This window comes from Burkholderia sp. B10, from assembly GCF_004368385.1.
GTDB classification, from domain to species: Bacteria; Pseudomonadota; Gammaproteobacteria; order Burkholderiales; family Burkholderiaceae; genus Burkholderia; species Burkholderia vietnamiensis.
In genome coordinates, this window is record NZ_PQMX01000024.1 from 1 (window position 1) to 57,432 (window position 57,432).

Consider the following 57,432-nt stretch of genomic DNA (forward strand, 5'->3'; position numbering starts at 1 on the left):
GTTCGGAGTGGGTATGTCGTGGTACGCGGCGCCCGGCACGAAAAAAAGCCCGGCAGGCTTCCCTGCCGGGCGCTCGCATCCTCCGATGCCGCGATCCGCTACCGGGGCGCACCCCGGCGCCGCATCACTCCCACTCAATCGTCGCCGGCGGCTTCCCCGAGATGTCGTACACCACCCGGTTGATCCCGCGCACCTCGTTGATGATCCGGTTCGACGCACGGCCGAGCAGCGCGTACGGCAGATGCGCCCAGTGTGCGGTCATGAAGTCGGTCGTCTGCACCGCGCGCAACGACGTCACGTAGTCGTACGTGCGGCCGTCGCCCATCACGCCGACCGACTTCACCGGCAGGAACACCGCGAACGCCTGGCTCGTCAGGTCGTACCAGCTCTTGCCGACGTCGGCTTCGCCGCACAGACCGGCTGCCGCGTCCTGCGCGGTGGCCGTCGTGCCGCGCAACTCCTCGATGAAGATCGCATCCGCGCGACGCAGCAGCTCCGCATATTCGCGCTTCACTTCGCCGAGAATCCGCACGCCGAGGCCCGGGCCCGGGAACGGATGGCGGTACACCATCTCCGGCGGCAGGCCGAGCGCGACGCCCAGCTCGCGCACTTCGTCCTTGAACAGGTCGCGCAGCGGCTCGAGCAGCTTCAGGCCGAGCGTTTCCGGCAGCCCGCCGACGTTGTGGTGGCTCTTGATCGTCGTCGCCTTCTTCGTCTTCGTGCCGCCCGATTCGACCACGTCCGGATAGATCGTGCCCTGCGCAAGCCACTTCGCCTTCGACAGCTTCTGCGCCTCAGCCTGGAACACCTCGACGAACTCGCGACCGATGATCTTGCGCTTCTGCTCCGGATCGGTCACACCGGCCAGATGGCCGAGGAACTGCTCCGATGCGTCGACGTGCACGACCTTCGCGTGCAGGCGGCCCTCGAACATGTCGAGCACCATCTTGCCTTCGTTCAGGCGCAGCAAGCCGTGATCGACGAACACGCAGGTCAGCTGGTCGCCGATCGCGCGATGGATCAGCGCCGCCGCGACGCTCGAATCGACGCCGCCCGACAGGCCGAGAATCACTTCCTCGTCACCGACCTGCTCGCGGATCTTCGCGACCGCTTCCTCGATGTGGTTCTTCATGATCCAGTCGGGCTTCGCGCCGGCGATCTGCAGCACGAAGCGCTCGATGATCTGGCGGCCCTTCACCGTGTGCGTGACTTCCGGATGGAACTGCACCGCGTAGTAGCCGCGCGCCTCGTCGGCCATGCCGGCGATCGGGCAGCTCGGCGTCGACGCCATCAGCGTGAAGCCCGGCGGCAGCTCGGCCACCTTGTCGCCGTGGCTCATCCAGACCTTCAGCATCCCGTGGCCTTCGGCCGTCTTGAAATCGTCGATGCCGTCGAGCAGGCGCGTATGACCATGCGCGCGCATTTCCGCATAGCCGAATTCGCGATGGTCGCTCCACTCGACCTTGCCGCCGAGCTGCACGGCCATCGTCTGCATGCCGTAGCAGATGCCGAGCACCGGCACGCCGAGGTCCCACACGGCCTGCGGCGCGCGCAGCTGGTGGTCTTCGTAGGTGCTGGCGTGGCTGCCCGACAGGATCACCGCCTTCGGCGCGAACTCGCGAACGAACGCGTCGGACACGTCGTTCGGATGGATCTCGCAGTAGACGTGCGCTTCGCGCACGCGGCGCGCGATCAGTTGGGTGACTTGCGAACCGAAGTCGAGAATCAGGATTTTGTCGTGCATGGCTGCGGACGGGATGAAGATGATAAGAAAAGCAGCGCACGAAGCGCTGCGTCAATAGCATGGACGGAGGCGTCGGGCGGGCGGCGGCTCGCGCGACGCATCGCCGGTCAATCCTCGGCCGGCGGGCGGGCGTCGAACGCGACGCTGCCGGACGAACGGGCCGCTGCCGCGGCATCGGCTGCTGCCGCCGGTGCGACAGGCGCTGCCGGTGCTGCCGGACTCGCGACGCTCGGCTCGACCCGCGGCTGCGGCACGACGACCGGTGCCGGCTCGGCCGGACGCTGCGCGCCGCGGGCCTCGAGCGCCAGCGCCTTGTCGCGCCGCCGCACGGCCGCGGCGAGCCGCACGCCGCCGAGGCCGAGCACGATCAGCGCGACCCCGGCCGCGACCGACAGCACGCGGCCGGCCGCCGCGATCGCCGGGCCGTTGCCGGTGCCGAGCGACCACACGACCGCAAGCACGCCGATCAGCCAGTTCACATGGCCGACCGCCCGCGCGACGGGCGCCGTGAGTTCACCGTTGACCGCCGCATGAAACGCGAGCCACGCGAGCCCGAGCAGCGCGATGCCGAACGCCTGGCCGAGCATCGCCGGCTGGACGTTCGCGAGCTGCAGCGCATTGAACAGCGCCTGCCACGGCGTCAGCACGAACAACGTGCCGAACGCGAGCAGCAGCACGGCGTCGACGATCAGCACGGCTCGCAGCAGCGGTTTCATCGGCGCTCAATCCACGTGATAGTTCGGCGCTTCCTTCGTGATCTGCACGTCGTGCACGTGCGACTCGCGCATGCCCGCCGCGGTGATCTGGACGAATTCCGCCTTCTCGTGCAGCTCGTCGATCGTGCGGCAGCCGCAGTAGCCCATGCTCGCGCGCACGCCGCCGACCAGCTGGAACAGGATCGCGTTGACCGAGCCCTTGTACGCGACGCGGCCTTCGATGCCTTCCGGCACGAGCTTGTCGATGTTCGCCGAGTTGTCCTGGAAGTAGCGGTCCGCCGCGCCGTCCTTCATCGCGCCGACCGAACCCATGCCGCGGTACGACTTGTACTGGCGGCCCTGGTACAGGAACACGTCGCCCGGCGACTCTTCGGTGCCGGCGAACATGCTGCCCATCATCACCGCATTCGCGCCGGCCGCGAGGGCCTTCGACACGTCGCCCGAGAACCGCACGCCGCCGTCGGCGATGCACGGCACGCCGGTGCCCTTCAGCGCTTCGGCGACGTTCGCGATCGCGCTGATCTGCGGCACGCCGACACCCGCGACGATCCGCGTCGTGCAGATCGAGCCCGGGCCGATACCGACCTTGACGGCATCCGCACCGTATTCGACGAGTGCCTTCGCGGCAGCCGCGGTCGCGATGTTGCCGCCGATCACCTCGACGTGCGGGAAATTCTGCTTGACCCAGCGCACGCGCTCGAGCACGCCCTTGCTGTGACCGTGCGCGGTATCGACGACGATCACGTCGACGCCCGCCTGCACCAGCAGCTCGACGCGCTCTTCGTTGTCGGGGCCGACGCCGACCGCCGCGCCTGCGCGCAGCTTGCCGTGCTCGTCCTTGCACGCGTCCGGATGCTCGGTCTGCTTCGTGATGTCCTTGACGGTCATCAGGCCGCGCAGTTCGAACGCGTCGTTGACGACCAGCACGCGCTCGAGGCGGTGGCTGTGCATCAGCGCCTTCGCTTCGGCGAGCGGCGTGCCTTCCTTGACCGTGACGAGACGCTCGCGCGGCGTCATGATCGACTTGACCGGCTCGTCCAGGCGCGATTCGAAACGCAGGTCACGGTTCGTGACGATGCCCACGAGCTGCGGGCCTTCGACGACCGGGAAACCCGAGATGCCATGCTGGCGCGACAACGCGATCACGTCGCGCACCTTCATCTGCGGCGGAACGGTGATCGGGTCGCGGACGACACCCGATTCGAAACGCTTGACCTTCGCGACCTCGCGGGCCTGCTCGGCCGGCGTCAGGTTCTTGTGGACGATCCCCACGCCACCCTGCTGCGCCATCGCGATCGCGAGGCGACCTTCGGTGACCGTGTCCATCGCGGCGGACACGAGCGGCATGTTCAGGGAGATGTTGCGGGTCAGCTTGGTTTTCAGGCTGGTGTCGCGCGGGAGAACGTCGGAGAAGGCGGGAACGAGGAGCACGTCATCGAAAGTGAGTGCTTTTTGGATCAGACGCATGGCAAATCCTATGGGCGCAAAAGCGAATTATACGCGAAGCGCCGCGGATTTTCACAACACGAACAACGGGTTAGCCGTTCGGGAGCGTTCGGGGGCCGAATCGTTCGGATCGCCGTTCGGTTCGTTTTCGATCGCCTTTCGTTTCACCCGGCGCTCGCAGCATTCGCGCAGGCAGGGCGAAGCGGCCGGAATCGGCCCGCGCGCGACGAAGTGGCGCGGCGGCGCCGCACTGCTTGCAGCGAGCCGCCAGTCGGCTTCGATATGCAGCGGCGGCACCCAGCGCCCGACGCGCGGCTACGCCAGCGCAGCCACCGCACGCACGACCATCACCGCACCCGCGCCGAGCGCCACGCCGCCGACGACGCGCGCCACGCACGCGCCGCCAGGCGCGAGCCGTTCGGCGGCGATCGCGGCCGTCACGATCGTCATCACGCGCAGATCCATCATGCCGGCTGCGACGGCCGCGCCCATCAGATTGCCGCAGCACGCGGCACAGCGCACGCCGGCCCGCAGGCCGTACAGCCATGCAGCGCCCACGCCGGCTCGCGGGCCGTCGTCGTCCGCCGCGGCCATGTGCCGGCAGCAGGCAAGCCGGCGCCGCTTCCAGCCGGAAAACTGCAGCACGCCGGCAGCGAACACGACCGCACCGGCCGCCACCGGCATCGCGGCGGCGAGCGCGGGCGGCCGCGCGGCCGCGGCCGCCAGCCCGGCACCCACGGGAAACACCATCGCGCCAAGCACGAGCCATACGCCGAGATACCCGGCACCCGCCACCACGACGCGCCATCCCGCGCGCGCATCGCCCGACGCGCCCATCCGGCGGCGATACCGCCACAGCTCGGGCGCCAGCACCGGCAGCATCATCGTCGCCGTCATCGCCGCCCACATGCCGACGAACTCGCCGAACGCCCTGCCCGGCCGCCATCCGCACGATCCGCCCCACGCGGCCGACAGCGTCCAGCCGCCGGCCATCGGCGTGCCGCCCATCGCGTCCATCGACGCATGCAGCGCCAGCGTCGCCCACAGCGCCGCGGCGAATGCGGCCGCGAGCGCCGCGCAGAACGCGCGGTCCGCGCTGCGCGGGGCAACGGAGTGCCGACCCGATCGAGTCGCGCGACGCATCGCCCGCCTCCGCGCTCAATCGCGCGCGTATTCGTCGTGACGGCGCCACCACACGCCCGTCTCGTTGCGGCCGAGCGGCGCGCGGTCGAGCCACGCGTACATGCCCCACAGCGCATCGAGCCCGCGCGCATAGGTCGAATACGTGTGATAGACGACGCCGTCCTCGCGCACGAACGCGCTCATCCCCGGGCGGTCGCGCGCATACGTCGCGGCATCGGTGCCGCAGGTCGCGGCGAACTGCGCGACCGCGGCCGGCGGCGGATCCACGTCCATCGCGTGAGCGGCGCGCGCATAGTTGTATTCGACGTCGCCGGTGCGCTGCTGCGCTTCGGTGAACGACACGTTGAAGTCGAAATTGAACGCGCCGCCTTCCGACGACGCCCACGGAAACCGCCAGCCCATGCGCTGCCGGTACGCCAGCAGCTTCGCGAGCGGCGCGCGCGACACCGCCGCGAGCGTCACGTCGTGGTTCGCGAGATGGACGGCGAAACCGTCGAAGCCGTCGGCGAGCGCCGAGCACGACGGGCAGCCGGCCTTGTAGTCGGGGCCGAACATGAAGTGATAGACGAGCAGCTGCGAACGGCCGTCGAACAGATCGTCGAGCGTCGCCGCGCCGTGCTCGGTGTCGAACCGGTAGGTCTGGTCCACGCGCACCCACGGCAGCGCCTCGCGACGCCGTGCGAGCGCGTCGCTGTGGCGCGTGAGCGTCTTTTCCGCGTCGAGCAGCGCGCGTCGCGCCGTCAACCATTCGTCGCGCGTTCCGGTGAGATGGGTCGTCATTGCGGGTTTCTCCTTTCGTCGGGATTCGGACACGGCGGCTTCGCCGTGTGCGTGGTGCTAGATTAGGGCCCGGGATCGGACGCGAGGGAGTGACAACTGTGTCGGGATTCGCATGGATTCGCTGATCACCGCCGCCGCCCGCGCGCTCGCGGTCGGCGACCCGCTCGGCGCGCTGAACCGCGTCGCACTGCGCGGCGACGCGCCCGCGCTCGCGTTGCGCGGCATCGCGCTGGCTCAGCTCGGCGACTTCGAGCGCGCCCGCGCGCTCATGCGCGCGGCGGCGCGCGCGTTCGGCCCGCACGAAGCCGTCGCACGCGCGCGCTGCGTGGTCGCGCAAGCCGAGATCGCGCTGGCGTCGCGCGATCTGCGCTGGCCGTCGCGCGCACTCGACGCCGCATGCGCGACGCTCGACGCGCACGGCGATCGCCCGAACGCGGCCCATGCGCGTTATCTCGGCGTGCGCCGGCTGCTGCTGATCGGACGCGTCGACGACGCCGAGCAGCAACTCGCGCAGCTCGAGCCCGCCGCGCTGCCGCCGGCGTCGCGCGCCGCGCACGAACTGATCGCGGCCGGCATCGCGATCCGCCGCATCCGCCCGCACGCGGCGCGCGCCGCGCTGGCCCGTGCACGCACGGCCGCGCAACATGCCGGCATCGCGGCGCTGAGCGCCGAAGTCGAGACGGCCGCGCGCGCGCTCGATACGCCGGCCGCGCGGCTCATCGCCCGCGGGACATCGCGGCTCGTGCGGCTCGACGAAGTACAGGCGCTGTTCGAGTCGGACGCGCTGGTCGTCGACGCGTGCCGGCATGCCGTGCGCGATGCGCGCGCAAGCGTGTCGCTCGCGCGCCGCCCGGTGCTGTTCACGCTCGCACGCGTGCTCGGCGAAGCGTGGCCGTGCGACGTGTCGAGGAACGCGCTCGTCGCCGCCGCGTTTCGCGCGCGACACGCGGACGACTCGCATCGCGCGCGCCTGCGCGTCGAGATCGGCCGTCTGCGCGCGATGCTGCGGCCGCTCGCGAAGCTGACCGCCACCGCCGACGGCTTCGCGCTCGAGCCGCTCGGTGCCGCTGACATCGTCGTGCTCGCGCGCGTCGTCGACGATCGCCACGCGGCCGTGCTCGCGCTGCTCGCCGACGGCGACGCATGGTCGAGCTCCGCGTTGGCGCTCGCGCTCGGCGCCAGCCAGCGCACCGTGCAGCGTGCGCTCGAAGCGCTGGCGGCCGCCGGCAAGGCGCAGGCGCTCGGTCGCGGCCGTGCGCGCCGCTGGCTCACGCCCGCGCCGCCCGGATTCGCGACCGCATTGTTACTCCCCGTGACGCTGCCGGGCGACTAGGATGGGCCAACCCACGACGAGGAGACAGACATGAAACGTTCCACCGCAAGCATCCTGCGCGAATACGGCCCGTTTGCCGGCGTCGACGGCGTGCACGGCGTCACGTTCGACGGACAGCACGTGTGGTTCGCGTCCGGCGACAAGCTCAATGCACTCGATCCCGGTGCCGGCACGACGGTGCGCACGCTGGACGTCGCCGCGCATGCGGGCACCGCGTTCGACGGCCGCCACCTGTTCCAGATCGTCGAGGACCGCATCGAAACGATCGACCCCGACTCGGGCCGCGTACTCGCGACGATCCCCGCGCCCGGCGGCGGCGCGGATTCCGGGCTCGCCTGGGCCGAAGGCACGCTGTGGGTCGGGCAATACCGCGAGCGCAAGATTCATCAGATCGATCCGCAGTCGGGCGCCGTGCTGCGCACGATCGAATCGAACCGCTTCGTCACCGGCGTGACCTGGGTCGACGGCGAACTGTGGCACGGCACGTGGGAAGCGGACGAAAGCGCGCTGCGACGCGTCGACCCCGGCACCGGACACGTGCTCGAGCAGGTCGACATGCCGGCCGGCGTCGGCGTGTCGGGACTGGAATCCGACGGCCGCGACACGTTCTACTGCGGCGGCGGCAACAGCGGCACGCTGCGCGCGGTGCGCCGCCCCGCGTCGGGGAACGCCGTGCACGACAGCGACGCCGACGCCGACGCAGCAGCCGAACGCTGATACGCCTGCGATCGCACCGCGGCCGCACGCGCACCACGTCCACCCCCCGGTGCAGGAATGAACAAGACGCCTTCGCTCGACCCTCGCTAAGATGCGCGCTCGTCAGTCTTTTGTTCGGAGCAGTCGATGCAGCGCGGTGTAGTGTATGGCGTCCTGGCGGGCGCGTTGTGGGGCATGGTGTTTCTGGTGCCGCGGCTGTTGACCGACTTCTCGCCGCTGCTGCTGAGCGCCGGCCGCTACGCGATGTACGGTCTCGTGTCGTTGGCGGCCGCGCTGCCGGCCGCCCGCTCGCTGCTCGCGCGGCTGACCCGCGAAGACGTCGTGGCGCTCGCGAAGCTCGCGCTGATCGGCAACGTCGCGTACTACATGCTGCTGTCCGGCGCCGTGCATCTGATCGGCATCGGCCCCAGCTCGCTGATCGTCGGCGTGCTGCCCGTGACCGTCACGCTCGCGGGCCTGAGCGACCACGGCGCGGTGCCGCTGCGGCGCCTCGCGGCACCGCTCGCGCTGGTGATCGCGGGCATCGTCTGCATCAACGTCGATCTGTTCACGTCGGCCGCCGCGCATGCGACCACGCTCGACGAGAAGCTCCTCGGCATCGCCTGCGCCAGCGGCGCGCTGGCGAGCTGGACCTGGTACGCGGTCGCGAACGCGCGCTACCTGCAGCGCCACCATCGCTTCGGCGGCAACGAGTGGTCGGTGCTGTGGGGCGTCGTGACCGGGCTGATCGGCGGCCTGTGCTGGCTCGCGATCCTGGCGCTGCCGGCCGGCACGATACAGGCCGCGCTGCCGGCATCGCGCTGGCAGCTGTTCTGGCTGCTGAATCTCGCGCTGGCGATCGGCGCGTCGTGGCTCGGCAACGGACTGTGGAACGCGGCGTCGAAGCGGCTGCCGCTCACGCTATCGGGCCAGCTGATCGTGTTCGAAACGGTGTTCGCGATGCTCTATGCGTTCGTCTACGACCACCGGATGCCGCGCGTGCTCGAGATCGCGGCGCTCGCGCTGTTGCTCGCGGGCGTCTACGGGTCGGTGCGTCGGCACGGCGATCCGCATGCAGGCGACGGCACGCGCGAGCACGCCGCGGCGAACGCGAACGCCACGGCTCACTGAACACGTCACTGAACGGGCCGCCGATCGAGCCGGTACGGCCGATGAACAGGAAAGAAAAGAGATGACGCGACGCCGACGCGACGCGTCAGCGCGCGTCCTTGTGCATCCACTTGCGGCCCTCGATCGAGCCTTCGCGGCGGGTCTTGTCGACGCGCCGCTGGCGCGCGAGCTTCGGATCGACGATCAGCGGCCGGTAGATCTCGACACGGTCGTGGTCGGCGAGCGGCGCGTCGAGCGGTGCGAGCTTGCCGAACACGCCGGTTTTCGCCTGCGCGAGATCGATCTCCGGATGCAGCGCGAGCACGCCGCTCGCGTCGATCGCGGCGCGCACGGTCGCGCCCTCGGGCAATGAAACGGGAATCAGCGTCTGGCGGTCCGGCAGCGCGTAGCAGACTTCGATCGACAGCATCGCCTCACCCCTTGCCGTAGCGCTGGTCGGCGCGCTTGACGAACGAATCGACGAAAGTGTTCGCGATGTGGCTGAACACCGGGCCGATGATCTTCTCGAGCAGGATGCTCGAGAACTCGTAGTGCAGCGCGAATTCGATCTTGCACGCATCGGCGCGCAGCGGGATGAACCGCCACGAGCCCGTGAACTTCTTGAACGGGCCGTCGGCGAACTCCATGTCGATCCGGCTCGGACGCTGCTGCGTGTTGCGCGTCGCGAAATGCTGCTTGATGCCCTTGAAGTTGATGTCGATGCGCGCTTCCATCCCGCGGTCGTCCTGGCGGCGAACTTCGACGCCGCCGCACCAGGGCAGGAAATTGGGGTAATCGGCCACGTCGGTGACGAGGTCGAACATCTGTTCCGCCGAGTGACGGATCAATACGGTTTTCTGGACATCTGCCATAAATCGCGCGGCATCGCTTGAAGTGGGAACGCAAGCCGGGCGATTCACGCCCCGCTTTGCTAAAATCGTGATTTTAAACGAGTTGGCCCAATCCTTTCATGAGCATCATCGACAACAGGAAAGCGCACTTCGATTATCACATCGAGGAACGCTATGAAGCCGGGCTCGTGCTCGAGGGCTGGGAAGTCAAGGCGCTGCGCGCCGGGCGCGGCCAGATCAAGGAGGGCTACGTGGTGGTGAAGAACGCCGAGATCTTCCTGATCGGCACCCACATCAGCCCGCTGCCCGAAGCCTCGACGCACATCAAGCCCGATCCGGTCCGCACACGCAAGCTGCTGCTGCACCGTGAGGAAATCAAGAAATTGATCGGCAAGGTCGAGCAGCGCGGCTACACGCTCGTGCCGCTGAACTTCCACTACAAGGGCGGTCGCGTGAAATGCGACATCGCGCTCGCGAAGGGCAAGAAGCTGCACGACAAGCGCGAAACCGAGAAGAAGCGCGACTGGGAGCGCGAAAAGGCGCGCATCATGCGCGCCGGCACGTGACACGCACGCGCTGCCGCAGCAACGAAACGGCCCGCTCGATGCGGGCCGTTTTGCTGTGGGCGGCACAGCGGATCGGGCGACGCGGCGCGCGTGCAGCGCTGCCACGCCGTTGCCGATGGAATTGCACGCCGACGCAGCCACGGCCACGCTGCCGCGCGACGATACGCCGCACGCCGGAAGCTGGAAGCCGGCAGCGGCCGACGCCGCTGCAAACCCCGCCTACGCTCAGCCCCTACCGCCCGCTGCCGGCGTCGCGTTCTTGACGATCGTCAGCGCCGAGGCGATCGCGGTCCCGAGATCCGACAGGTTGGCCGGCACGATCAGCGTATTGCCCTGCTTCGCCAGATTCGAGAATGCGCCGACATACTGCTCGGCCACCTTCAGATTGACCGCATCCATGCCGCCCTGCGACTGGATCGCGTTCGCGATCTTCTGGATCGCCTGCGCGTTCGCGTCGGCCACCGCGAGAATCGCGGCCGCCTCGCCCTGCGCCTGGTTGATCGCCGCCTGCCGCTCGCCTTCTGACTTCTGGATCGCTGCCTCGCGCGCACCCGACGCGAGGTTGATCTGCTCCTGCTTGCGGCCCTCGGATGCCGCGATCAGCGCGCGCTTCTCACGCTCGGCGGTGATCTGCGCCTGCATCGCGTGCAGGATTTCCTTCGGCGGCGTGAGGTCCTTGATCTCGTAGCGCAGCACCTTCACGCCCCAGTTCGCCGCGGCCTGGTCGAGCGCCGACACGATGTTGTGGTTGATGAAGTCGCGTTCCTCGAAGGTCTTGTCGAGTTCGAGCTTGCCGACCACCGAGCGCAGCGTCGTCTGCGCGAGCTGCGTGATCGCGAGCACGAAGTTGCTCGAGCCGTACGACGCCTTCATCGGGTCGGTGACCTGGAAGTACAGCACGCCGTCGACCTGCAGCTGCGTGTTGTCGCGCGTGATGCAGACCTGGCTCGGCACGTCGAGCGGAATTTCCTTCAGCACGTGGCGGTAGGCGATCCGGTCGACGAACGGCAGCACGATGTTCAGGCCGGGCGACAGCGTCGCGTGATACCGGCCGAAGCGCTCGAGCACCCACGCATGCTGCTGCGGCACGATCTTCACCGTCTTCGACACGATCACGATGGCGATGACGAGCAGGACGACCCAGACGATCAGCGAATCCATGAAATATTCCCTCCTTGTTTTATCGGTGGACGATCAGCCCGCGGCTTTCGCGACGACGACCAGACAGTTGCCACGCACGGCGCTGACGCGGTACACGTGCGCATCGTCGCGCTCGCCGTTCGCCAGCTCGACGTCCCAGTCGGCGCCGCGATACTGCACGCGCGCGCGGCCGTCATGCCACGCGTCGACCGTGAGGGTCGCGCCGATATCGAGATTGACGTCCGGATTGGTCGACGTCTCGCGCTTCTGCTTGCGCCCGAGCCCCGAGCGGCGCAGCGCGATCATCGCGACGATCGCGACCGCGGCGGCCGCGCCCAGCTGCACGTGCGGCGCGAAGCCGGCGAACTGCAGCAGGCCGCCGGCGAGAAAGCCGAGCGCGATCATCAGCAGATAGAAGGTGCCGGTCAGCAGTTCGGCCACGACCAGCACGCCGACCCCGATCCACCAGAACAGATGCCCCGACATCATTGTGGTCTCCAGAAAAACGCTTGCGCCCCACTACGCACTATATTCGCTGTCGGACCGCGCGTGGCGGTCGGCACCGTCGAGCGATCCGGCGGGCGCAGATAAAAAAACACCCCGGTAGATACCGGGGTGTTTATAGCACGAAGCTTGCATTTTGCCTTCATCGAAAGCGCGGCGGACCGCCCTTTCGATGCAGCGGCCGGCTGCCGTTACTTCCGCTTGGCCAGCGCCTGCCACGTATCGATGATCGTGTCGGGGTTCAGCGAAATCGACACGATGCCTTCGTCGGCCAGCCACTGCGCGAAATCCGGGTGATCGGACGGGCCCTGGCCGCAGATACCGACGTACTTGCCCATCTTGCGGCAGGTGTCGATCGCACGCTTGAGCAGGAACTTGACGGCCGGGTCGCGTTCGTCGAAGTCGACGGCCAGCAGTTCCATGCCCGAGTCGCGGTCGAGGCCGAGCGTGAGCTGCGTGAGGTCGTTCGAGCCGATCGAGAAACCGTCGAAGTGCTGCAGGAACTCTTCGGCGAGGATCGCGTTGGTCGGGACTTCACACATCATCACGAGGCGCAGGCCGTTCTCGCCGCGCTTCAGGCCGAACTTCTCGAGCAGGCCGACGACGCGCTCCGCCTGCTTCACGGTACGCACGAACGGCACCATGATCTCGACGTTGGTCAGGCCCATCTCGTCGCGCACACGCTTCAGTGCACGGCATTCCATCTCGAACGCCTGCGCGAAGTCTTCGGCGATGTAGCGCGATGCGCCGCGGAAGCCCAGCATCGGGTTTTCCTCGTCCGGCTCGTAGCGCGAACCGCCGATCAGCTTCTTGTACTCGTTCGACTTGAAGTCGGACAGACGCACGATCACGGGCTTCGGGTAGAACGCCGCGGCGATCGTCGCGACGCCTTCGGTCAGCTTGTCGACGTAGAACTGGCGCGGCGATGCATGACCGCGCGCGACGCTCTCGACGGCCTTCTTCAGGTCCTGATCGATGTTCGGGTACTCGAGGATCGCCTTCGGGTGCACACCGATGTTGTTGTTGATGATGAACTCGAGGCGCGCGAGACCGACGCCGGCGTTCGGCAGCTGCGAGAAGTCGAACGCGAGTTGCGGGTTGCCGACGTTCATCATGATCTTGACCGGAATCTCCGGCAACTCGCCGCGCTGCACTTCCGTGACTTCCGTCTCGAGCAGCCCGTCGTAGATCTTGCCTTCGTCGCCTTCCGCGCACGACACCGTCACCAGCGCGCCGTCCTTCAGCACGTCGGTCGCGTCGCCGCAGCCGACGACCGCAGGCACGCCCAACTCACGCGCGATGATCGCCGCGTGGCAGGTGCGCCCGCCGCGGTTCGTGACGATCGCCGATGCGCGCTTCATCACCGGCTCCCAGTTCGGGTCGGTCATGTCGGCCACCAGCACGTCGCCAGGTTGCACGCGTTCCATTTCCGACGGGTCCTGAATCACGCGCACGGGGCCCGCGCCGATCTTCTGACCGATCGCGCGACCCGTCGCCAGCACCTGCGACTGGCCCTTCAGCTTGAAGCGCTGCTCGGCCTTGCCGCTCGCCTGGCTCTTCACCGTTTCCGGACGTGCCTGCAGGATGAAGATCTTGCCGTCGCGACCGTCCTTGCCCCACTCGATGTCCATCGGACGCTGGTAGTGCTTCTCGATGATGACCGCGTACTTCGCGAGCTCGATCACGTCTTCGTCGGTGATCGAATAACGGTTGCGCTGCTCGTGCGACACGTCGACCGTCTTCACGCGGCCCGGTTCGCCGGGTTGCGTGAACTCCATCTTGATCAGCTTCGAGCCGATCGAGCGGCGGATGATCGGGTACTTGTCCTGCGCGAGCGTCGTCTTGAACACGTAGAACTCGTCCGGGTTCACGGCGCCCTGCACGACGGTTTCGCCGAGGCCGTAGCTCGACGTGATGAACACGGCGTCCTTGAAGCCCGATTCGGTGTCGATCGTGAACATCACGCCGGCCGCGCCGACGTCCGAACGCACCATGCGCTGCACGCCTGCCGACAGTGCGACCTCGGCGTGCGTGAAGCCCTTGTGCACGCGATACGAGATCGCGCGGTCGTTGTACAGCGACGCGAACACGTGCTTCATGCGATCGAGCACGTCGTCGATGCCGACGACGTTCAGATACGACTCCTGCTGGCCGGCGAACGATGCGTCGGGCAGGTCTTCCGCGGTCGCGGACGAGCGCACGGCGAACGACAGTTCGGCCGGCGAGCCGCTCTTCAGGATTTCGAACTGCGCGCGGATTTCCTGCTCGAGACGCGCCTGCAGCGGTGCGTCGACGATCCATTTACGGATTTCGGCGCCTGCTTCGGCGAGCGCCTTCACGTCGTCGATGTCGAGCGACTCGAGACGCTTGGCGATGCGATCGGTCAGATCGTTGTGCTTGAGGAAATCGCGGAATGCGAGCGCGGTCGTGGCAAAACCGGTGGGGACGCGAACGCCTGCCTCGGAAAGCTGGCTGATCATCTCGCCGAGCGACGCGTTCTTGCCGCCCACGATCTCCACATCGGTCATCCGCAACTGCTCGAACGGGATTACATACGCCTGGTCCTTTGCGACGTTTGCTGCGTTAGTCATACAAGCCCCTAAGTGTGAAAAAAATGCTCGATTGCGCAAGTGGGCTCGAACGCGGGCGCTTGCAAAAAGGCGCGACGCGTCTTGCGCAACCTGTTGGAGAAACAATCGCAGCGGTGGAAATCTTCCGACCCTCGATGTGCAAAAACCCGGCAGAAAGGCGACGTATGCAGATGAATCGCCGAACTTGCCGGGAATTTTGGATGGCTCGCGGCAAGCGCCGGGCGCCCTGTGCGCACCGTCCCCGCAATTGCTTATCCAACAGGTTGCCGCTATTCTACCGTGCCGGCTGCCGGATGTGGCGCGACCTTGTCACCGCGTGTGGAGGCGAACCTCCAGCCGCCCGCGCAACCGCCCTTCACGCTCGACGCCCAGATTCATGCTGCCTACCGTTTTCATCGTCTCCGACGGCACCGGGATCACTGCCGAAACCTTCGCGCATTCGATCCTGTCCCAGTTCGACCAGAAATTCCGCCTCGTGCGCGTGCCGTTCGTCGACTCGCTCGAAAAGGCCTATTCGACCGTCGAGAAAATCAACGAAGCGGCCGTCCACGACGGCCGTCGCGCGATCGTGTTCACCACGCTCGTCGACAGCGTGTCGAACGACATCGTCAAGCGCTCGAACGCGCTCGTGCTCGACATGTTCCAGCGCTTCGTCGAGCCGCTCGAGCAGGAGCTCGAGCTGAAGTCGAGCCACGCGATGGGGCGCGGCCACCAGAACGCAGATACCGAGGAATACAAGACGCGGATCGAGGCGATCAACTTCTCGCTCGCGCACGACGACGGCCAGTCGAACCGCAACCTGTCCGAAGCCGACGTGATCCTGGTCGGCGTGTCGCGCAGCGGCAAGACGCCGACGAGCCTGTATCTCGCGATGCAGTACGGCGTGAAGGCCGCGAACTATCCGCTGATTCCGGAAGACTTCGAGCGCGGCAAGCTGCCGTCGGCGCTGACGCAGCATCGCGAAAAGCTGTTCGGCCTCTCGATCGACCCGCAGCGTCTGTCGGAGATCCGCAACGAGCGCCGTCCGGGCAGCAAGTACGCGGCGCCCGAGAACTGCCGCTACGAGATCAACGAATCGGAGGCGATGATGCGCCGCGAAGGGATCAAGTGGCTGTCGTCGACGCACAAGTCGATCGAGGAAATCGCGACGACGATCCTGCAGGAAATCCGCCTGGAGCGGCAGTCGTACTGACGTGCGCTGCATCGGCGGCACTCACGCCGCCGCCAGAAAGCAAAAAGCCGCGTTCGACGCGGCTTTTTGCTGGGCACTGCGCGCCGACGACCTGGCGCGCGGCGCGCGCGTCTCATTTGCGCCGCTGCTGCCGCACCTGCTCGAACAGGCACACGGCCGCCGCCGCCGCGACGTTGAGCGACTCCATCCCGCCCGGCTGCGGGATCGTCACGCGATGGGTCGCCGCATCGCGCCAGAACGCCGACACGCCCGCCCCCTCGTTGCCGAACACCCATGCGACGGGGCCGGACAGATCGCAGTCGTAGACGGCCTGCGCGCCGTGCGAATCGGTCAATGCGACCGGCACGTCGAGACGCTCGGCGAGCGCGTCCGGCTCGACGTCCTCGTGAATCGACAACAGGAAATGGGCGCCCATGCCCGAGCGCAGCACCTTCGACGACCACGCATACGCGGTGCCCTGCGCACAGAACACGTGGCGCACGCCGGCCGCCGCCGCGCTGCGCAGGATCGAGCCGACGTTGCCGGCGTCCTGCACGCCGTCGAGCACGACCGACGTATCGGTGACGCGCACCGGCAGCGGCTGCGCCGGCCGCTCGACCAGCAACAGCAGGCCGACGCCGCTGACGACGTTCGACAGCTGACCGAACAGCGCGTCGGGCAGCGTGACGACCCGCGGCGCGTCGATGCGCGCGACGATTGCCTGCGCTTCGGCATGCGCGAGCGCGCCTTCGGTCGCGACGCACAACTCGGGGATCGCGCCCGTGTCGAGATAGGCGCCGGCCAGATGGAAACCTTCGAGCAGCGCGTGGCCGCCGCGGCGCTGCTGCGCCGTCGAACCCGCGAGCGCCTTCAGCCGCTTGTACAGCGGGTTGTCGCGTGAGGTAATGCTTTTCATCGAATCAGGTCGAGCGCCGCGCGCACGGGTGCGAACGAGCGCCGATGCGCTTCGCACGGCCCATGCTCGCGCAGCGCGGCAAGATGTTTCGCGGTGCCGTAGCCGGCATGCACGTCGAAGCCGTACACCGGATGGCGGGCATGCAGCTCGACGAGCATCCGGTCGCGCGTGACTTTCGCGAGGATCGACGCCGCCGAGATGCTCGGCACGAGCGCGTCGCCGCTGACGATCGCCTCGGCGCGCACCATCAGCGTCGGGCAACGGTTGCCGTCGATCTGCGCGAGCGTCGGCATGAGCGACAGGCCTTCGACCGCGCGCTTCATCGCGAGCATCGTCGCATGCAGGATGTTCAGCGTATCGATCTCGTCGACGCTGGCCGACGCGACGCAATACGCACGCGAACGCGCGACGATCAGGTCGTACAGCGCGTCGCGCTTTTTCGCGGACAGCGCCTTCGAATCGTCGAGGCCTTCGATCGGCTGCGCGGGATCGAGGATCACCGCGGCGGCGACCACCGGGCCCGCGAGCGGGCCGCGCCCGGCTTCGTCGACGCCGCAGACGATGTCGTCGGGCCGGCTGAAATCGAAGCCGCGCTGGTCGAGCGGCACGCGGCCGCGCGCTGCACGTGGTGCGCGAGTGGCGGTCATGCGCGCCCCTTGCGTTGCTCGAGCACCCGCACGACCGCTTCGGCCGCCTTCGCGGCCGTGTTCTGCCGCAGCGACAGGTGCATTTCGGTGAACACTTCGGTCAGCGTGCGGCGGTTCGCGTCGTCGCGCAACTGCGTGAGCGTCGCGTCGGCGAGCGCCTCGGGCGTCGCGAAGTGCTGCAGCAGCTCCGGCACGACGAAGCGCCCGGCCAGGATGTTCGGCAGGCCGACGTACGGCAGGTAGCCCTGGCGGCGCATGATCTGGCCGGTCAGCCAGGGCACCTTGTACGAGATCACCATCGGTTTCTTCAGCAGCGCGGCTTCCAGCGTGACGGTACCGCTCTTCACGAGGATCGCGTCGGCGGCCGTCATCGCGACCTGCGAGCGGCCGTCGGTGATCGTCAACGCGAGTTGCGGATGCGCGGCGACGAGCGGTTGCAGCAGCTCGCGCAGCGCGGGCGTCGCCGCCGGCATCACGAAGCGCACGCCCGGCTCGCGCTCCTGCATCAGCGCCATCGCCGCGAAGAACGTCGGGCCGATCAGCGCGATCTCCGAGCGGCGACTGCCCGGCAGCACCGCGATCACCGGGCCGTCGGCCGGCAGGCCGAGCGCGATGCGCGCGCCGTGCGTGTCGGGCTCGAGCGGGATCTCGTCGGCGAGCGGATGGCCCACGTACGTCGACGCGACGCCCGCCTTGTCGAGGATCGCCGGTTCGAACGGGAACAGGCACAGCATGTGGTCAACCGACTTCGCGATCTTCTTGATCCGCCCGCCGCGCCACGCCCAGATCGACGGGCACACGAAGTGGATCGACGGAATGCCCGCGTCGCGCGCGGCCTGTTCCACGTTGAAGTTGAAGTCGGGTGCATCGACGCCGATGAATGCGTCGGGCCGCTCGGCGAGCAGTTGGCGCTTCAGTTCGCCGCGAATGCGCAGAATCTCGGGGATCTGGCCCAGCGCCTCGACGTAACCGCGCACCGTCAGCTTGTCCATCTGCCAGTGCGAGTCGAAGCCGTGCGCGAGCATGCGCTGCCCGCCGATCCCGTAATAGTGGGTCGACGCCGGCAGTCGCGCCTGCAGCCCGCCGAGCAGCGACGCCGCGAGCAGGTCGCCCGACGGCTCGCCGGCCACCATGGCGAGCCGCAGCTGATTGGTCGGCAGCGGCATCGGTTAGCGGATGATGCCGCGTTGCGACGCGTCGACGAACGCGACGAGCGCGGCCACCGGCGCATCGCCGTCGCCGCCGGCGCTCGCGAGCTCGCGCAGCTGTACCTTGGCCTCGTCGAGCGACAGGCCGTTCTTGTACAGCAGGCGGTACGCGCTGCGCAGCGCCGAGATCGCGTCCGGCGAGAAACCGCGCCGGCGCAGGCCTTCGACGTTGATGCCGTGCGGCTCGGCCTTGTTGCCTGCAGCGATCACGAACGGCGGCACGTCCTGCACGAGCGCCGACGCGCCGCCGAGCATCGAGTGCGCGCCGATGCGCACGAACTGATGCACGCCCGACATCCCGCCGATGATCGCAAAGTCGCCGATCTCGACGTGACCGGCCATCTGCGCGTTGCTCGACAGGATCACGTTGTTGCCGACGCGGCAGTCGTGGCCGATGTGCACGTACGCCATGATCCAGTTGTCGTCGCCGAGCGTCGTCACGCCGGCGTCCTGCACGGTGCCGGTGTGGATCGTCGTGAATTCGCGGATCGTGTTGCGGTTGCCGATCACGAGCCTGGTCGGCTCGTCCTTGTACTTCATGTCCTGCGGACGGCCGCCGACCGACGCGTAATGGCCGATGCGGTTGTCTTCGCCGAGCGTCGTGTGACCTTCGATCACGCTGTGCGAGCCGATCGTGGTGCGCGCGCCGATCGTCACATGCGGCCCGACGATCGCGTACGGCCCGATCTCGACCGACTCGTCGATCTGCGCGCCCGGTTCGACGATCGCGGTAGGATGAATCCTGGTCATGCGCCGTTGCCTCTCGTTATGATGTGTCGCGTTGCCCGCGTCATGTTGCTCATGCGTGCCGCGTCGCTCAGGGCGCCGCGTCGGCCGTCTTGACCGTGCACATCAGTTCGGCTTCCGCCGCCACCTTGCTGTCCACTTCGGCCACCGCCTTGAACTTCCAGATGCCGCGGATGTATCGTTCGAACGTCACGTTCAGGATCAGCTGGTCGCCCGGCTCGACCACGCGCTTGAAGCGCGCGCCGTCGATGCCGACGAAGTAGTACAGCGTGTTCTCCGGATCCTTCGGCTGCTCCTCCGCGAAGGTCAGCAGCGCGGCCGCCTGCGCGAGCGCCTCGAGGATCAGCACACCCGGCATCACCGGCCGCTTCGGGAAATGTCCCTGAAAGAACGGCTCGTTGATCGACACGTTCTTCAGCGCTTTGATCCCCTTGTGCGGCTCGAGTTCGAGCACGCGGTCGACCAGCAGAATCGGGTAGCGATGCGGCAGCAGCGTGAGGATCTTGTGGATGTCGAGATTGATTTTTTCAGTGCTCATGATGGTTCGTCTCACGCAGAGGCTGCGCGGTGGTGATGCAAAGGCTGATGCGGGCCGTCGTGCGGCCCGGTCCGGCTAACCGGGCGGATGCGCTGGCCGTGCCCGGTTGGTGGTCCCGCATGGTGGTCAGGCGTCCGTGCCGCCCTGGGCGGCCAGCGCGGTTTCGAGCGCCTTGATGCGGTCGCGCAGTTTGTCGAGGTTGCGTACGAGCGCGGCGCTGCGGTTCCATTCGCCGTGGTCGACGGCCGGGAACGCACTCGTATAGATGCCGGCCTTCGGCAGCGATTTCGATACGCCCGACTTCGCGGTGATGATCACGTAGTCGCCGAGCGTCACGTGGCCGGCGATCCCGGCTGCGCCGCCGATCATACAATGGCGGCCGATCGTCGTGCTGCCGGCGATCCCGGCGCTGCCCGCGATGACCGTATATGCGCCGATCCGGCAGTTGTGGCCGATCTGCACCTGGTTGTCGATCTTCACGCACGCTTCGATGACGGTATCGGCCATCGCGCCGCGATCGATCGTCGTGTTCGCGCCGATCTCGACGTCCGGGCCGATCGACACGCCGCCGACCTGCGGGATCTTGACCCAGCTGCCGGTGCGCGCGTCGCCGTCGCCGACGAAATCCGGCGCGAAGCCGAAGCCGTCCGAGCCGATCACCGCGCCCGCATGAATGATCGCGCGCGGCCCGATCTTGCAGCCGTGGTACACCGCTGCGTTCGGATACAGGTGCGAGCCCGCGCCGATCGTCGTGCCGCGCCCGACGAACACGCCGGCGTCGAGCTGCACGTCATCGGCGATCACCGCACCGGCTTCGATCGTCACGTGCGGGCCAATCACCGCGCTCGCGGCGACCTGCGCGGACGGGTCGATCGTCGCGCTCGGATGCACGCCGGCCGCGCGCGGCGGCGTGGCCAGATCGATGAACATCTGCGCGACGCGCGCGAAGTACGCGTACGGATTCGCCGTCACGATGAAGTTGCTGGGGCCGGCCGTCCGGGGGCCGGCCATCCGGGGGCCGGATGTCGGAGATCCCTCGGCCGCGCCGAGCTTTTCGAGGTCCTTGGGCGCGATCAGCACCGCGCCGGCGCCGCTCGTCTCGACCTGCGACAGGTACTTCGGATTCGCGAGAAACGCGAGCTGCTGAGGGCCGGCCTGGTCGAGCGGCGCGAGGCCGCTGACCGTGCACTGGGCGTCGCCGACGATCTCGCCGCCGAACCGCTTTACGAGTGCCTCGAGCGTCAATGCCATTCGTCGTCTGCTCCGTTCAGTTCGTCGAGCCGGACGCGAGCGCCTTGAGCACCTTGTCGGTGATGTCGATGCGCGGGCTGACGTACACGGCTTCCTGCACGATCAGGTCGTAATTCTGCTGCTCCGCGATCTGCTTGATGACCTTGTTCGCGCGCTCGAGCACCGCCGCGAGCTCCTCGTTGCGGCGCTGGTTCAGATCTTCGCGGAACTCGCGCTGCTTGCGCTGGAAGTCGGTGTCGAGCTGCGCGAGATCGCGCTGCTTCTGCGCGCGATCGGCCGCCGACAGCGACGCACCGTTCTTGTCCAGCGAATCGGACATCGACTTCAGACGCGCCGCCAGGTCCTGCAGATCCTTGTCGCGCTTCGCGAACTCGGCTTCGAGCTTCGTCTGCGCCGCCTTCGCGGGCGCCGACTCGCGCAGGATCCGATCCGAATTGACCGCCGCGATGCGGGCGACGTCCTGAGCGTGTGCCGTCGCCGCGCCCAAGGCCAGCGCAATGGTCAACGCCCCGATCACTCGTTTCGAAAACTTACCGGTTAGCAAAATTACCCTCTCGTTGCTGTTGTCATGCGTTCGATCAGAACGCCGTCCCGATCTGGAACTGGAATTTCTGGTACTGGTCGCCCTCGTGCTTCTGCAGCGGGAAACCGAGGCTCAGCTTCAGCGGGCCGATCGGCGAGATCCACGCGAGGCCCACACCATAGCCGTAACGCAGACCGTTCGCGCCGGTACTCGTGCCGCCCGGCGCGTTGCCCCACACGTTGCCGCCGTCGATGAACGTGAACACGCGCAGCGTGCGATCGTAGCCGGTGCCCGGCAGCGGGAACGTCAGTTCGATGTTGCCGACCAGCATCTTCGAGCCGCCGATCGGGTCGTTCGTCTTGGTGTCGCGCGGGCCCAGCGAGCTCGGCTCGTAGCCACGCACGGAGCCGATACCGCCCGCGTAGTAGTTCTTGAAGATCGGGTACGGGTTGCCGATACCGTTGCCGTAGCCGCCCTGCAGGTTCAGGCCCAGGATGAAGCCGCGCGAGAACGAATAGTAATACTGCGCCTGCAGGTCGGCCTTGTAGTACTGGATCTTGCCGACCGGCACGCCGTACTCGACGTTCGCCTGCGTGAAGTAGCCGCGGCTCGGGATCAGCGCGCTGTCGCGCGCGTCGCGCGACCACGCGACCGTCAGCGGCACGGTGTTCGACACGCGGCCGAACTCGTTCACGTAATCCTGGTAGCTCTGCGGCGTGTTCGAATCGACGTCGAGACGGTTCTGCTCGAAGCCCGCGCCGAAATAGACGGTATCGACTTCCGAGAACGGAATGCCGAACTTCAGGTTGCCGCCCGCGCTGATGATGCGGAAGCTCGAGCTCGTCGAGTAGTACAGCGGCTGGTACGTGCGGTAGTAGACGTCGGTGATCCGCTTGATGCCGTCGACCGTGAAGTACGGGTCGACCTGCGTGACGGTCAGCGTGCGGTAGCTCTTCGCGGTGTTGACGTTCACTGACAGGCTCGTGCCCGAGCCGAACACGTTGTCCTGCGACACGCCGGCCGACAGCACGACCTTGTCCGTCGACGAGAAGCCCGCGCCCAGCGTGATCGCGCCGGTCGGCTTTTCGTCGACCTTCACGTTCACGTCGACCTGGTCGTTCGTGCCTTCGACCGGCACCGTCGTCACGTCGACGTTGGTGAAGTAGCCGAGACGGTTCACGCGGTCCTTCGACAGCGCGAGACGGTTCGAATCGAACCACGAGCTTTCGAGCTGGCGCATTTCGCGGCGCACGACTTCGTCGCGCGTGCGCGTGTTGCCGACCACGTTGATGCGGCGCACGTACACGCGGCGGCTCGGATCGACGACGAGGTTCAGGTTCACCTTGTGGTTCGCCTGATCGATGTCCGGCTGCGCGTTGACCGTCGCGAATGCGTAGCCGTATTCGCCGAGCTTGTCGACGATCGACTTGGTCGTCTGCTGCAGCTTCTCGGCCGAGAAACGATCGCCCGGCTTGATCTTGATCAGCTTGGTGAGTTCGGCTTCGCGATCGAGCAGGTTGCCCGACAGCTTGATGCCCGAAACCGTGTACGGCTGGCCTTCGTGCAGCGTGACCGTCAGGTACATGTCCTTCTTGTCGGGCGAGATCGACACCTGGGTCGACTCGATGTTGAACTCGAGGTAGCCGCGGTTCAGGTAGTACGAGCGCACGGCTTCGAGGTCGCCGGTCAGCTTTTCCTTCGAGTACAGGTCGTTCTTCGTGTACCACGAGAACCAGTTCGGCGTGGACAGCTGCATCTCGTCGCGCAGCGTGCTGGTGCTGAACGCCTTGTTGCCGATGAAGTTGATCTGGCGGATCTTCGCGCTCGGGCCTTCGGCGACCGCGAACAGGATCGACACGCGGTTCGCGTCGACCGGCGTGATCGTCGTCTTGACCTCCGCCGCGTAGAAGCCGCGCGTGAGGTACTGACGCTTGAGTTCCTGCTCCGCCTTGTCGACGAGCGCCTTGTCGTAGTAGCGGCCGTCGGCCAGACCCACCGCGCGCAGCGCCTTGGTCAGGTTGTCCTTGTCGAATTCCTTCGTGCCGGTGAAGTCGATCGACGCGATGGCCGGACGCTCCTGCACCTGCACGATCACGACGTTGCCTTGCGTGGCGACGCGCACGTCGTTGAAGAAGCCCGTCGCGTACAGCGCGCGGATTGCTTCGGATGCCTTGTCGTCGGTGAAGGTATCGCCCTGCTTGATCGGCAGGTACGCGAATACCGAACCGGGTTCGACGCGCTGCAAACCCTCGATCTTGATGTCTTGCACCACGAACGGTGCCGCTGCATGCGCCGCGAGGCCGTGCGCGGCGAGCGCGGCCGCTGCAACTGTCTTAGGTACAAAGCGATGAGGTTTGAACAACGTGCATCCCCAATATTTAGCTGCATCAAATCAGGCGGCGACCGACCGGCCGCCGCCTGACGCTTCAGAAATGGATTAACCGAGCCAGGTCGTTGAACAATGCGATCGCCGACAATGCGACGATGCAGATCAGCCCGGCTCTTTGCAGAATCAGCTGCCAGCGCTCCGAGACGGCTTTCCCGGTCGCGGCTTCAACCAGATAATATAACAGATGCCCCCCGTCCAAAACGGGAATCGGCAGCAAGTTCAGCACCCCGAGGCTAATGCTGACAAGGGCGAGGAACGATACGAAGGCCGACGGACCGAGCCGCGCGCTCTTGCCCGCATAGTCGGCGATCGTCACCGGGCCGGACAGATTCTTCAGCGATGCGTTGCCCGTGATCATCCGCCCGAACATCTTCAGCGAATAGACGGCGATGTCCCACGTGCGGTGCGCACCGAGCCGAACGCTGTCGAGCGGCCCGTAGCGCACGTCGACCGACGGCGTGTGCATCGACAGCGCCGCGCCGATGCGGCCGACCTGCTGGCCCGTCTCGTCGTCGCGCTGCAACTGCGGAACGATCGCTACCGTCTGCGTCGTACCGCCGCGCTCGACCTGCAGGTCGACCGCCCGGCCGGCGTGATGCTTCACCGCGTCGATGAAGCGCGACGCGCCGCCGATCGGCTGGCCGTCGAGCGCCAGCAGCTTGTCGCCGGCCTTCAGCCCCGCCCGCTCGGCCGCGCTGCCGGGCTGCACCGACGCGATCGACAGCGTGCCGCCGCCGGCCTCGAAGCCGAGGCGCGCCATGAAATCGTCATCGATGTCGCTCTCGGGGATATTGCGCAGATCGACGCGGAAGTCGAACGTCGCCGCGCCGCCGTCGCGCGCGCCGAGCACGACCTCGCGATGGTCGAATGCGGCGGACAGCAGCTTCCAGCGCAGGTCGGACCACGAGCGCACCGGCACCGCGGCGCCACCGTCGGCGTCGCGGATCGACACGATGGTCTCGCTGCCGTCGAAGCCCGCGCGGGCCGCAACCGTGCCGGCGGCCGGCGGCGCGAGCAGCGCAGCCGGTTCGGTCACGCCGGTGGCGAATACCGCCGAAAACAGCACGATTGCCAACAGGAAGTTCGCGATCGGCCCGGCGGCGACGATCGCGATGCGCTTGAACACCGATTGGCGGTTGAACGCCTGGTCGAGCTCGTCCGGATTGATGCCGGGGCCCGGTTCGCGCTCGTCGAGCATCTTCACGTAGCCGCCGAGCGGCAACGCGGAGAGCGTCCACTCGGTGCCCGTGCGCGGGCTCACCCAGCGCGCGACGGGCTGGCCGAAGCCGATCGAGAAACGCAGCACCTTCACGCCGCACCAGCGCGCGACGCGATAATGTCCGTACTCATGCACGACGACCAGCACCCCGATCGCCACCGCAAACGCGACCAGTTCGACCAGCACGTTCATGAGCACCTCATTCAGACGATACGCTCCACGCGAGGCGCAGGCGCTTTTGCAATGAACCCGGCGGCAAGACGGCGCGCGTCGGCATCGGCCGCCAGGACGTCGTCGAGCCCGTTCGGGCTGCGGTTCGGCAGTGCGTTGAGCACCGCGTCGACCGTCGCCGCGATCGCCATGAAGCCGATCCGGCGCTCGAGAAACGCTTCGACCGCGACTTCGTTCGCCGCGTTCAATGCGGCGCTCGCGATCCCGCCCTCTTCAAGCGCCTTCAGCGCGAGCGCGAGACACGGGAAGCGTGCGTAATCCGGCTTCTCGAACGACAGCTGCGCGATCTGCGCGAGGTCGAGCTGATCGACGCCGGCGTCGACGCGCTCCGGGAACGCGAGCGCGTGCGCGATCGGCGTACGCATGTCGGGGTTGCCGAGCTGCGCGAGCACCGACCCGTCGCGATACGACACCAGCGAATGGATCACGCTCTGCGGGTGGATCAGCACGTCGATCCGCTCGCCCGGCAGACCGAAGATCCAGTGCGCCTCGATCACCTCGAGGCCCTTGTTCATCATCGTCGCCGAATCGACGGAGATCTTGCGGCCCATCACCCAGTTCGGATGCTTGCACGCCTCGTCCGGCGTCACGTCGGCGAGCGTGGCCGGCTCGCGCGTGCGGAACGGGCCGCCCGACGCCGTCAGGATGATCTTCGAGATGCCGCCGTGCTCGTTCTCGTCGCGCGGCATGCACTGGAAGATCGCGTTGTGCTCGCTGTCGACCGGCAGCAGGATCGCGCCATGGTCGCGCACCGCGTCCATGAAGATCCCGCCCGACATCACCAGCGATTCCTTGTTCGCGAGCAGGATGCGCTTGCCCGCGCGCGCGGCCGCGAGGCTCGGCGCGAGGCCGGCCGCGCCGACGATCGCCGCGACGACCGTGTCGCAGCCGTCGCTCGCCGACACGTCGACGAGCGCCTGCGGACCATACAGCACCGTGGTCTTGCTGCCCGCGGCGCGCAGCTTTGCTTCGACGTGCGCGGCGGTCGCCGCGTCGCCGACCACCGCGACTTCCGGCGCGAAGCGCAGGCATTGCTCGACGAGCTTGTCGCCGTTGCGATGCGCGGTCAGCGCGTACACCGAAAAACGCTCGGGATGGCGGGCGACCACGTCGAGCGTGCTGTCTCCGATCGAGCCCGTGGAACCGAGCAGTGTCAGACGTTTTTGCATAACAGAGATAGTGGATTAACCAAGCAGCAGCATTGCGAGCGGCAGCACCGGCAGCAGCGCGTCGACGCGATCGAGCACGCCGCCGTGACCGGGCAGCAGCCCGCTGGAGTCTTTCACGCCGGCCTGGCGCTTGAGCAGCGACTCGAACAGATCGCCGATCACGCTGTAGACGACGAGCAGCGTCAGCGCGGCCCACGCACCGGGCATCCCGTAATGCGTGGCGAATGCGGAAAACAGGGTCGGCTCGAACCAGTGCGCGGCCATCGCGGCGCCCGCGACGACCATCACGGCGAGCCAGCCGCCGATCGCGCCCTCCCAGCTTTTGCCGGGACTGATCGTGATTGCGAGCTTACGCTTGCCGAACGCCTTGCCTGCGAAGTATGCGCCGATATCGGCGAGCCAGACGACCAGCAGCAGCGACAGCACGAACGGCACGCCCTGCGCACGTGCGGCGACGAGCGCGTGCCAGCAGGCCGCGAACACCACGAAGCCGGCCGCGAGCAGGAACGGCCGCCACACGGCGCCCGCGAGCAGCGGCTTGCGCCGCAGCGCGAACGGGCCGACCAGCAGCCAGAACACGCCGGCTGCCATGAAAAGAGGACGGGACGAAGCCGCGCCGACGCCGAGCGGCACGGTCGCCGCGAGCGCGAGCGCGGCGGCGAGCGCATAGACGACGGCGCCGGTCGCGCCGAGCTTCAGCAGCCGCGCCCATTCCCACGCGGCGAACACGAGCACGACGCCGATCAGCGCGCCGAAGCCGGCCAGCGGCGCGAACAGCGTCACCGGCAGCAGCACTGCCAGCATCACGACCGCCGTGATCACACGGGTCTTCAGCATGAAAGGGAATCGGCGTTTTGCGATTGCGGCTCGAGCTGGGCGCTGGTGCGCCCGAAACGGCGCTCGCGCTCGGTATACGACGCGATCGCATCGGCCAGCGCCGCGCCGTCGAAGTCCGGCCAGTATTTGTCGGTGAAGTAGAACTCGGCGTACGCGAGCTGCCACAGCAGGAAATTGCTGACGCGCTGCTCGCCGCCGGTGCGGATAAAGAGATCGGGCTCCGGCGCATAGGCCATCGCCAGGTGCGGCGCGAACGCTTCCTCGGTCACGTCGACCTCGCGGCCTTCGCGCACGGCCTGGGCGACGAGCTTCTTGGTCGCCTGCAGGATGTCCCAGCGGCCGCCGTAGTTCGCGGCGATCGTCAGCGTCAGGCGCGTGTTGCGCGCGGTCTTGGTTTCGGCGCGGCGGATCAGGTCGCGGATGCGCGGCTCGAAGCGATCGAGATCGCCGACCACCCGCAGGCGGATGCCGTTCGCATGCAGCTTGCCGATTTCGCGTTCGAGCGCGGTGATGAACAGCCGCATCAGGAACGACACTTCGTCGTTCGGGCGCCGCCAGTTCTCCGAACTGAACGCGAACAGCGTCAGATATTGGACGCCGGCGCGCGCACAGCCTTCGACCACCGACCGCACGGCGTCCACGCCGCGGGTGTGCCCGGCGACGCGCGGCAAGCGGCGTTCGGTTGCCCAACGGCCGTTGCCGTCCATGATGATCGCGATATGACGCGGCACGGCGCCGACGTCAGGCACGCGAACGGTAGAGCTGGTATAGGTCATGGCCGTTGAGACAGTAAGGCGGAATGAAGGCGGCGCGCGAGGACGGTCGTCAGACCGTCATGATCTCGGCTTCCTTGGTCTGCACGAGCTTGTCGACCTCGGCAACGTGCTTGTCCGTCAGCTTCTGCACGTCGTCGCTGGCACGACGCTCGTCGTCTTCCGAGATTTCCTTGTCCTTCACGAGCTTCTTGAGCGCTTCGTTCGCGTCGCGACGCAGGTTGCGGATCGCAACCTTCGCCGTCTCGCCTTCGCTCTTGACCACCTTGGTCAGCTCGCGGCGGCGCTCTTCGGTCAGCGCGGGCATCGGCACGCGGATCAGATCGCCGGACGTGGCGGGATTCAGGCCGAGATCGGCTTCGCGGATGGCCTTCTCGACCTTCGCGACCATGTTCTTTTCCCACGGCTGCACGCCGATCGTGCGTGCGTCGACGAGCGTCAGGTTCGCAACCTGCGAGATCGGCACCATCGAACCGTAGTAATCGACCTGCACGTGATCGAGCAGACCGGTGTGCGCACGGCCCGTACGGATCTTTGCCAGATCGTTCTTGAACGCTTCGATCGAGCGCTGCATCTTCTGCTCTACGCCCTTCTTGACATCAGCGACACTCATTTCAACCTCCGAACCTTCCAACCTTCAAAGAACGCGGGCGGCGCCCGGCGCGTCACGCGCCTCGGCCGGCTGCCCACGCCGCTTGCCCGCATCCGCGGGAGTTTACACGTGGACGAGCGTACCTTCGTCCTCGCCCAGCACGATACGCTTGAGCGCACCCGGCTTGTTGATCGAAAACACGCGAATCGGCAGCTTCTGGTCGCGGCACAGCGCGAAGGCCGTCGCGTCCATCACCTGCAGATTGCGGCTGATCGCCTCGTCGAAGCTGATCGTCGTGTAGCGCGTGGCCGACGGATCCTTCTTCGGATCGGCAGAATATACGCCATCCACCTTGGTCGCCTTCAGCACCACCTCGGCGCCGACTTCCGAGCCGCGCAGCGCGGCGGCCGTGTCCGTCGTGAAGAACGGGTTGCCGGTGCCGGCCGCGAAGATCACGACCTTGCCTTCCTCGAGCTGACGGATCGCACGGGGCCGGATGTAGGGCTCGACGACCTGGTCCATCCGCAGCGCCGACTGCACGCGCGCGACGATACCGGCGTGGCGCATCGCGTCCTGCAGCGCCAGCGCGTTCATCATCGTCGCCAGCATCCCCATGTAGTCGGCCGTCGCACGGTCCATGCCGGCCGCGCCGCCCGCGACACCGCGGAAAATGTTACCGCCGCCGATCACGACGGCCAGCTGCGTACCGAGACCCACGACTTCGGCGATATCCGCCACCATCCGCTCGATCGTCGCGCGATTGATGCCGAAGGCATCGTCGCCCATCAGCGCTTCGCCGGAGAGTTTGAGGAGGACGCGTTTATAGGCATTGGACATAGGGGCTTCCGAGCGACGAGAGGATGACAACCACGAACTGTAGGGGCGAAATACTGATTCGGGCAAGCGCCGACGACCGGACCGGGGTTCCCGGCCGGCCGGCGGCGGCGCCGGCCGCGGCGGAGCGGACGCCCGCCGCGGATACTGCCTGACTGCTTACTGCTGCTTTGCTGCTGCGACTTGCGCGGCCACTTCGGCGGCGAAGTCGTCCTGACGCTTCTCGATGCCTTCGCCGACGACGAACAGCGCGAACTTCTGCACTGCCGCATCCGCCGCCTTCAGCATCTGCTCGATCGTCTGCTTGTCGTTCTTCACGAACGTCTGGTTCAGCAGCGACACTTCCTTCAGGTACTTCTGGACGCTGCCGTCGACCATCTTCGCGACGATTTCGGCCGGCTTGCCCGATTCGGCAGCCTTCTGCTCGGCCACGCGGCGTTCCGTGTCGATCAGTTCAGCCGGGACGTCGGCTGCCGACAGGGCGACCGGCTTCATTGCCGCGATGTGCATCGCGACGTCCTTGCCGACCTGCTCTTCGGCACCCGTGTACTCGACGATCACGCCGATGCGCGCGCCGTGCAGGTACGTGGCGATCTTGTTCGCGGTTTCGAAGCGAACGAAACGGCGGATCGAGACGTTTTCGCCGATCTTGCCGATCAGCGCCAGACGGACTGCGTCGACCGTCGAGCCGTCGAGCGGCAGCGCCGACAGCGCAGCCACGTCGGCCGGGTTTTGCGTCGCGACGAGTTCTGCAACCGTCTTCGAGAATGCGAGGAAGTCGTCGTTCTTCGCGACGAAGTCGGTTTCGCAGTTCAGCTCGACCAGCGCGCCGGCATTGCCGCCGACGAACGATGCGACGACGCCTTCGGCCGTCACGCGCGATGCGGCCTTGCTCGCCTTGTTGCCGAGCTTGACGCGCAGCAGCTCTTCGGCCTTGGCCAGATCGCCGTCGGCTTCCGTCAGCGCCTTCTTGCACTCCATCATCGGTGCATCGGTCTTTGCGCGCAGTTCTGCCACCATGCTTGCGGTAATTGCCGCCATCATTCGCTCCTTGAGTCTGTATTCACCACACCGCCCGCTTGGACGCGAACGGCCGAATTTCGTTTCCGGACCCGCGCCGTTTCGGCGCGATCAGGTCCGGCGCACAAGCTTAAAAAAAGGGGGCCTGTTGAGAGCCCCCTTTTTGCGCCGGCTCGGGGCCAGTTACGCGTTTTCCTCGACGTATTCGTCGTCGCCGCGCACGGCCTGGACCACTTCGTTGACCGCGTTCGCACGGCCTTCGAGGATCGCGTCGGCCACGCCTTGCGCGTACAGCGCAACGGCCTTGCTCGAGTCGTCGTTACCCGGGATCACGTAGTCCACACCTTCCGGCGAGTGGTTCGTGTCGACCACGGCGATGACCGGCACGCCCAGCTTGTTCGCTTCGGTGACGGCAATCTTGTGGTAGCCGACGTCGATGACGAAGATCGCGTCCGGAATGCCGCCCATGTCCTTCACGCCGCCGATCGACTTTTGCAGCTTGGCGATTTCGCGTTCGAACAGCAGCGCTTCCTTCTTGCTCATCTTTTCGGTTTCACCCGCTTCGACGGCCGCTTCCATGTCCTTCAGGCGCTTGATCGACACCTTCAGCGTCTTGAAGTTGGTCATCATGCCGCCGAGCCAGCGTGCGTTGACGTACGGCATGCCCGCACGTTGCGCTTCCTGGGCGATCGTGTCACGCGACTGGCGCTTCGTGCCGACGAACAGGATCGTGCCGCGGTTCGCTGCCAGCTGGCGCACGTACTTCTGTGCGTCCGTGAACATCGGCAGCGTCTTTTCGAGGTTGATGATGTGAATCTTGTTGCGGTGACCGAAAATGAACGGAGCCATCTTCGGGTTCCAGAAGCGCGTCTGGTGACCGAAGTGGACACCGGCTTCCAGCATTTGGCGCATCGTGACTGCCATGTAAATTCTCCACGAGGGTTGGGTCTTAAGCCGGCTGCCGTACCGCCGCGCGAGCGCCCCGAAGGACCGCCATTCCGCGCGGCCGGCACCCTGGTTGCGCCGGCTTGCGATTCGGCACGTGCGAATGCGCGTGCCGCAAGTCCTTCATCTCGATGCCACCCCAAAAAGCGGGCAACGTTCGGCATTTGGATGTCGACTTAGCCAAAGAGTATAGCATGCCGATTTGTCACCTCTCAAGTCGCGCACCACTTTCGCCTGCCGTGCGGCTGCCGGCCGAACAATCGGCGAAAACCCGCACGCGCCCGATCGGCAGGGGCTGCGACCGCAGCCATAAGGTGCGATAATCCGTCAATTCACCGCATTCCAGGCATACCTCGATGGCTATTACGCTCAAAAACGAACACGACATCGCGCAGATGCGTGTCGCCTGCCGTCTCGCGAGCGAAGTGCTCGACTTCATCACGCCGCACGTCGTCGCGGGCGTCACGACCGCCGAGCTCGATCGGCTCTGTCACGAATTCATGCTGAACGAGCAGGGCACCGTCCCCGCGCCGCTCAACTATCAGCCGCCCGGCTATCCGCCGTACCCGAAGGCCACCTGCATTTCGGTCAACGACGTGATCTGCCACGGCATTCCGGGCGAGAAGGTGCTGAAGAACGGCGACGCGCTGAACATCGACATCACCGTGATCAAGAACGGCTACTTCGGCGACACCAGCCGGATGTTCATCGTCGGCGAAGGCTCGATCCTCGCGAAGCGCCTGGTGCAGACGACCTACGAGTGCATGTGGCTCGGCATCGACCAGGTCAAGCCCGGCGCGCACCTCGGCGACATCGGCCACGCGATCCAGAAACATGCGGAAGCGCAGGGCTACAGCGTCGTGCGCGAATACTGCGGCCACGGCATCGGCACGGTGTTCCACGAAGATCCGCAGGTCGTCCACTACGGCCGGCCGGGCACCGGCATCGAGCTGAAGGCCGGGATGATCTTCACGATCGAGCCGATGATCAACGCCGGCAAGCGCGACATCCGCACGATGCCCGACCAGTGGACGGTCAAGACGCGCGATCGCAGCCTGTCCGCGCAATGGGAGCACACGGTGCTCGTGACCGACACCGGCTACGAAGTGCTGACCGTGTCGGCCGGCACGCCGGCGCGCCCCGTGTTCGCGCAACCGGCCGCCGCGGTCTGAGCGCCGCCGCGCCGCCCGCCCCACCCAGCTTTCTCATCTGAACGGCCGCCCATGAGCGCTCACGCCGCCCCCTCGCCCGAAGCGCTGTCGCGGCGCGCCGAATTCAAGGCCGCCAAGGCCGACCTGCTCGAGCGCTTTCGCAGCGCGACCAACGTCACGTCGCTGATGCACGCGCTGTCGAAACTCACCGACAGCGCACTGAAACGCGTATGGGACGACTGCGGGCTGCCCGCGACGCTCGCGCTGGTCGCCGTCGGCGGCTACGGGCGCGGCGAACTCGCGCCCCACTCCGACGTCGACATCCTCGTCCTGCTGCCCGATGCGCACGATCCGGCGCTCGATGCGCGCATCGAGCGCTTCATCGGGATGGCGTGGGATCTCGGCCTCGAGATCGGCAGCAGCGTACGGACGGTCGCGCAATGTATCGAAGAGGCGTCGCAGGACGTCACCGTGCAGACCTCGCTGCTCGAGGCGCGCCGCATCTTCGGCAGCACCGCGTTGTTCGAGCGCTTCACCGTTCGCTATCACGAAGAGGCGCTCGATGCGCGCGCCTTCTTCACCGCGAAGGTGCTCGAGATGCGTCAGCGCCACGCGAAGTTCCAGGACACGCCGTACAGCCTCGAACCGAACGTGAAGGAAAGCCCCGGCGGGCTGCGCGACCTGCAGACCATCCTCTGGATCGCACGCGCGGCAGGCTTCGGCAGCAGCTGGCGCGAGCTCGACACGCGCGGCCTCATCACCGAGCGCGAGGCGCGCGAGCTGCGCCGCAACGAAGGGTTCCTGAAGGCGCTGCGCGCGCGGCTGCACGTGATCGCCGGCCGCCGTCAGGACGTGCTCGTGTTCGACCTGCAGACGCAGGCTGCCGAGAGCTTCGGCTATCGGCCGACGCAGGCCAAGCGCGCGAGCGAGCAGCTGATGCGCCGCTACTACTGGGCGGCGAAGGCCGTCACGCAGCTCGCGACGATCCTGATCCAGAACATCGAGGCGCAGCTGTTCCCCGCGACGAGCGGCATCACGCGCGTGCTGTCGCACGATCGCTTCGTCGAGAAGCAAGGCATGCTCGAGATCGTCGACGACGGCGTGTTCGAGCGCCATCCCGACGCGATCCTCGAAGCGTTCCTGCTGTACGAGACGACGCGCGGCGTGAAGGGCCTGTCGGCCCGCACGCTGCGCGCGCTGTACAACTCGCGCGAAATCATGAACGACACGTGGCGGCGCGATGCACAGAACCGCCACACGTTCATGCAGATCCTGCAGCAGCCCGAAGGCATCACGCATGCGTTCCGGCTGATGAACCAGACCAGCGTGCTCGGCCGCTATCTGCTGAATTTTCGCCGCATCGTCGGCCAGATGCAGCACGACCTATATCACGTGTACACGGTCGACCAGCACATCCTCATGGTGTTGCGCAACATCCGCCGCTTCGCGGTGGCCGAGCATGCGCACGAATATCCGTTCTGCAGCCAGCTGATCGGCAATTTCGAGCGCCCGTGGGTGCTCTACGTCGCGGCGCTGTTCCACGACATCGCGAAGGGCCGCGGCGGCGATCACTCGACGCTCGGCATGGCCGACGCGCGACGCTTCTGCCGCGAACACGGCATCGGCGGCGACGATGCGGCGCTGATCGTATGGCTGGTCCAGCATCACCTGACGATGAGCCAGGTCGCGCAGAAGCAGGACACGAGCGACCCGGAAGTGATCAAGCGCTTCGCCGCGATCGTCGGCAACGAACGCTACCTGACCGCGCTCTATCTGCTGACCGTTGCCGATATCCGCGGCACCAGCCCGAAGGTGTGGAACACCTGGAAGGGCAAGCTGCTCGAGGATCTGTACCGCATCACGCTCGCGGTGCTCGGCGGCGCGAAGCCCGACGCGCATTCGGAACTGAAGTCGCGCCAGGAGCAGGCGCTCGCGTTGCTGCGCCTCGAGACCGTGCCCGACGACGCGCATCGCGCGCTGTGGGATCAGCTCGACGTCGGCTTCTTCCTGCGTCACGACGCGGCCGACATCGCGTGGCAGACGCGCGTGCTGTACCGCCACGTGAACGCCGAGACCGCGATCGTGCGGGCGCGGCCGTCGCCGATCGGCGACGCGCTGCAGGTGCTCGTGTACGTGAAGGACCGCCCCGACCTGTTCGCGGGCATCTGCGCGTATTTCGACCGCAACGGGCTGTCGGTGCTCGATGCCCGCGTCAGCACGACGCGGCACGGCTACGCGCTCGACAACTTCATCGTCACGCAGACCGAGCGCGACGTGCGCTACCGCGACATCGCGAATCTCGTCGAACAGCAGCTCGCGACGCGGCTCGCCGAAACCGCGCCGCTGCCGGAGCCGTCGAAGGGCCGCCTGTCGCGACTGTCCCGCACTTTTCCGATCACGCCGCGCGTCGACCTGCGGGCCGACGAGCGCGGCCAGTACTACATCCTGTCCGTGTCCGCGAACGACCGGCCGGGCCTTCTCTATTCGATCGCGCGCGTGCTGGCCGAGCATCGGGTCGGCGTCCATGCGGCGCGGATCAATACGCTCGGCGAACGCGTCGAGGACATCTTCCTGCTCGATGGTGCCGGCCTGTCCGACAACCGCCTGCAGATCCAGCTTGAAACCGAATTGCTGCGCGCGATCGCAGTCTGAATGAATCCCAGCGTTTATGCGCACCAAATTGACCGTCAAGAATCCGCGGCCGGCGTCGCCGACCCGCGCACCCGTCCGCTCCGGCAGCCTCGTCGCCCGCAAGGCCGTGCGCCCCGCCGCGCCGGCCCCCGGCGACAAGCCGCCGCGTGCGCAGAAGCCCGCCGCGGCCGGCGCCGGCAAGCGTGCCGCCGAGTCGCGCGATGCACAACGGCCGGGCGCGGATCGCGCGCCGGCGAAGCGCGCGCCGCGTGACGCCGGCGCAGCGCGCGGCGACGCGCGGCCGTACCGCAGCGCCGACGGCAAGCCGGAGGCGCGGCCGCGCCGTGCAGGCGCCGAAGGCGGTGCGCGTGCGCCGTATCGCGACAAGGATGCCGGCGAAGGCGCGAAGCGCAGCTTCGGCGAACGTCGTGCGACCGGCGACCGTCCGGCGCGTCCCGCTCGCGATGACGATCGCCCGCGCCGCACAGGTGGCGAAGGCGGCGCACGCGCGCCGTATCGCGACAAGGCAGCCGGTGAAGGCGCGAAGCGCAGCTTCGGCGACCGTCCGGCGCGTCCCGCACGCGATGACGATCGCCCGCGCCGCGCAGGTAGCGAAGGCGGCGCACGCGCGCCATATCGCGACAAGGCGGCCGGTGAAGGCGCGAAGCGCAGCTTCGGCGACCGTCCGGCGCGTCCCGCACGCGATGACGATCGCCCGCGCCGCGCAGGTAGCGAAGGCGGCGCACGCGCGCCGTATCGCGACAAGGCAGCCGGTGAAGGTGCGAAGCGCAGCTTCGGCGACCGCCCCGCACGTCCCGCTCGCGACGACGATCGCCCGCGCCGCGCAGGCGCCGAAGGCGGCGCACGTACGCCGTATCGCGACAAGGCAGCCGGTGAAGGCGCAAAACGCAGCTTCGGCGACCGCCCCGCACGTCCCGCACGCGATGACGATGCACGCCCGCGCCGCGCAGGCGCCGAAGGCGGCGCACGCGCGCCTTACCGCGACAAGGATGCCGGCGCAGGCGCAAAACGCAGCTTCGGCGACCGCCCCGCGCGCCCGGCACGCCCCACCGAGCGCAGCAGCACCGAGCGCCGCACGAGCAGCCCCGCACTGAAAACCACCCAGCCGGTCAAGCACCGCGCCGCCGACATCGATCACGGTGACGAAACGGGCCTGATGCGGCTGTCGAAGCGCATGTCGGAACTCGGCCTGTGCTCGCGTCGCGAAGCCGACGAATGGATCGAACAGGGTTGGGTCCTCGTCGACGGCGAACGCATCGACACGCTCGGCACCAAGGTGCGCCCGGATCAGAAGATCGAGATCGACGAGCGCGCAAGCGCCGCGCAGGCCGCGCAAGTGACGATCCTGCTGCACAAGCCGGTCGGATATGTGTCGGGCCAGGCGGAAGACGGCTACGAGCCTGCGGCGGTGCTGATCACGCGCGCGAACCAGTGGAGCGGCGACCGTTCGCAGATTCGCTTCTCGCCGCAGCACCTGCACGCGCTCGCGCCGGCGGGACGGCTCGACATCGATTCGACCGGGCTGCTCGTGCTGACGCAGAACGGCCGGATCGCGAAGCAGCTGATCGGCGAGCAGTCGGACATCGACAAGGAATATCTGGTGCGCGTGCGTTACGGCGAACACCTGATCGACATCGATCAGCACTTCCCCGCCGAATCGCTCGCGAAGCTGCGCCACGGCCTCGAGCTCGACGGCGTCCCGCTGAAGCCGGCGATGGTCAGCTGGCAGAACGGCGAGCAGTTGCGCTTCGTGCTGCGCGAAGGCAAGAAGCGTCAGATCCGCCGCATGTGCGAGATGGTCGGCCTCGAAGTGATCGGCCTGAAGCGCGTGCGGATGGGCCGCGTGATGCTCGGCGCGCTGCCGCAAGGCCAGTGGCGCTATCTGTCGCCCGACGAGTCGTTCTGACGGCCCGCACGCGCTTGCCGCGAGCACGAAGAACAAAGCCCGCTGCACGCGGGCTTTGTTCGTTTACAGCGGGACATCGCCGCGCGATCGTCAGTCGTCGTCGCTCGGATCGAGCCCGGGGAACAGCACGTCGGTGAACCCGAAGCGCGTGAAATCGGTGATCCGCATCGGATAGAGTTTGCCGATCAGATGATCGTATTCGTGCTGCACGACGCGCGCATGGAAGCCTTCGGCGACGCGGTCGATCTTCGCGCCGAACTGGTCGTAGCCGACGTAGCGGACCTTCGCATAACGGCTCACCACGCCGCGCATGCCGGGCACCGACAGGCAGCCCTCCCAGCCCTCCTCCATGTCCGGCGGCATGTATTCGACCTTCGGATTGATCAGCACCGTCTCGGGCACCGGCGGCGCGTCCGGATAGCGGTTGTTGTTGCCGAAGCCGAAGATGATGATCTGCAGCCCGATGCCGATCTGCGGCGCGGCGAGCCCCGCTCCGTTCGCGTGATGCATCGTCTCGAACATGTCCGCGACGATCTCGTGCAGTTCCGGCGTATCGAACTGTCCGACCGGCTCGGCGATTTCGAGCAGGCGCGGGTCGCCCATCTTCAGGATCTCGCGAATCATTGCGTATTGCCCTCCAGGAGTTGGTGCAGTCCGTCTTCGTCGAGCACCGGGATGCCGAGTTCCTCGGCCTTCGCGAGCTTGCTGCCGGCTTCGGCGCCCGCGACCACGTAATCCGTCTTCTTCGATACCGATCCGGCCACCTTCGCGCCGGCCGCTTCGAGCATCTCCTTCGCCGCGTCGCGCGTGAGCGTCGGCAAGGTGCCGGTCAGCACGACCGTCTTGCCGGCGAGCACGCCTTGCGGCGCCTTCGGCGCGGGCGGCCCTTCCGGCCACGTGACCTTGCCGGGCGCGCGCAACTGGTCGATCACCGTGCGGTTGTGCTCCTCCGCGAAGAACTGGTGGATCGACTCGGCGACGATCGGCCCGACGTCGTTGACTTCGAGCAGTTCCTCGATCGACGCGTCCATGATCGGATCGAGCGAGCCGAAATGCTTCGCGAGATCCTTCGCGGTCGATTCGCCGACGTGGCGAATGCCGAGCCCGTAAATGAAGCGCGCGAGCGTCGTGTGCTTCGCCTTCTCGAGCGAATCGAGCAGATTCTGCGCGGACTTTTCGGCGAAGCGGTCGAGCTCCGCGAGCGTCGCGAAACCGAGATTGAACAGGTCGGCCGGCGTGCGCACGAGGTTCAGCTCGACCAGCTGATCGATGATCTTCTCGCCGAGCCCGTCGATGTCGAGCGCGCGGCGCTGCGCGAAGTGCCACAGCGCCTGCTTGCGCTGCGCCGGGCAGAACAGGCCGCCCGTACAGCGCGCGATCGCCTCGTCCGGCAGGCGCTCGATCTTCGAGCCGCACACCGGGCACTCGGTCGGCATCACGAATTCGGCCGCGTCGGCCGGCCGGCGCTCGAGCAGCGCGCCGACGACCTCCGGAATCACGTCGCCTGCGCGCCGCACGATCACGGTGTCGCCGATCCGGATGTCCTTGCGGCGCACTTCGTCCTCGTTGTGCAGCGTCGCGTTGGTCACCGTCGCGCCGCCGACGAACACCGGCTCGAGCCGCGCGACCGGCGTGATCGCGCCGGTGCGGCCGACCTGCACGTCGATCGCGACGAGCTTCGTCAGCGCTTCCTGCGCGGGGAATTTGTGCGCGAGCGCGAAGCGCGGCGCGCGCGATACGAAGCCGAGGCGGTCCTGCTCGTCGCGCCGGTTCACCTTGTAGACGACGCCATCGATGTCGTACGGCAGCGATTCGCGCCGCTCGCCGACCTTGCGGAAGAATTCGAGCAGCCCCTGCGCGCCGCGCACGACGGCGCGTTCGCGGTTCACCGGCAGGCCGAGCGCTTCGTACCAGTCGAGCAGCGCGCTGTGGGTATCGGGCATCGGCATCCCGTCGAGCACGCCGATCCCGTACGAGAAGAACGACAGCGGACGCTGCGCGGTGATCTTCGGATCGAGCTGGCGCAGGCTGCCGGCCGCCGCGTTGCGCGGGTTCGCGAATTCGCGCTGCTCGGCCGCCCGCTGGCGTTCGTTCAGGCGCGCGAAATCGCGTTTGAACATCAGCACTTCGCCGCGCACGTCGAGCAGCGCGGGCACGTGGGCGCCCTTCAGCTTCAGCGGAATCGAGCGGATCGTGCGCACGTTCTCGGTCACGTCCTCGCCGGTCGTGCCGTCGCCGCGCGTCGACGCCTGCACGAACACGCCGCGCTCGTAGCGCAGCGAAATGGCGAGCCCGTCGAACTTCAGCTCGCACGCGTATTCGACGGGGTCCGTCACCGAGCCGGCGAGATCGGTCGGCTTGTCGAGCGCATCGGCGACGCGCTTGTCGAACGCGACGATGTCGTCGTCGCTGAAGCCGTTGTTCAGCGACAGCATCGGCGCGTCGTGAACGACCGGCGTGAACCCGCTCGCCACTGCGCCGCCGACGCGCTGCGTCGGCGAATCGGGCGTCACGAGTTCGGGATGATCGGCTTCGAGCTGCTGCAGCTCGCGAAACAGCCGATCGTATTCGGCGTCGGGCAGGTCCGGCTGATCGAGCACGTAGTAGGCGTAGTTCGCCCGCTCGAGTTGGTCGCGCAGCCACGCGGCGCGCGCGTCGGGCTGGCTGGCTGGCGGTTCGGCTTGGGTTCGGGCCATGCTGGCGGCAGGTGCGTTCTGAAAAATCGGAATTCCGATTATCTCAGTTTGACGCCGCGACGTGGGCGCGCGATGCGCGCCCGCGCCGGCCCGCCGCGCGGATGCGGCACTGCAGCGACGCGCAGCGGCGTCGCGGCCGCTGCGCGCCGAACGCGTTACTGGCTGAACAGACGGCGCGTGACCGGCGAGCCGGCCGGAATGCCGGCTTCCTCGAGCTTCGCGTACAGCTTCATCAGCTGCTGGTCGATCGCGACCAGCGCCGACTCCGGCAGCGGCCGGCGCGAATCGTCGACGACCCGCGCGCCGATGCGCTCGGACAGCGACTTCGCGTAGTCGCACATCAGCCGGAACGGCAGGATGTCCTCTTCGGCGACCGGCACGTCGAGCACCAGCGTGATCATGTTGCCGCCCTTGTACGTCAGGTCGTCGCGCAGGAAGTTGGTGTCGCCGAACTGCAGCATGAACACCGGGTTCTGCTTCGCGTCGAGCTTCACGAAACGCGTGCCGTCGCGCGACAGCAGGAGCCCGTCCTGCGACGCGACGGCCTGCACGTAGTTCGCCGACCACGGCGCGCCGTCCGACATCACGTTGATCGACAGCTGCGCGTCGCACTGCGCGGCGAATCCGTCGAGCTCGCGCGCCATCGCGACCGTTTCCATCATGTCGGGGAATTCCGGCGCGCCGTCAATCGCGTCGGCGAACTGCTGGACACCCGTCACGAACTCGGAGAACTCGAGCTCGTTGAGCGCGCCGCTGCGGTTCGCGAGCTGCGCGGCCGCGCGCAGTTCCTCGTAGCGAACGCCGTTCTGCAGCAGCTCCCACTGACCGCCTTCCGGCTTGCCTTCGATATGCACGGGCTTGCTGCCCGCGCGCCGCAGCCGCTGCGCGACCGGCAGGATCTTGTCGCCCGGCAGCGGTGCGCCGAGCCGGATCGGCACGATGCAGTCGATGCGGCGATCGACGATCGCGGGCGGAGCCGACGAGATGGTCGTCGCGGCCGGCAGCACCGGCTCGACGTGCTCGTCGTCCGCTACGCCGGCGGCCGGCGCTTCGTGCGCGGCGGCGGCCGGCGTGCCTTCGTCGGCGGCCCGCTCGGCCACGCCGTCGGACCCGGCCGACACATCGGCGCCGACGCCGACGCTCTCGGCCTGCAGGTCGACCGGCTCATCGGCCGGCGCCACGCCGCCGAACGTCGGCTCTACGCGTGCGGCTTCCGACGCCGCGCTCGCGGCCGGGGCGGGCGCAGGCGCTGCCGGTTCGCGGCGCACCGGCTGGCGCACCGGCTCGATGAACGGCAGCTCTTCGTCGCGCTCGGGGCGGTTCATCGCGTCGGCCGCCTCTTCCGGCATCGGACGCGGCATCCTGCGCCGCACCTTCGCACCCTGCCATGCGTTGTAGACCACGACGCCGCCCACCACGACGGCGCCCGCGCCGATCAAACCGAGTGTCAACTCGTCCATGCACGCTCCATCAGCAATTCTTTTTCGTCGGAACCGCGAACGGGCGCCCATGCGCCGCGCGAACGCGGTCCGGTTTCGTCAAACGTCAATTCTGGGCAAAACCCGCGGCGGTTTCCATGTCCACCGCGACGATGCGCGACACGCCCTGCTCCTGCATCGTCACGCCGATCAGCTGCTGCGCCATCTCCATCGCGATCTTGTTGTGCGAGATGAACAGGAACTGCGTCTTGTCGGACATCGCGCGCACGAGGTTCGCGAAACGCTCGGTGTTCGCGTCGTCGAGCGGCGCGTCGACCTCGTCGAGCAGACAGAACGGCGCCGGATTCAGCTGGAACATCGCGAACACCAGCGCGGTCGCGGTGAGCGCCTTCTCGCCGCCCGACAGCAGGTGGATCGTCGCGTTCTTCTTGCCCGGCGGCTGCGCCATCACCTGCACGCCCGCGTCGAGGATCTCGTCGCCCGTCATGATCAGCTTCGCCTGGCCGCCGCCGAACAGGCGCGGGAACAGATCGCTGAAATGGCGGTTGACCTCGTCGAAGGTGCCTTGCAGCAGCGTGCGGGTTTCCTGGTCGATCTTGTGGATCGCGTCCTCGAGCGTCGTGATCGCGTCGGTCAGGTCGGCCGACTGCGCGTCGAGGAACACCTTGCGCTCGCTCGCCGCCTTCAGCTCGTCGAGCGCGGCCATGTTGACCGGGCCGAGTGCGTTGATCGCGTTGTTCAGGCGCGTGACTTCGCCCTGCAGGTACGACGGCTTCAGATCGGGCGTGAGCTTCTCGCGCAGCGCTTCCTCGTCGACCTCGGCCGCCGCGAGCTGCTCGGCGAACTGCTCGACCGCGAGGCGCGCGGCCTGCTCCTTCAGCTGCAGCTCGGTGATGCGGTCGCGCAGCGGCTGCAGCGAACGCTCGGCGACGAGGCGCTGCTCGTCCGATGCGCGCAGCTTCGCGGTCAGGTCGTCGAGTTCGAGCCGCGCGGCCTGCAGCGCCTGCTCCTTCGCCGCGCGAATCTCGAGCGCGTCCTGCAGGCCCGTGTGCGCGGTCTGCTCGTTGATCGTTTCGAGTTCCGCGCGTGCGTCCTCGAGCGACACGGCGACGCGCTCGCTCTGCTCGTGCGCGACCTGGATGCTGCGCTTGAGCTCGTCGATGCGCGTGACCGCGTTGCGCGCCGCGAAGCGCGCGTCGTTCGCGCCGCGCTCGAGATCGCGCGCTTCCTGACGCGCCTGCGTCAGCGATTCGTCCAGCGCCTCGAAGGCGAGCTGGTTGTCCTCGAAGCGCGCCTGCAGCTCCGCCAGTTCGCCGTCGAAACGCTCGAAGTTGGCTTCCGATTCCGCCCGCAACGCACGCTGCTCGTCGATCTGCGCGCCGATTTCCTCGAGCTCCTCGCGGATCTGCGTACTGCGCTGCGTGTAGCGCTCGTGCGCTTGCGCGAGCTTCAGCACGTCCATCTGCAGCGCATGCACGCGCTGCGTCGCGCGGTCGGCCTGCGCGCGCACGTCGCCGAGCGCCTGCGCAGCCTGCGTGTGCGCGGCCTCCGCGCGCACGGCGGCGGTGCGCGCCTCGTCGGCGAGCAGCGCCTGCGCCCGCACCTGGCGCGCGAGGTTCTCGATTTCCTGCTGGCGGGCCAGCATCCCGGCCTGCTCCGAATCGGCCGCGTACAACTGCACGCCGACCCGCGTCACGATGTGACCGGCCTTCACGACGAACGCACCGCCTGCCGGCAGTTGCGCACGCGTCGCGAGCGCCTGCGCGACGTCGTCGGCGACGTACACGTTGCCGAGCCAGTCGTTCAGCACCGCGCGGATGCCCGCATCGTCGATGCGCACGAGCGACAGCACCGGGCGCAGCCCGGCTGCGGCGACCGGCGGCTCGCCCGCAGTGGGCGGCGCGTAGAACGCGAGCTTCGCGGGCGGCGCATCGGTGGCGAACGCCTTCACCCAGTCGAGATTCGACACTTCGAGCGCCGCGAGGCGCTCGCGCAGCACGGCTTCGAGCGCGGCTTCCCAGCCGGCTTCGACATGCAGCTTCTTCCACAGCCGCGGCAGCGCGCCGAGCTCGTGCTTGTCGAGCCACGGCTGGATCTTGCCTTCGGTCTGCACGTTCTCCTGCAGCTGCTTGAGCGCGGCGAGGCGCGCCTCGAGCTGGTGAATCTGCGCGCTCTCGGCCTGCACGCGCTCGTGCGCGGCGCGGCGTTCGCCGTCGAGCCGCGGCAGCGTCTCCTGCGCATCGGCCAGACGCGCCTGCGCTTCGGCGAGCACCTCTTCCTGCTCGGCGAGCTGCATGCGCAGCTCCTCGAGCTGCGCCTCGTCGGGCGCGTCGAGACCGCCGGCCTCCGACTTCAGCCGCTCGTGGCGCTGCTGCAGCTGTTGCAGCTGCTGGTCGGCGTTGCGCTGGTGTGCGGCTTCGAGCTTCAGCGACTGTTCGGTCTGCGCGATGCGCGCGCGCTCGTCGTTGAGCTGCGCCTGCGCGTCGCGCCATTTCGCTTCGAGCGCCGGCAGCGCGTCATGCTTGGCGGCGGCCGCGTCCTCGGCCAGCGCGGCCTTTTCGTCGGCGATCGCGCGCGCTTCTTCCGCTTCCTCGAGCTCGTCCTGCGCCTTCTCGGCCTGCGCGCGCCATTGCTCGCGCTGCGCGTTCAGCGCGGCGATCTGCGCCTGCACGCGGTTGCGCGATTCGACGATGAACTTGATCTCGGCCTCGAGGCGGCTCACTTCGGCGTTCGCCTCGTAGAGCGCGCCCTGCGCGCCCTGCATCGCGTCGCTCGCCGAGTAATGCGCGACGCGCAGCGTCTCGAGCTGCGCCTCGACTTCGCGCAGCTTGGCGGTCTGCGCGTCGAGGTCGATCTGCGCCTGCTCGATCGCGCGCTGCTGCTTCTGCTGCTCGCCCGCGGCCTCGTTCTTGCGCAGCAGCCACAACAGCCGCTGCTTCTCCTCGCCGTCGGCGACGAGTTCCTTGTACCTGGTGGCGACGACGGCCTGCGCCTCGAGCTTCTCGAGGTTCGCGCCGAGTTCGCGCACGATGTCCTCGACGCGCGTCAGGTTCTCGCGCGTGTCGTGCAGGCGGTTCTCGGTCTCGCGGCGGCGTTCCTTGTACTTCGACACGCCGGCGGCTTCTTCGAGGAACACGCGCAGTTCTTCGGGCTTCGCCTCGATGATCCGCGCGATCATCCCCTGGCCGATGATCGCGTATGCGCGCGGGCCGAGGCCGGTGCCGAGGAAGATGTCCTGGATGTCGCGACGCCGCGCCGGCAGGTTGTTGATGTAGTAGCTCGACGTGCCGTCGCGCGTGAGCACGCGCTTCACGGCGATCTCGCCGTACTGGCCCCACTGGCCGGCCGCGCGGCCGTCGGAGTTGTCGAAGATCAGTTCGACGCTCGCCCGGCTGCCGGGCTTGCGGGCGGTCGAGCCGTTGAAGATCACGTCCTGCATCGACTCGCCGCGCAGCTCGGACGCGCGCGACTCGCCGAGCACCCAGCGCACGGCATCGATGATGTTGGACTTGCCGCATCCGTTCGGGCCGACCACGCCGACGAGCTGGCCCGGAACCTGGAAATGCGTGGGATCGACGAAGGATTTGAAGCCAGCGAGTTTGATCGAGCTCAGACGCACGGCGGTATCGGATGTGAAGAAGAGGTGAAACGGACGGAGCCGCGCGGTGCGGGGCCAAATGCCCCGTATGCGCGATGCGCCCCGGAATTCAAAAACGGGGCCGCGCGCATTTCCAGCGTTGGGCCCCGCAAACGGCGTTCATCATACCATCGCGCGTGCACCGTCCCGCCCGTCGCCGGGTTCGCCGGACTTCGGCGCCGCACGATGCACGCGGCTCGACAGCAGCGTCGCGAGCACGATGCACGCGCCGCCCGCCCACTCGCGCGCGCTCGGCAGTTCATTCGCGAACACCCACGCCGACAGCGCGGTGATCACGATCTCGAACAGCATGATGATCGATGCGCGGTTCGCCGGCACGCGCGCGAGCCCGTACTGGACCAGCAGGTTGTTGGCGGCCATCGTCACGCCGATCGCGACGACGATCGAGGCGGCGAGCCCGAGGTGGCCGCCGGCCGGCGCGGCCGGCAGCCCTTCGACCAGCGACGCGATCGCGCCGAACACCGCCGCGCCGCCGAACAGCGTCGCGGTACGCATCTCGGCGCGGATCTGCGGCACTTCACGGCTCGCCTTGATCACCAGCACGTTGCTCATCGCGAAACTGAGCCCGGCCGCGAGCCCCGCCCATTCCGCCGGATTGGCCGGCAGCGGCAAGCCGAGCGCCGGCGACCACAGCATCAGCATCGCGCCGCCGATCGACAGCGCCGCGAGCCCGGCGCCGGCCCAGGTGAGCCGCTCGCGCAGCAGGAAGTGCGCGTAGATCGCCGTCCATGCCGGCGTCAGATAGAACAGCAGCATCACGCGCAGCACTTCGCCGTGCATCGTGCCCCATACGAAGCCGAGATTCGTCACGCCGGCCGTGATCGCGATGCCCGGCAGCACCCAGTGCCAGCGCAGCGTCGCGATGGTGCGGCGCCGCACGACGATCACGAACAGGAACGCGACCGCGCTCGTCAGCGCGCTGGCGAGCGTGCCGGTCAGCCCCAGCGACGCGAGGATGCGCAGCGGATACCAGATCAGGCCCCACACCGATGCGCCGATCAGGATGGCGAGCGTCGGCAGGCTGCCGCGTACCGCGTTGTTCATGTGCTTCGATACCCTTGGTTCGCCCGCCCCGGCCGCCGTCGCGGCGGGCCGTGAGCGCATGGCGTCACGTTATAATCGTCGGTCGCGAGCCGCGCGCCTTCCGCGCCCGTTCGCAACCGTGCGGCCTGCGCGCCGCTCCTTTCGCTCCAACCGGCCGCGATGGCCGCTTCGCCCGTGAACCCTCGACTCGACTCGCTCCAGCCCTATCCCTTCGAAAAGCTGCGCGCCCTGTTCAAGGACGTGACGCCGACCGCCGGCCTGAAACCGATCAGCTTCGGCATCGGCGAGCCCAAGCACCCGACCCCGGCGCTGATCCGCGAGGCCGTCGTCGCATCGCTCGACGGCCTCGCGTCGTACCCGGCCACGGCCGGCTCGGACGCGCTGCGCGCTTCGATCGCCCGTTGGCTCGAACGCCGCTACGGGCTGCCGGCGATCGACGCGGCCACGCAGGTGCTGCCGGTGTCGGGCTCGCGCGAAGCGCTGTTCTCGCTCGCGCAGACAGTGATCGACGCGCGACCGCGCGCGGACGGCAAGAAGGCGATCGTACTCTGTCCGAATCCGTTCTATCAAATTTACGAAGGCGCGGCGCTGCTGGCCGGTGCCGAACCCTATTTCGCGAACAGCGACCCGGCGCGCAATTTCGCGTGCGACTACGCGGCCGTGCCCGACGAAGTGTGGGCGCGCACCCAGCTGCTGTACGTGTGCTCGCCCGGCAACCCGACGGGCGCCGTGCTGACGCTCGACGACTGGCGCGAGCTGTTCGCGCTGTCGGACCGCCACGGTTTCGTGATCGCGTCCGACGAGTGCTATTCGGAAATCTATTTCGACGAAGCGGCGCCGCCGCTCGGCGGCCTCGAGGCCGCGCACCGCCTCGGCCGCGGCTTCGAGCGGCTGGTGATGCTGTCGAGCCTGTCGAAGCGCTCGAACGTGCCGGGCATGCGCTCGGGCTTCGTCGCGGGCGACGCCGCGCTGCTGAAGAAATTCCTGCTGTACCGCACCTACCACGGCGCCGCGCTGTCGCCGGTCTGGCAGCACGCGAGCATCGCCGCGTGGAACGACGAGGCGCACGTGCGCGACAACCGCGCGCTGTATCTGCAGAAGTTCGCGACCGTCACGCCGATGCTCGCCGACGTGATCGACGTGAAGCTGCCCGACGCCGCGTTCTATCTGTGGGCCAACGTCGCGCGCACCGGCCTGTCGGACACCGAGTTCGCCCGCCGCCTGTACGCCGACTATAATGTGACGGTTCTGCCCGGCTCGTACCTCGCGCGCGATGCGCACGGCACGAATCCGGGCCGCGATTTCATCCGGATCGCGCTCGTCGCGGGCACCCCCGAATGCGTCGAGGGCGCGCAACGCATCGTCGAGTTCTGCCGCGCTCTCGCGCGGTAACACGTCCATCCCGATCAATTCCATTCATCTCCTGCGAAAACGAACATGTCGCAACAACTTCAGCAAATCATCGATACCGCCTGGGAAAACCGCGCCGAGCTGTCGCCGAAGGCCGCGCCCGCCGACGTGCGCGAAGCCGTCGCTCACGCGATCGAGCAACTCGACAAAGGTGCGCTGCGTGTCGCCGAGAAGATCGACGGCAACTGGACCGTGCATCAGTGGCTGAAGAAGGCGGTGCTGCTGTCGTTCCGTCTGGAGGACAACGCGCCGATGCCCGCCGGCGGCTACTCGCAGTTCTACGACAAGGTGCCGTCGAAGTTCGCGAACTACACGGCCGAAGACTTCGCCGCGGGCGGCTTCCGCGTCGTGCCGCCGGCCATCGCGCGCCGCGGCTCGTTCATCGCGAAGAACGTCGTGCTGATGCCGTCGTACACCAACATCGGCGCCTACGTCGACGAAGGCACGATGGTCGATACGTGGGCGACCGTCGGCTCGTGCGCGCAGATCGGCAAGAACGTCCACCTGTCGGGCGGCGTCGGCATCGGCGGCGTGCTCGAGCCGCTGCAGGCGAACCCGGTCATCATCGAAGACAACTGCTTCATCGGCGCGCGCTCGGAAGTGGTCGAAGGCGTGATCGTCGAGGAAAACTCGGTCATCTCGATGGGCGTCTATCTCGGCCAGAGCACGAAGATCTACGATCGCGAAACCGGCGAAGTGAGCTACGGCCGCATCCCGGCCGGCTCGGTCGTCGTCGCGGGCAACCTGCCGTCGAAGGACGGCTCGCACAGCCTGTACTGCGCGGTGATCGTGAAGAAGGTCGACGCGAAGACCCGCGCGAAGGTCGGCCTGAACGAGCTGCTGCGAGGCGACTGATGGCCAAGCCGCGCACCGTGGTCGTCTACGGCATTCCGAACTGCGACACCGTGAAGAAGGCCCGCGTCTGGCTCGACGAGCACGGCGTCGAGTTCGAATTCCACGACTTCAAGAAGCTCGGCGTCAGCGCACCGCTCGTCGAGGACTGGCTGAAGGACGTGTCGCTCGACGCGCTCGTGAACAAGCGCGGCACCACCTGGCGCGGCCTCGACGACGCCATGAAGGCGGCCGCGGAAACGAAGTCGGGCGCGGTCGCGCTGATGATCCACAAGCCGTCGGTCATCAAGCGCCCGGTGCTCGTCGTCAACGGTCGCGTGAAGTCGCTCGGCTTCGCGGCCGATCAATACGCGGCGCTGTTCGCCGCCTAGGGTCGCCCGCGCCGCGCCCGCGGGCGCGGCCCGCCGTCTCATCGCTGCCGGCCACCGCGCCGGCATTTTTCATCGAAAGTGGTCCGAACCATGTCCGCCACCCTAGCCCTTACCGAACAGCTGATCGCCCGCGCGTCCGTCACGCCCGACGACCAGCATTGCCAGCAGATCATGACCGAGCGCCTCGCCGCGCTCGGCTTCGAATGCGAGACCATCGCGTCGCACGGCGTGACCAACCTGTGGGCCGTGAAGCGCGGCACCGCCGGCCGCGACGGCAAGCTGCTCGCGTTCGCGGGCCACACCGACGTCGTGCCGACCGGCCCGCTCGAGCAATGGACCTCGCCGCCGTTCATTCCCGCACATCGCGACGGCAAGCTGTACGGCCGCGGCGCGGCCGACATGAAGACGTCGCTCGCGGCGTTCGTCGTCGCGTCCGAGGAATTCGTCGCCGCGCATCCCGACCATCGCGGCGCGATCGCGTTCCTGATCACGAGCGACGAGGAAGGCCCGGCCACCGACGGCACCGTGAAGGTCGTCGAGTTGCTCGACGCGCGCGGCGAGCAACTCGACTACTGCATCGTCGGCGAGCCGACCTCCAGCGCCGAGCTCGGCGACGTCGTGAAGAACGGCCGCCGCGGCTCGATGTCGGGCGAACTGATCGTCAAGGGCGTGCAAGGCCACATCGCCTACCCGCACCTCGCGAAGAACCCGATCCACCTGCTCGCGCCGGCGCTCGCCGAGCTCGCCGCCGAACAGTGGGACGCAGGCAACGAGTACTTTCCGCCGACCACCTGGCAGGTGTCGAACCTGCACGCCGGCACCGGCGCGACCAACGTGATACCCGGCCACGCCGACCTGATGTTCAACTTCCGCTTTTCGACCGCGAGTACCGTCGAAGGCCTGCAGGCACGCGTGCATGCGATCCTCGACAAGCACGGCCTCGACTACACGCTGAAGTGGTCGGTGAGCGGCCTGCCGTTCCTCACGCCGCGCGGCGAGCTGTCGAACGCGCTCGAGCACGCGATCCGCGCCGAGACCGGCGTCACGACCGAGCTGTCGACGACGGGCGGCACCTCGGACGGCCGCTTCATCGCGCGCATCTGCCCGCAGGTGATCGAGTTCGGGCCGCCGAACGGCAGCATCCACAAGATCGACGAGCACATCGAGCTGCGCTTCGTCGACCCGCTGAAAAACGTGTACCGCCGCGTGCTCGAACAACTGATCGCCTGACGGAACCTCGCATGACGACACCTTTTGCAACCGTTCGCGACCTGCTGCGCTACGCGGTCACGCGCTTCTCGAAAGCGAAGCTCGCGTTCGGCCACGGCTCGGACAACGCTTACGACGAAGCCGCCTACCTCGTACTGCACACGCTCGACCTGCCGCTCGACACGCTCGAACCGTTCCTCGACGCGCGCCTGCTACCCGACGAAATCGCGGCCGTGCTCGCCGTGATCGAACGGCGCGCGGCGGACCGCGTGCCGGCCGCGTACCTGACCCATGAAGCGTGGATGCACGGCCACCGCTTCTACGTCGACGAGCGCGTGATCGTGCCGCGCTCGTTCATCGGCGAGCTGCTCGACGACGGGCTGCAGCCTTACGTCGCCGATCCGGAGCAGGTCGGCGCCGTGCTGGAGCTGTGCACCGGCTCGGGCTGCCTCGCGATCCTTGCGGCGAGCGCGTTTCCGAATGCGGACATCGACGCGGTGGACTTGTCCGACGACGCGCTCGAAGTCGCGCGCATCAACGTGCGCGACTACGGGCTCGACGACCGCATCACGCTGCATCGCGGCGACCTCTACGCGCCGCTGCCCGCCTTCCGCGCCGAGCCCGACGGGCGCTACGACGTGATCCTGACGAACCCGCCGTACGTGAATGCGGCGTCGATGGCGGCGCTGCCGCCCGAATACCGCCACGAGCCCGAGATGGCGCTCGCCGGCGGCGACGACGGCATGGACATCGTGCGGCGGATCGTCGGCGAAGCGCACCGGTGGCTGCACGACGACGGCGTGCTCGTCGTCGAGATCGGCAACGAGCGCGAGAACGTCGAAGCGGCGTTCGGCGGCCTGGAGCTCACGTGGCTGCCGACCAGCGCCGGCGACGACGCGGTGTTCCTGATCCAGGCGTCGGACCTGCCGCGCAAGGGCTGAACGCCCCGCGCATGCCGGACGCGAACCGTGCGATGCGGTGCCCCGCCGCCCCGCACGGTTCGGTAAGATGCGCGTAAGCGGCCGTCGCGCCGCACGACTCCAGCCGTCCGCCACGCGCCTATGACCTTCGACTGGCTTCATGACTGGCTTCACCTCGGCACCCTGCTCCTGGCCATCCATGTGCTCGGGATCGTCGCGGCGTGCCACGCGATCATGAACACGCGCACGTCGCAAGGCGCGGTCGCGTGGGCCGTGTCGCTCGTCGCGATGCCGTACCTCACGCTGGTCCCCTATCTGTTCCTCGGCCGCAGCAAGTTCTCCGGCTACGTCGACGCGCGCCGCCAGGAGTTGCGGGCGCTGCGCACGCATACGCAGCGCGCACCGTGGCTCGATGCGCACGGCGCCGACGGGCCGGCAGCCGCCGCGATCGGCCCGGCCGCCGTGCTCGCGCTCACGCGTCTCGGCGGGATGCCGTTCGTCGGCGGCAACACCGTGCGCACGCTGGTCAACGGCGATGCGACCTTCGCGGCGATCCTCGCGGCGATCGACGCCGCGCGCGACTACGTGATCGTCCAGTTCTTCATCGTGCGCGACGACGCGCTCGGCCGGATGCTCAGCGATGCACTGCTCGCGCGCGCCGCAGCCGGCGTGCGCTGCTATCTGCTGTACGACAGCATCGGCAGCTTCGATCTGCCGCGCAGCTACGTCGACACGCTGCGCCGCGGTGGCGTCGACGTGCATCCGTTCGCGACCCGCCGCAAGTTCGTCAACCGCTTCCAGCTGAACTTCCGCAACCATCGCAAGATCGTCGTCGTCGACGGCGACCGTGCGTTCGTCGGCGGCCACAACGTCGGCGTCGAATATCTCGGCGCGAACCCGCGCCTGTCGCCGTGGCGCGATACCCATATCGAGATCCGCGGCCCGGTGGTCGCGAGCATCCAGTACGTGTTCGCCGAAGACTGGCACTGGGCCACCCAGACGCTGCCGGCGCTCGCCGCGCCGCCGGCCGCCCTGCCCGGCGACACGATGCACTGCCTGGCCGTGCCGATGGGGCCGGCCGACAAACAGGAAACCGGCTCGCTGTTCTTCGTCGAGGCGATCAACGCCGCGCGCGAACGGGTGTGGATCACGACGCCGTATCTCGTGCCCGACGAAGCGGTGCTCGCCGCGCTGAAGCTCGCGGTGATGCGCGGCGTCGACGTGCGCATCCTGATACCGAGCCGGCGCGATCACTACGTCGTGTTCGAGGCGTCGAAGCTCTATGCGCGCGACCTCGTCGACGCCGGCGTCAAGGTGTTCCGCTACCGCAGCGGCTTCCTCCACCAGAAGGTCGTGCTGATCGATCGCGTCGCGGCCGCGGTCGGCAGCGCGAACCTCGACAACCGTTCGTTCCGGCTCAACTTCGAGATCATGGTGCTGACCGTCGACGCGGCGTTCGCAGCGGACGTCGCGACGATGCTCGATGCCGACTTCGCGCTGGCGGACGAGGTCGACGCCACCGAGTATCGGCGCTCGCCTGCATGGCGGCGCATCGCGATGCACGTCGCCCGCCTGTTCGCGCCGATTCTGTAGCCGGCCGTATGGGCCGCCACGCGGCACGGCCCGCATGCATTCGCGCCGCTCGTGCGGTGCCGCCTTACCGCCTCGCTCGATACGAACCCGCTCAGCCCATCACAGCAGCTTGTCGATATCCGCGGCGATCTCCTCGGGCTTCGTCGACGGCGCGTAGCGCTTGACGATGCGTCCGTCGCGACCGATCAGAAACTTCGTGAAGTTCCATTTGATCGCCTTCAGGCCCAGGATGCCGGGCGCCTCGTCAGTCAGGTAGCGGTACAGCGGATGCGCGTGGTCGCCCTTCACGTCGATCTTCGCGAACATCGGGAACGTGACGCCGTAGTTGCGCTCGCAAAACGCGCCGATCTGCGTCGCATCGCCCGGCTCCTGCTTGCCGAACTGGTTGCACGGAAAGCCGAGCACGGAGAAGCCGCGCGCCGCGTACCGGTCGTACAGCTTCTGCAGGCCCGCGTACTGCGGCGTGAAACCGCACTCGCTCGCGGTGTTAACGATCAGCAGGACCTTGCCGCGATACGCGTCGAGCGACACCGGCTCACCGGCGAGCGTCTCTGCGCTGAACGAATACAGGGTGGACATCGGGCACTCCTTATATGAAACCGGACCGACGTGGAGTCTAGGCGAAATCGCGCCGTTGCGGCACTGGCCGAACGGACGATCTCCGGCGCGGCGCGCGCGCAGTCTAGAATAGCGGTTTTCGTCAGCCATTCCCGCCGTGATCCGTTTCAATCAGTTCAGCCTTGCGCGCGGCACCAAGCCGCTGTTCGAGTCGGCCTCGTTCGTGCTCAATCCCGGCGAGAAAGCCGGCCTGATCGGCGCGAACGGCGCCGGCAAATCGACGCTGTTCGCGGTGCTGCGCGGCGAGCTGCATTCCGACGGAGGCGATTTCGCGATGCCGCCGTCGTGGCGCATCGCCCACGTGTCGCAGGAAACGCCGGCCGTCGACCGCTCGGCGCTCGACTACACGCTCGACGGCGACACCGCGCTGCGCGAGATCGAGGCGCGCATCGCCGCGGCCTCGGCCGCGCATGACGGCGCAGCCGAGGCCGACGCGCACGCGGCATTCGCCGACGCCGACGGCTATACGGCGCCGGCGCGCGCCGAAGCGCTGCTGCTCGGCCTGGGCTTCACGCTCGCGCAGACGCGCGAATCGGTCGCCAGCTTCTCGGGCGGCTGGCGCATGCGGCTGAACCTCGCGCAGGCGCTGATGTGCCGTTCCGACCTGCTGCTGCTCGACGAGCCGACCAACCACCTCGACCTCGACGCGATCGTCTGGCTCGAAGACTGGCTGCACCGCTACGCCGGCACGCTGGTCGTGATCTCGCATGACCGCGAATTCCTCGATTCGATCTGCAACGTCACGCTGCATCTGGAGAATCGCCAGGTGAAGCGCTACGGCGGCAACTACTCGCAGTTCGAAGTGCTGCGCGCGCAGCAGCTGGCGCTGCAGCAAAGCGCCTACGAAAAGCAGCAGAAGACGATCGAGCATCTGCAGAGCTTCGTCGACCGCTTCAAGGCGAAGGCGACCAAGGCGAAGCAGGCGCAAAGCCGGATGAAGGCGCTCGAGAAGATGGAGCTGATCGCGCCCGCGCACATCGCGTCGCCGTTCACGTTCGAGTTCCGCACGCCCGACGCGGCGCCGAACCCGATGCTCGTGATGGAAGACGTCCGCTGCGGCTACCATGCCGACGACGGTGCGGAAATTCCGATCGTCGAGCGCGTCACGCTGTCGATCCAGAACGGCCAGCGCATCGGCCTGCTCGGCGCGAACGGCCAGGGCAAGTCGACGCTGATCAAGACGCTGGCCGGCACGCTCGCGCCGCTGTCCGGCCACGTGCGCGAAGGCAAGGGGCTGACGATCGGCTATTTCGCGCAGCATCAGCTGGAAACGCTGCGCGAAGACGATTCGCCGCTCGCGCATCTCGCCCGGCTCGCGCCCGACACGCGCGAGCAGGAGTTGCGCGACTTCCTCGGCGGCTTCAATTTCTCGGGCGACATGGCGACGAGCGCGGTCGGCCCGTTCTCGGGCGGCGAGAAGGCGCGGCTCGCGCTCGCGCTGATCATCTGGCAAAAGCCGAATCTGCTGCTGCTCGACGAGCCGACCAACCACCTCGATCTCGAAACGCGTCACGCGCTGACGATGGCGCTCGCGCAGTTCGAAGGCACGCTGATCCTCGTGTCGCACGACCGCCATCTGCTGCGCGCGACGACCGACCAGTTCATGCTCGTCGCCAAGCACCGGCTGCAGCCGTTCGACGGCGACCTCGACGATTACCGCGACTGGCTGCTACAGCACGCGGCCGAGCAACGCGCGGCCGCGAAGGCCGACAGCGCGGCGTCCGCTACGGAGCCCGGCGTCAATCGCAAGGATCAGAAGCGCCAGGCCGCCGAGGAGCGTCAGCGCCTGTCGCAGCTGAAGAAGCCGCTGCAGAACCGCATCTCGAAGCTCGAAAAGCAAATGGAAACGCTGCATGCGGAAAAGGCGCGGCTCGATGCGTTCGTCGCCGATCCGGCGAGCTACGAGGCCGCCCGCAAGACGGAGCTGACCGACGCGATCCGCACGCTCGGCGAAGTCACGACGCGCCTCGAAGCCGTCGAGGCGGAGTGGCTCACGGTACAGGAAGAGCTCGAGCAGATCGGCTGAACGGCAACGCTGAACGGCAACGCCAGTCGGACGCCGTCGTGTGCGCGTCCACGGGAGTCGCGCGGCGGCGGCGCGCCGCACGTCGACGGACGTGCCGGTTTACCGGTTTGCCGGCCCGAATGCAAAGAGGCCGGGCATTTGCCCGGCCTCTTTGCCCATACCGCGTTCGACGTCGATGCACCGACCTGCGCCGATCGCACCGCCGCTCAACGCCGCGGCAGCGTATCGCGCGGCAACTGCTCGTCGTCGCCCATCAGGTGACGCCGCCCTTCGATCGGCCGGCGAATCGCCGCGGCGACTTCCGCTTCCGTCACGTCCTGGGACACGACGCGGCGCGCGAGGCGTCCTTCGTCGTCGATCCACTCGACGATCCGGCATCCGCCGCCCCACGGCTGGACGATCGGCTCCGACACGCGGCAGCCGCGCAGCTGGTAAAGGCGTCCGCTCGGCGCTTCCCTATACGGTTTCAACATAGGTTCCCTTCGCATTGCGCGGTTCGACAATCGGGCAAAGGATAGGGAAAAGCGATGTCCGGCGGGTTACAACTGCCTACATATCGTTTACAGCACGTTACGCGGCCGACCGTCTGCGGCGACGCCGGCCGCACCGCCTCATTCGAGCTCGCGCACGCGGTCAATCGCCTGCTCGATGCGCTCGACGGCCATCACGTTCAGCCCTTCGATCGGCTGCTTCGGCGCATTCGCCTTCGGAATCAGCGCGGCCGTGAAACCGAGCTTCGCGGCCTCGCGCAGCCGCTCCTGGCCGCGCGGCGACGGCCGGATCTCGCCCGCGAGCCCCACTTCGCCGAACACGATCAGCCCCTTCGGCAACGCCTTGTTGCGCATCGACGAATGGATCGCCAGCAGCACCGCGAGGTCGGCGGCCGGCTCGGTGATCTTCACGCCGCCCACCGCATTCAGGAACACGTCCTGGTCGAAGCACGCGATGCCCGCGTGCCGGTGCAGCACCGCGAGCAGCATCGCGAGCCGGTTCTGCTCGAGGCCGACCGCGAGCCGGCGCGGATTCGGCACGTGCGCCGTATCGACGAGCGCCTGGATTTCGACGAGCAGCGGGCGCGTCCCCTCCTGCGTGACCAGCACGCAGGAGCCGGGCACGACCTGCTCATGCTGCGACAGGAACAGCGCCGACGGATTCGCGACGCCGCGCAGCCCGCGCTCGGTCATCGCGAACACGCCGAGCTCGTTGACCGCGCCGAAGCGGTTCTTGAACGCGCGCACGAGCCGGAACGACGAATGGGTGTCGCCTTCGAAGTACAGCACCGTGTCGACGATGTGCTCGAGCACGCGCGGGCCCGCGAGATTGCCCTCCTTCGTCACGTGGCCGACCATGATGATCGCGGTGCCCGACTGCTTCGCGATGCGCGTGAGCTGCGCCGCGCACTCGCGCACCTGCGCGACCGACCCGGGCGCCGAGGTCAGCGCCTCCGAGTACACCGTCTGGATCGAGTCGACGACGGCCACGTCGGGCCGTTCGGTGTCGATCGCGGCCTGGATCTTCTCGAGCTGGATCTCGGCGAGCAGCTTCAACTCGGCCACCGGCGCGCCGCCGTCGAGCAGCGCGAGCCGCTGCGCGCGCAACGCGATCTGCGCGGCCGACTCCTCGCCGCTGATATACAGCGCGCGCCGCTCGCTCGCGATGTCGGCGAGCGACTGTAGCAACAGCGTCGACTTGCCGATGCCCGGATCGCCGCCGATCAGCACCACGCCGCCGGGCACCAGGCCGCCGCCCAGCACGCGGTCGAATTCGCCGATGCCGGTCGAGAAACGCGGCACGTCGGCTGCCTCGATGTCGGCCAGGCGCTGCACCGGCGCGCGTTTCGCGAGCGACTGGAACCGATGGGCGGCCGGCGATTCCGCGACCGACTCGACGAGCGTGTTCCAGGCATGGCACGACGGGCACTGGCCCTGCCATTTCGGGGTTTGTCCGCCGCACTCGCTGCAGACGTAAACGGTTTTCTGTTTCGCCACGCGCGTCGCCCTTATTCCGCCCGCACCGGTACGCGAGGCGCGACCGCACACATCAATTCATAGCCGATGGTTCCGCAATGGCGCGCGACGTCGTCGATCGGCAGCGTGTTGCCCCACAGCTCGACGCGCGCGCCGACGCCGGCCTGCGGGCACGGGGTCAGGTCGACGGTGATCATGTCCATCGACACGCGGCCGACGATCCGCGTGCGGACCCCGTCGACGATCACCGGCGTGCCTTCGGGCGCGACGCGCGGATAGCCGTCCGCGTA

At 67.8% G+C, this 57,432-nt stretch carries 51 protein-coding genes (1 of these 51 only partly in view); 15 read left to right on the forward strand and 36 right to left on the reverse strand.

Translation table 11 applies throughout. The annotated features are described in order from the left end of the window. Positions 1-124: 124 nt before the first annotated feature. From guaA to C3Y15_RS14400, 6 genes are all read right to left on the reverse strand, one after another. Positions 125-1,744 (reverse strand): glutamine-hydrolyzing GMP synthase, encoded by a 1,620-nt coding sequence (gene guaA / locus C3Y15_RS14375; protein ID WP_011885116.1) that lies wholly within the window; start codon positions 1,742-1,744, stop codon positions 125-127. Positions 1,745-1,851: 107 nt separating this feature from the next. Continuing rightward, positions 1,852-2,460: a hypothetical protein gene (locus C3Y15_RS14380; protein WP_069264521.1), complete on the reverse strand. Its 609-nt coding sequence runs from the start codon at positions 2,458-2,460 to the stop codon at positions 1,852-1,854. 6 nt (positions 2,461-2,466) lie between these two features. Further along, on the reverse strand, positions 2,467-3,927 hold the full coding sequence (guaB, locus tag C3Y15_RS14385; protein WP_011885118.1) for an IMP dehydrogenase: 1,461 nt from the start codon (positions 3,925-3,927) through the stop codon (positions 2,467-2,469). Between the two features lie 51 nt (positions 3,928-3,978). Further along, positions 3,979-4,203, reverse strand: a complete 225-nt coding sequence (locus C3Y15_RS14390) for a hypothetical protein (RefSeq protein ID WP_034195319.1) — start codon at positions 4,201-4,203, stop codon at positions 3,979-3,981. Positions 4,204-4,221: 18 nt separating this feature from the next. Further along, positions 4,222-5,049 carry a DUF2182 domain-containing protein gene (locus tag C3Y15_RS14395; RefSeq protein WP_034195318.1) on the reverse strand — a complete coding sequence of 276 codons (828 nt, stop codon included), beginning with the start codon at positions 5,047-5,049 and terminating at the stop codon, positions 4,222-4,224. A 15-nt stretch (positions 5,050-5,064) separates the two neighbouring features. Next, positions 5,065-5,829 (reverse strand): DUF899 domain-containing protein, encoded by a 765-nt coding sequence (locus C3Y15_RS14400; RefSeq protein ID WP_059991486.1) that lies wholly within the window; start codon positions 5,827-5,829, stop codon positions 5,065-5,067. Between the two features lie 112 nt (positions 5,830-5,941). Here C3Y15_RS14400 and C3Y15_RS14405 point away from each other — a divergent pair, with 112 nt between their 5' ends. From C3Y15_RS14405 to C3Y15_RS14415, 3 genes are all read left to right on the forward strand, one after another. Next, the gene (locus C3Y15_RS14405) at positions 5,942-7,162 is read left to right on the forward strand and encodes a helix-turn-helix domain-containing protein (RefSeq protein ID WP_124259630.1); all 1,221 of its coding nucleotides are present in this window, start codon (positions 5,942-5,944) and stop codon (positions 7,160-7,162) included. A gap of 30 nt (positions 7,163-7,192) precedes the next feature. Beyond that, entirely contained in the window at positions 7,193-7,879 is a 687-nt protein-coding gene (locus C3Y15_RS14410) for a hypothetical protein (RefSeq protein WP_011885122.1), read from the forward strand. A gap of 126 nt (positions 7,880-8,005) precedes the next feature. Next, on the forward strand, positions 8,006-8,989 hold the full coding sequence (locus tag C3Y15_RS14415) for a DMT family transporter (protein WP_045578984.1): 984 nt from the start codon (positions 8,006-8,008) through the stop codon (positions 8,987-8,989). Positions 8,990-9,074: 85 nt separating this feature from the next. On the opposite strand, the gene C3Y15_RS14420 is transcribed toward C3Y15_RS14415, so the two are convergent. Both C3Y15_RS14420 and C3Y15_RS14425 read right to left on the reverse strand, forming a co-directional pair. Continuing rightward, positions 9,075-9,398, reverse strand: coding sequence for an RnfH family protein (locus C3Y15_RS14420; protein WP_011885124.1), 324 nt, complete (start codon positions 9,396-9,398; stop codon positions 9,075-9,077). A 4-nt stretch (positions 9,399-9,402) separates the two neighbouring features. Continuing rightward, the gene (locus C3Y15_RS14425; RefSeq protein ID WP_011885125.1) at positions 9,403-9,840 is read right to left on the reverse strand and encodes a type II toxin-antitoxin system RatA family toxin; all 438 of its coding nucleotides are present in this window, start codon (positions 9,838-9,840) and stop codon (positions 9,403-9,405) included. 98 nt (positions 9,841-9,938) lie between these two features. Between C3Y15_RS14425 and smpB the strand changes: the two genes are divergently transcribed. Beyond that, on the forward strand, positions 9,939-10,385 hold the full coding sequence (gene smpB / locus C3Y15_RS14435) for an SsrA-binding protein SmpB (RefSeq protein ID WP_006478511.1): 447 nt from the start codon (positions 9,939-9,941) through the stop codon (positions 10,383-10,385). Between the two features lie 225 nt (positions 10,386-10,610). Here smpB and C3Y15_RS14440 read toward each other — a convergent pair whose 3' ends face one another. The 3 genes from C3Y15_RS14440 to ppsA form a co-directional block, all read right to left on the reverse strand. Next, positions 10,611-11,546: an SPFH domain-containing protein gene (locus C3Y15_RS14440; RefSeq protein WP_011885126.1), complete on the reverse strand. Its 936-nt coding sequence runs from the start codon at positions 11,544-11,546 to the stop codon at positions 10,611-10,613. Positions 11,547-11,579: 33 nt separating this feature from the next. Next, positions 11,580-12,014: an NfeD family protein gene (locus tag C3Y15_RS14445; protein ID WP_124259629.1), complete on the reverse strand. Its 435-nt coding sequence runs from the start codon at positions 12,012-12,014 to the stop codon at positions 11,580-11,582. 206 nt (positions 12,015-12,220) lie between these two features. Next, positions 12,221-14,620 carry a phosphoenolpyruvate synthase gene (ppsA, locus tag C3Y15_RS14450; protein WP_011885128.1) on the reverse strand — a complete coding sequence of 800 codons (2,400 nt, stop codon included), beginning with the start codon at positions 14,618-14,620 and terminating at the stop codon, positions 12,221-12,223. Between the two features lie 376 nt (positions 14,621-14,996). Between ppsA and C3Y15_RS14455 the strand changes: the two genes are divergently transcribed. Next, positions 14,997-15,812, forward strand: a complete 816-nt coding sequence (locus C3Y15_RS14455) for a pyruvate, water dikinase regulatory protein (protein ID WP_011885129.1) — start codon at positions 14,997-14,999, stop codon at positions 15,810-15,812. A gap of 112 nt (positions 15,813-15,924) precedes the next feature. On the opposite strand, the gene C3Y15_RS14460 is transcribed toward C3Y15_RS14455, so the two are convergent. The 16 genes from C3Y15_RS14460 to rpsB all read right to left on the reverse strand — a co-directional run bounded on the left by C3Y15_RS14460 (position 15,925) and on the right by rpsB (position 31,609). Then, on the reverse strand, positions 15,925-16,707 hold the full coding sequence (locus C3Y15_RS14460; RefSeq protein WP_059461313.1) for an RNA methyltransferase: 783 nt from the start codon (positions 16,705-16,707) through the stop codon (positions 15,925-15,927). Beyond that, on the reverse strand, positions 16,704-17,354 hold the full coding sequence (gene rnhB / locus C3Y15_RS14465) for a ribonuclease HII (protein WP_011885131.1): 651 nt from the start codon (positions 17,352-17,354) through the stop codon (positions 16,704-16,706). Before rnhB ends, C3Y15_RS14460 begins: the two co-directional genes overlap by 4 nt. Further along, on the reverse strand, positions 17,351-18,520 hold the full coding sequence (gene lpxB, locus C3Y15_RS14470; RefSeq protein WP_011885132.1) for a lipid-A-disaccharide synthase: 1,170 nt from the start codon (positions 18,518-18,520) through the stop codon (positions 17,351-17,353). Before lpxB ends, rnhB begins: the two co-directional genes overlap by 4 nt. Positions 18,521-18,523: 3 nt before the next feature. Next, complete coding sequence (gene lpxA / locus C3Y15_RS14475; protein WP_046426975.1) at positions 18,524-19,312, reverse strand: acyl-ACP--UDP-N-acetylglucosamine O-acyltransferase; 789 nt, start codon at positions 19,310-19,312, stop codon at positions 18,524-18,526. Positions 19,313-19,379: 67 nt separating this feature from the next. Beyond that, a complete protein-coding gene (gene fabZ / locus C3Y15_RS14480; RefSeq protein WP_059461314.1) occupies positions 19,380-19,847 on the reverse strand; it encodes a 3-hydroxyacyl-ACP dehydratase FabZ in 468 nt (155 codons plus the stop codon). 126 nt (positions 19,848-19,973) lie between these two features. Continuing rightward, on the reverse strand, positions 19,974-21,098 hold the full coding sequence (gene lpxD, locus C3Y15_RS14485) for a UDP-3-O-(3-hydroxymyristoyl)glucosamine N-acyltransferase (RefSeq protein ID WP_046426978.1): 1,125 nt from the start codon (positions 21,096-21,098) through the stop codon (positions 19,974-19,976). A gap of 16 nt (positions 21,099-21,114) precedes the next feature. Further along, entirely contained in the window at positions 21,115-21,642 is a 528-nt protein-coding gene (locus tag C3Y15_RS14490; RefSeq protein ID WP_011885135.1) for an OmpH family outer membrane protein, read from the reverse strand. Positions 21,643-21,676: 34 nt separating this feature from the next. Further along, positions 21,677-23,983 (reverse strand): outer membrane protein assembly factor BamA, encoded by a 2,307-nt coding sequence (bamA, locus tag C3Y15_RS14495; RefSeq protein ID WP_011885136.1) that lies wholly within the window; start codon positions 23,981-23,983, stop codon positions 21,677-21,679. A gap of 64 nt (positions 23,984-24,047) precedes the next feature. Then, entirely contained in the window at positions 24,048-25,421 is a 1,374-nt protein-coding gene (gene rseP, locus C3Y15_RS14500; protein ID WP_124259628.1) for an RIP metalloprotease RseP, read from the reverse strand. Between the two features lie 11 nt (positions 25,422-25,432). Next, entirely contained in the window at positions 25,433-26,629 is a 1,197-nt protein-coding gene (locus C3Y15_RS14505) for a 1-deoxy-D-xylulose-5-phosphate reductoisomerase (protein WP_011885138.1), read from the reverse strand. A 15-nt stretch (positions 26,630-26,644) separates the two neighbouring features. Further along, positions 26,645-27,466 carry a phosphatidate cytidylyltransferase gene (locus tag C3Y15_RS14510; RefSeq protein WP_014723217.1) on the reverse strand — a complete coding sequence of 274 codons (822 nt, stop codon included), beginning with the start codon at positions 27,464-27,466 and terminating at the stop codon, positions 26,645-26,647. Beyond that, positions 27,460-28,242: a polyprenyl diphosphate synthase gene (gene uppS, locus C3Y15_RS14515; RefSeq protein WP_011885140.1), complete on the reverse strand. Its 783-nt coding sequence runs from the start codon at positions 28,240-28,242 to the stop codon at positions 27,460-27,462. The genes C3Y15_RS14510 and uppS overlap by 7 nt, the downstream gene beginning before the upstream one ends. A 49-nt stretch (positions 28,243-28,291) precedes the next feature. Next, complete coding sequence (gene frr, locus C3Y15_RS14520) at positions 28,292-28,852, reverse strand: ribosome recycling factor (protein ID WP_011885141.1); 561 nt, start codon at positions 28,850-28,852, stop codon at positions 28,292-28,294. 102 nt (positions 28,853-28,954) lie between these two features. Next, positions 28,955-29,668: a UMP kinase gene (gene pyrH, locus C3Y15_RS14525; RefSeq protein ID WP_011885142.1), complete on the reverse strand. Its 714-nt coding sequence runs from the start codon at positions 29,666-29,668 to the stop codon at positions 28,955-28,957. Positions 29,669-29,824: 156 nt separating this feature from the next. Next, positions 29,825-30,706 carry a translation elongation factor Ts gene (gene tsf / locus C3Y15_RS14530; protein WP_011885143.1) on the reverse strand — a complete coding sequence of 294 codons (882 nt, stop codon included), beginning with the start codon at positions 30,704-30,706 and terminating at the stop codon, positions 29,825-29,827. Between the two features lie 162 nt (positions 30,707-30,868). After that, the gene (gene rpsB / locus C3Y15_RS14535; RefSeq protein ID WP_011885144.1) at positions 30,869-31,609 is read right to left on the reverse strand and encodes a 30S ribosomal protein S2; all 741 of its coding nucleotides are present in this window, start codon (positions 31,607-31,609) and stop codon (positions 30,869-30,871) included. Between the two features lie 377 nt (positions 31,610-31,986). On the opposite strand from rpsB, the gene map reads away from it, so the two are divergent. Genes map through C3Y15_RS14555 form a run of 3 tightly spaced genes read left to right on the forward strand, consistent with a single transcriptional unit; the run spans position 31,987 to position 37,339 of the window. After that, positions 31,987-32,802 carry a type I methionyl aminopeptidase gene (map, locus tag C3Y15_RS14545; protein WP_011885146.1) on the forward strand — a complete coding sequence of 272 codons (816 nt, stop codon included), beginning with the start codon at positions 31,987-31,989 and terminating at the stop codon, positions 32,800-32,802. A 51-nt stretch (positions 32,803-32,853) separates the two neighbouring features. After that, positions 32,854-35,433, forward strand: coding sequence for a [protein-PII] uridylyltransferase (locus C3Y15_RS14550; RefSeq protein WP_011885147.1), 2,580 nt, complete (start codon positions 32,854-32,856; stop codon positions 35,431-35,433). Between the two features lie 16 nt (positions 35,434-35,449). After that, positions 35,450-37,339, forward strand: a complete 1,890-nt coding sequence (locus tag C3Y15_RS14555; RefSeq protein ID WP_081055569.1) for a pseudouridine synthase — start codon at positions 35,450-35,452, stop codon at positions 37,337-37,339. Between the two features lie 90 nt (positions 37,340-37,429). Here C3Y15_RS14555 and def read toward each other — a convergent pair whose 3' ends face one another. From def to C3Y15_RS14580, 5 genes are all read right to left on the reverse strand, one after another. Then, entirely contained in the window at positions 37,430-37,963 is a 534-nt protein-coding gene (gene def / locus C3Y15_RS14560; RefSeq protein ID WP_011885149.1) for a peptide deformylase, read from the reverse strand. Then, a complete protein-coding gene (ligA, locus tag C3Y15_RS14565; RefSeq protein ID WP_059461316.1) occupies positions 37,960-40,035 on the reverse strand; it encodes an NAD-dependent DNA ligase LigA in 2,076 nt (691 codons plus the stop codon). Before ligA ends, def begins: the two co-directional genes overlap by 4 nt. 155 nt (positions 40,036-40,190) lie before the next feature. After that, on the reverse strand, positions 40,191-41,495 hold the full coding sequence (locus C3Y15_RS14570; protein ID WP_014723224.1) for a cell division protein ZipA C-terminal FtsZ-binding domain-containing protein: 1,305 nt from the start codon (positions 41,493-41,495) through the stop codon (positions 40,191-40,193). A gap of 85 nt (positions 41,496-41,580) precedes the next feature. Further along, positions 41,581-45,093, reverse strand: coding sequence for a chromosome segregation protein SMC (gene smc / locus C3Y15_RS14575; RefSeq protein ID WP_059740996.1), 3,513 nt, complete (start codon positions 45,091-45,093; stop codon positions 41,581-41,583). 141 nt (positions 45,094-45,234) lie between these two features. Beyond that, positions 45,235-46,176 (reverse strand): DMT family transporter, encoded by a 942-nt coding sequence (locus C3Y15_RS14580; RefSeq protein ID WP_011885153.1) that lies wholly within the window; start codon positions 46,174-46,176, stop codon positions 45,235-45,237. 159 nt (positions 46,177-46,335) lie between these two features. Here C3Y15_RS14580 and dapC point away from each other — a divergent pair, with 159 nt between their 5' ends. From dapC to cls, 6 genes are all read left to right on the forward strand, one after another. Next, on the forward strand, positions 46,336-47,568 hold the full coding sequence (gene dapC / locus C3Y15_RS14585) for a succinyldiaminopimelate transaminase (RefSeq protein ID WP_041493847.1): 1,233 nt from the start codon (positions 46,336-46,338) through the stop codon (positions 47,566-47,568). Positions 47,569-47,613: 45 nt separating this feature from the next. Beyond that, a complete protein-coding gene (dapD, locus tag C3Y15_RS14590) occupies positions 47,614-48,441 on the forward strand; it encodes a 2,3,4,5-tetrahydropyridine-2,6-dicarboxylate N-succinyltransferase (RefSeq protein WP_006478479.1) in 828 nt (275 codons plus the stop codon). After that, complete coding sequence (locus C3Y15_RS14595) at positions 48,441-48,809, forward strand: ArsC family reductase (protein WP_011885155.1); 369 nt, start codon at positions 48,441-48,443, stop codon at positions 48,807-48,809. Before dapD ends, C3Y15_RS14595 begins: the two co-directional genes overlap by 1 nt. Positions 48,810-48,899: 90 nt before the next feature. Further along, positions 48,900-50,039, forward strand: coding sequence for a succinyl-diaminopimelate desuccinylase (gene dapE / locus C3Y15_RS14600; RefSeq protein ID WP_124259627.1), 1,140 nt, complete (start codon positions 48,900-48,902; stop codon positions 50,037-50,039). A gap of 11 nt (positions 50,040-50,050) precedes the next feature. After that, positions 50,051-50,959, forward strand: a complete 909-nt coding sequence (prmB, locus tag C3Y15_RS14605) for a 50S ribosomal protein L3 N(5)-glutamine methyltransferase (protein WP_034195306.1) — start codon at positions 50,051-50,053, stop codon at positions 50,957-50,959. 120 nt (positions 50,960-51,079) lie between these two features. Then, positions 51,080-52,531 carry a cardiolipin synthase gene (gene cls / locus C3Y15_RS14610; protein ID WP_014723230.1) on the forward strand — a complete coding sequence of 484 codons (1,452 nt, stop codon included), beginning with the start codon at positions 51,080-51,082 and terminating at the stop codon, positions 52,529-52,531. Between the two features lie 99 nt (positions 52,532-52,630). On the opposite strand, the gene C3Y15_RS14615 is transcribed toward cls, so the two are convergent. Further along, positions 52,631-53,110 (reverse strand): glutathione peroxidase, encoded by a 480-nt coding sequence (locus C3Y15_RS14615; protein WP_011885159.1) that lies wholly within the window; start codon positions 53,108-53,110, stop codon positions 52,631-52,633. Positions 53,111-53,246: 136 nt separating this feature from the next. On the opposite strand from C3Y15_RS14615, the gene C3Y15_RS14620 reads away from it, so the two are divergent. Next, the gene (locus tag C3Y15_RS14620) at positions 53,247-55,175 is read left to right on the forward strand and encodes an ATP-binding cassette domain-containing protein (RefSeq protein ID WP_124259626.1); all 1,929 of its coding nucleotides are present in this window, start codon (positions 53,247-53,249) and stop codon (positions 55,173-55,175) included. A gap of 206 nt (positions 55,176-55,381) precedes the next feature. Here C3Y15_RS14620 and C3Y15_RS14625 read toward each other — a convergent pair whose 3' ends face one another. The 3 genes from C3Y15_RS14625 to alr all read right to left on the reverse strand — a co-directional run. Next, the gene (locus tag C3Y15_RS14625) at positions 55,382-55,648 is read right to left on the reverse strand and encodes a DUF2866 domain-containing protein (RefSeq protein WP_011885161.1); all 267 of its coding nucleotides are present in this window, start codon (positions 55,646-55,648) and stop codon (positions 55,382-55,384) included. Between the two features lie 138 nt (positions 55,649-55,786). Next, a complete protein-coding gene (gene radA, locus C3Y15_RS14630; protein WP_011885162.1) occupies positions 55,787-57,163 on the reverse strand; it encodes a DNA repair protein RadA in 1,377 nt (458 codons plus the stop codon). Positions 57,164-57,174: 11 nt separating this feature from the next. Continuing rightward, on the reverse strand, positions 57,175-57,432 hold the end of the coding sequence (gene alr / locus C3Y15_RS14635) for an alanine racemase (protein ID WP_011885163.1). Its footprint extends 813 nt past the window's final position; the window shows 258 of its 1,071 coding nt (coding positions 814-1,071); its start codon lies beyond the right edge, outside the window — the gene reads right to left on this strand; it ends in the stop codon at positions 57,175-57,177.

Coding starts and splice junctions, on each gene's coding strand:
- guaA (WP_011885116.1), bottom strand. CDS start 1,744: ATGCACGACAAAATCCTGATTCTCGACTTCGGTTCGCAAGTCACCCAA.
- C3Y15_RS14380 (WP_069264521.1), bottom strand. CDS start 2,460: ATGAAACCGCTGCTGCGAGCCGTGCTGATCGTCGACGCCGTGCTGCTG.
- guaB (WP_011885118.1), bottom strand. CDS start 3,927: ATGCGTCTGATCCAAAAAGCACTCACTTTCGATGACGTGCTCCTCGTT.
- C3Y15_RS14395 (WP_034195318.1), bottom strand. CDS start 5,049: ATGCGTCGCGCGACTCGATCGGGTCGGCACTCCGTTGCCCCGCGCAGC.
- C3Y15_RS14400 (WP_059991486.1), bottom strand. CDS start 5,829: ATGACGACCCATCTCACCGGAACGCGCGACGAATGGTTGACGGCGCGA.
- C3Y15_RS14405 (WP_124259630.1), top strand. CDS start 5,942: ATGGATTCGCTGATCACCGCCGCCGCCCGCGCGCTCGCGGTCGGCGAC.
- C3Y15_RS14410 (WP_011885122.1), top strand. CDS start 7,193: ATGAAACGTTCCACCGCAAGCATCCTGCGCGAATACGGCCCGTTTGCC.
- C3Y15_RS14415 (WP_045578984.1), top strand. CDS start 8,006: ATGCAGCGCGGTGTAGTGTATGGCGTCCTGGCGGGCGCGTTGTGGGGC.
- C3Y15_RS14420 (WP_011885124.1), bottom strand. CDS start 9,398: ATGCTGTCGATCGAAGTCTGCTACGCGCTGCCGGACCGCCAGACGCTG.
- C3Y15_RS14425 (WP_011885125.1), bottom strand. CDS start 9,840: ATGGCAGATGTCCAGAAAACCGTATTGATCCGTCACTCGGCGGAACAG.
- smpB (WP_006478511.1), top strand. CDS start 9,939: ATGAGCATCATCGACAACAGGAAAGCGCACTTCGATTATCACATCGAG.
- C3Y15_RS14440 (WP_011885126.1), bottom strand. CDS start 11,546: ATGGATTCGCTGATCGTCTGGGTCGTCCTGCTCGTCATCGCCATCGTG.
- C3Y15_RS14445 (WP_124259629.1), bottom strand. CDS start 12,014: ATGATGTCGGGGCATCTGTTCTGGTGGATCGGGGTCGGCGTGCTGGTC.
- ppsA (WP_011885128.1), bottom strand. CDS start 14,620: ATGACTAACGCAGCAAACGTCGCAAAGGACCAGGCGTATGTAATCCCG.
- C3Y15_RS14455 (WP_011885129.1), top strand. CDS start 14,997: ATGCTGCCTACCGTTTTCATCGTCTCCGACGGCACCGGGATCACTGCC.
- C3Y15_RS14460 (WP_059461313.1), bottom strand. CDS start 16,707: ATGAAAAGCATTACCTCACGCGACAACCCGCTGTACAAGCGGCTGAAG.
- rnhB (WP_011885131.1), bottom strand. CDS start 17,354: ATGACCGCCACTCGCGCACCACGTGCAGCGCGCGGCCGCGTGCCGCTC.
- lpxB (WP_011885132.1), bottom strand. CDS start 18,520: ATGCCGCTGCCGACCAATCAGCTGCGGCTCGCCATGGTGGCCGGCGAG.
- lpxA (WP_046426975.1), bottom strand. CDS start 19,312: ATGACCAGGATTCATCCTACCGCGATCGTCGAACCGGGCGCGCAGATC.
- fabZ (WP_059461314.1), bottom strand. CDS start 19,847: ATGAGCACTGAAAAAATCAATCTCGACATCCACAAGATCCTCACGCTG.
- lpxD (WP_046426978.1), bottom strand. CDS start 21,098: ATGGCATTGACGCTCGAGGCACTCGTAAAGCGGTTCGGCGGCGAGATC.
- rseP (WP_124259628.1), bottom strand. CDS start 25,421: ATGAACGTGCTGGTCGAACTGGTCGCGTTTGCGGTGGCGATCGGGGTG.
- C3Y15_RS14505 (WP_011885138.1), bottom strand. CDS start 26,629: ATGCAAAAACGTCTGACACTGCTCGGTTCCACGGGCTCGATCGGAGAC.
- C3Y15_RS14510 (WP_014723217.1), bottom strand. CDS start 27,466: ATGCTGAAGACCCGTGTGATCACGGCGGTCGTGATGCTGGCAGTGCTG.
- uppS (WP_011885140.1), bottom strand. CDS start 28,242: ATGACCTATACCAGCTCTACCGTTCGCGTGCCTGACGTCGGCGCCGTG.
- frr (WP_011885141.1), bottom strand. CDS start 28,852: ATGAGTGTCGCTGATGTCAAGAAGGGCGTAGAGCAGAAGATGCAGCGC.
- pyrH (WP_011885142.1), bottom strand. CDS start 29,668: ATGTCCAATGCCTATAAACGCGTCCTCCTCAAACTCTCCGGCGAAGCG.
- tsf (WP_011885143.1), bottom strand. CDS start 30,706: ATGGCGGCAATTACCGCAAGCATGGTGGCAGAACTGCGCGCAAAGACC.
- rpsB (WP_011885144.1), bottom strand. CDS start 31,609: ATGGCAGTCACGATGCGCCAAATGCTGGAAGCCGGTGTCCACTTCGGT.
- map (WP_011885146.1), top strand. CDS start 31,987: ATGGCTATTACGCTCAAAAACGAACACGACATCGCGCAGATGCGTGTC.
- C3Y15_RS14550 (WP_011885147.1), top strand. CDS start 32,854: ATGAGCGCTCACGCCGCCCCCTCGCCCGAAGCGCTGTCGCGGCGCGCC.
- C3Y15_RS14555 (WP_081055569.1), top strand. CDS start 35,450: ATGCGCACCAAATTGACCGTCAAGAATCCGCGGCCGGCGTCGCCGACC.
- def (WP_011885149.1), bottom strand. CDS start 37,963: ATGATTCGCGAGATCCTGAAGATGGGCGACCCGCGCCTGCTCGAAATC.
- ligA (WP_059461316.1), bottom strand. CDS start 40,035: ATGGCCCGAACCCAAGCCGAACCGCCAGCCAGCCAGCCCGACGCGCGC.
- C3Y15_RS14570 (WP_014723224.1), bottom strand. CDS start 41,495: ATGGACGAGTTGACACTCGGTTTGATCGGCGCGGGCGCCGTCGTGGTG.
- C3Y15_RS14580 (WP_011885153.1), bottom strand. CDS start 46,176: ATGAACAACGCGGTACGCGGCAGCCTGCCGACGCTCGCCATCCTGATC.
- dapC (WP_041493847.1), top strand. CDS start 46,336: ATGGCCGCTTCGCCCGTGAACCCTCGACTCGACTCGCTCCAGCCCTAT.
- dapD (WP_006478479.1), top strand. CDS start 47,614: ATGTCGCAACAACTTCAGCAAATCATCGATACCGCCTGGGAAAACCGC.
- C3Y15_RS14595 (WP_011885155.1), top strand. CDS start 48,441: ATGGCCAAGCCGCGCACCGTGGTCGTCTACGGCATTCCGAACTGCGAC.
- dapE (WP_124259627.1), top strand. CDS start 48,900: ATGTCCGCCACCCTAGCCCTTACCGAACAGCTGATCGCCCGCGCGTCC.
- prmB (WP_034195306.1), top strand. CDS start 50,051: ATGACGACACCTTTTGCAACCGTTCGCGACCTGCTGCGCTACGCGGTC.
- cls (WP_014723230.1), top strand. CDS start 51,080: ATGACCTTCGACTGGCTTCATGACTGGCTTCACCTCGGCACCCTGCTC.
- C3Y15_RS14615 (WP_011885159.1), bottom strand. CDS start 53,110: ATGTCCACCCTGTATTCGTTCAGCGCAGAGACGCTCGCCGGTGAGCCG.
- C3Y15_RS14625 (WP_011885161.1), bottom strand. CDS start 55,648: ATGTTGAAACCGTATAGGGAAGCGCCGAGCGGACGCCTTTACCAGCTG.